General features: G+C 65.9%; 60 protein-coding genes (2 of these 60 cut by a window edge). 39 read left to right on the top strand and 21 right to left on the bottom strand.

Annotated elements, in window-relative coordinates:
- Positions 1-509, top strand: the 3' portion of a protein-coding gene (locus MU553_RS15075; protein ID WP_247378835.1) for a hypothetical protein. It extends 541 nt beyond the left edge of the window; 509 of the gene's 1,050 nt are visible here — the last part of the coding sequence; the start codon falls outside the window, past its left edge; its stop codon occupies positions 507-509.
- A gap of 273 nt (positions 510-782) precedes the next feature.
- On the opposite strand, the gene MU553_RS23630 is transcribed toward MU553_RS15075, so the two are convergent.
- Positions 783-1,016 (bottom strand): arsenate reductase/protein-tyrosine-phosphatase family protein, encoded by a 234-nt coding sequence (locus MU553_RS23630; RefSeq protein WP_282594328.1) that lies wholly within the window; start codon positions 1,014-1,016, stop codon positions 783-785.
- Between the two features lie 414 nt (positions 1,017-1,430).
- Here MU553_RS23630 and MU553_RS15065 point away from each other — a divergent pair, with 414 nt between their 5' ends.
- On the top strand, positions 1,431-2,513 hold the full coding sequence (locus MU553_RS15065) for a CobW family GTP-binding protein (protein WP_247378832.1): 1,083 nt from the start codon (positions 1,431-1,433) through the stop codon (positions 2,511-2,513).
- Positions 2,514-2,535: 22 nt separating this feature from the next.
- Here MU553_RS15065 and MU553_RS15060 read toward each other — a convergent pair whose 3' ends face one another.
- On the bottom strand, positions 2,536-2,691 hold the full coding sequence (locus tag MU553_RS15060) for a hypothetical protein (protein WP_247378830.1): 156 nt from the start codon (positions 2,689-2,691) through the stop codon (positions 2,536-2,538).
- A gap of 90 nt (positions 2,692-2,781) precedes the next feature.
- Between MU553_RS15060 and MU553_RS15055 the strand changes: the two genes are divergently transcribed.
- Entirely contained in the window at positions 2,782-2,952 is a 171-nt protein-coding gene (locus MU553_RS15055; protein ID WP_247378828.1) for a hypothetical protein, read from the top strand.
- A 37-nt stretch (positions 2,953-2,989) separates the two neighbouring features.
- Here the strand turns inward: MU553_RS15055 and MU553_RS15050 are convergent, their stop codons facing one another.
- Positions 2,990-4,150 (bottom strand): glutathione-independent formaldehyde dehydrogenase, encoded by a 1,161-nt coding sequence (locus MU553_RS15050; protein WP_247379044.1) that lies wholly within the window; start codon positions 4,148-4,150, stop codon positions 2,990-2,992.
- A 164-nt stretch (positions 4,151-4,314) separates the two neighbouring features.
- Between MU553_RS15050 and MU553_RS15045 the strand changes: the two genes are divergently transcribed.
- The gene (locus MU553_RS15045; RefSeq protein ID WP_247378827.1) at positions 4,315-6,093 is read left to right on the top strand and encodes an aldehyde ferredoxin oxidoreductase family protein; all 1,779 of its coding nucleotides are present in this window, start codon (positions 4,315-4,317) and stop codon (positions 6,091-6,093) included.
- A gap of 14 nt (positions 6,094-6,107) precedes the next feature.
- Here MU553_RS15045 and MU553_RS15040 read toward each other — a convergent pair whose 3' ends face one another.
- Positions 6,108-6,689 carry a hypothetical protein gene (locus tag MU553_RS15040; protein WP_247378826.1) on the bottom strand — a complete coding sequence of 194 codons (582 nt, stop codon included), beginning with the start codon at positions 6,687-6,689 and terminating at the stop codon, positions 6,108-6,110.
- 154 nt (positions 6,690-6,843) lie between these two features.
- Here MU553_RS15040 and fdhF point away from each other — a divergent pair, with 154 nt between their 5' ends.
- Together fdhF and fmdA (MU553_RS15030) are read left to right on the top strand one after the other, a co-directional pair.
- The gene (gene fdhF / locus MU553_RS15035; protein ID WP_247378825.1) at positions 6,844-8,961 is read left to right on the top strand and encodes a formate dehydrogenase subunit alpha; all 2,118 of its coding nucleotides are present in this window, start codon (positions 6,844-6,846) and stop codon (positions 8,959-8,961) included.
- Between the two features lie 186 nt (positions 8,962-9,147).
- A complete protein-coding gene (gene fmdA, locus MU553_RS15030) occupies positions 9,148-10,416 on the top strand; it encodes a formamidase (RefSeq protein WP_247378824.1) in 1,269 nt (422 codons plus the stop codon).
- Positions 10,417-10,456: 40 nt separating this feature from the next.
- Here the strand turns inward: fmdA (MU553_RS15030) and MU553_RS15025 are convergent, their stop codons facing one another.
- Entirely contained in the window at positions 10,457-10,780 is a 324-nt protein-coding gene (locus MU553_RS15025) for a hypothetical protein (protein ID WP_247378823.1), read from the bottom strand.
- Positions 10,781-10,875: 95 nt separating this feature from the next.
- On the opposite strand from MU553_RS15025, the gene yqeC reads away from it, so the two are divergent.
- Positions 10,876-11,601, top strand: a complete 726-nt coding sequence (gene yqeC, locus MU553_RS15020) for a selenium cofactor biosynthesis protein YqeC (protein ID WP_247378822.1) — start codon at positions 10,876-10,878, stop codon at positions 11,599-11,601.
- A 1-nt stretch (position 11,602) separates the two neighbouring features.
- Here the strand turns inward: yqeC and mobA are convergent, their stop codons facing one another.
- Entirely contained in the window at positions 11,603-12,220 is a 618-nt protein-coding gene (mobA, locus tag MU553_RS15015) for a molybdenum cofactor guanylyltransferase (protein ID WP_247378821.1), read from the bottom strand.
- A 129-nt stretch (positions 12,221-12,349) separates the two neighbouring features.
- Between mobA and MU553_RS15010 the strand changes: the two genes are divergently transcribed.
- The 5 genes from MU553_RS15010 (at position 12,350) to thsA (ending at position 15,982) form a co-directional block, all read left to right on the top strand.
- Entirely contained in the window at positions 12,350-12,676 is a 327-nt protein-coding gene (locus MU553_RS15010; protein WP_247378820.1) for a hypothetical protein, read from the top strand.
- A gap of 62 nt (positions 12,677-12,738) precedes the next feature.
- Positions 12,739-13,119: a fluoride efflux transporter FluC gene (locus tag MU553_RS15005; RefSeq protein WP_247378819.1), complete on the top strand. Its 381-nt coding sequence runs from the start codon at positions 12,739-12,741 to the stop codon at positions 13,117-13,119.
- Positions 13,120-13,123: 4 nt separating this feature from the next.
- Positions 13,124-13,483, top strand: a complete 360-nt coding sequence (gene crcB, locus MU553_RS15000; protein WP_247378818.1) for a fluoride efflux transporter CrcB — start codon at positions 13,124-13,126, stop codon at positions 13,481-13,483.
- A 145-nt stretch (positions 13,484-13,628) separates the two neighbouring features.
- On the top strand, positions 13,629-14,153 hold the full coding sequence (locus MU553_RS14995) for an AmiS/UreI family transporter (RefSeq protein ID WP_247378817.1): 525 nt from the start codon (positions 13,629-13,631) through the stop codon (positions 14,151-14,153).
- Between the two features lie 143 nt (positions 14,154-14,296).
- Positions 14,297-15,982, top strand: a complete 1,686-nt coding sequence (gene thsA / locus MU553_RS14990) for a thermosome subunit alpha (RefSeq protein ID WP_247378816.1) — start codon at positions 14,297-14,299, stop codon at positions 15,980-15,982.
- Between the two features lie 51 nt (positions 15,983-16,033).
- Here the strand turns inward: thsA and fmdA (MU553_RS14985) are convergent, their stop codons facing one another.
- A complete protein-coding gene (gene fmdA / locus MU553_RS14985) occupies positions 16,034-17,296 on the bottom strand; it encodes a formamidase (protein WP_247378815.1) in 1,263 nt (420 codons plus the stop codon).
- Positions 17,297-17,478: 182 nt separating this feature from the next.
- Here fmdA (MU553_RS14985) and MU553_RS14980 point away from each other — a divergent pair, with 182 nt between their 5' ends.
- Positions 17,479-18,141: a hypothetical protein gene (locus tag MU553_RS14980; RefSeq protein WP_247378814.1), complete on the top strand. Its 663-nt coding sequence runs from the start codon at positions 17,479-17,481 to the stop codon at positions 18,139-18,141.
- Between the two features lie 77 nt (positions 18,142-18,218).
- Positions 18,219-18,809, top strand: a complete 591-nt coding sequence (locus MU553_RS14975) for a carboxymuconolactone decarboxylase family protein (protein WP_247378813.1) — start codon at positions 18,219-18,221, stop codon at positions 18,807-18,809.
- Between the two features lie 131 nt (positions 18,810-18,940).
- Here MU553_RS14975 and MU553_RS14970 read toward each other — a convergent pair whose 3' ends face one another.
- A complete protein-coding gene (locus tag MU553_RS14970) occupies positions 18,941-19,360 on the bottom strand; it encodes a pterin cluster protein (RefSeq protein WP_247378812.1) in 420 nt (139 codons plus the stop codon).
- Between the two features lie 135 nt (positions 19,361-19,495).
- Between MU553_RS14970 and MU553_RS14965 the strand changes: the two genes are divergently transcribed.
- Together MU553_RS14965 and MU553_RS14960 are read left to right on the top strand one after the other, a co-directional pair.
- Positions 19,496-19,798 carry a CGCGG family putative rSAM-modified RiPP protein gene (locus MU553_RS14965; RefSeq protein WP_247379042.1) on the top strand — a complete coding sequence of 101 codons (303 nt, stop codon included), beginning with the start codon at positions 19,496-19,498 and terminating at the stop codon, positions 19,796-19,798.
- A gap of 1 nt (position 19,799) precedes the next feature.
- Positions 19,800-20,861 (top strand): radical SAM protein, encoded by a 1,062-nt coding sequence (locus MU553_RS14960; protein WP_247378811.1) that lies wholly within the window; start codon positions 19,800-19,802, stop codon positions 20,859-20,861.
- A gap of 131 nt (positions 20,862-20,992) precedes the next feature.
- Here the strand turns inward: MU553_RS14960 and MU553_RS14955 are convergent, their stop codons facing one another.
- Positions 20,993-21,649 (bottom strand): helix-turn-helix domain-containing protein, encoded by a 657-nt coding sequence (locus MU553_RS14955; RefSeq protein WP_247378810.1) that lies wholly within the window; start codon positions 21,647-21,649, stop codon positions 20,993-20,995.
- Positions 21,650-21,852: 203 nt separating this feature from the next.
- Between MU553_RS14955 and MU553_RS14950 the strand changes: the two genes are divergently transcribed.
- Positions 21,853-22,146: a hypothetical protein gene (locus MU553_RS14950; protein WP_247378809.1), complete on the top strand. Its 294-nt coding sequence runs from the start codon at positions 21,853-21,855 to the stop codon at positions 22,144-22,146.
- A gap of 5 nt (positions 22,147-22,151) precedes the next feature.
- Here MU553_RS14950 and MU553_RS14945 read toward each other — a convergent pair whose 3' ends face one another.
- The 3 genes from MU553_RS14945 to MU553_RS14935 form a co-directional block, all read right to left on the bottom strand.
- Entirely contained in the window at positions 22,152-22,457 is a 306-nt protein-coding gene (locus tag MU553_RS14945) for a cupin domain-containing protein (protein WP_247378808.1), read from the bottom strand.
- A complete protein-coding gene (locus MU553_RS14940) occupies positions 22,457-22,684 on the bottom strand; it encodes a DUF2249 domain-containing protein (RefSeq protein ID WP_247378807.1) in 228 nt (75 codons plus the stop codon). Before MU553_RS14940 ends, MU553_RS14945 begins: the two co-directional genes overlap by 1 nt.
- A gap of 73 nt (positions 22,685-22,757) precedes the next feature.
- Positions 22,758-23,126, bottom strand: coding sequence for a cupin domain-containing protein (locus tag MU553_RS14935; RefSeq protein WP_247378806.1), 369 nt, complete (start codon positions 23,124-23,126; stop codon positions 22,758-22,760).
- Between MU553_RS14935 and MU553_RS14930 the strand changes: the two genes are divergently transcribed.
- Both MU553_RS14930 and MU553_RS14925 read left to right on the top strand, forming a co-directional pair.
- Positions 23,125-24,405 carry a hypothetical protein gene (locus MU553_RS14930; RefSeq protein ID WP_247378805.1) on the top strand — a complete coding sequence of 427 codons (1,281 nt, stop codon included), beginning with the start codon at positions 23,125-23,127 and terminating at the stop codon, positions 24,403-24,405. The genes MU553_RS14935 and MU553_RS14930 overlap by 2 nt on opposite strands.
- Positions 24,406-24,567: 162 nt before the next feature.
- Positions 24,568-25,182: a molybdenum cofactor guanylyltransferase gene (locus MU553_RS14925; RefSeq protein ID WP_247378804.1), complete on the top strand. Its 615-nt coding sequence runs from the start codon at positions 24,568-24,570 to the stop codon at positions 25,180-25,182.
- An 84-nt stretch (positions 25,183-25,266) separates the two neighbouring features.
- Here the strand turns inward: MU553_RS14925 and MU553_RS14920 are convergent, their stop codons facing one another.
- Positions 25,267-25,866, bottom strand: coding sequence for a hypothetical protein (locus MU553_RS14920; protein WP_247378803.1), 600 nt, complete (start codon positions 25,864-25,866; stop codon positions 25,267-25,269).
- A 64-nt stretch (positions 25,867-25,930) separates the two neighbouring features.
- Positions 25,931-26,746, bottom strand: a complete 816-nt coding sequence (locus MU553_RS14915) for a DUF7839 domain-containing protein (RefSeq protein ID WP_247378802.1) — start codon at positions 26,744-26,746, stop codon at positions 25,931-25,933.
- A gap of 149 nt (positions 26,747-26,895) precedes the next feature.
- On the opposite strand from MU553_RS14915, the gene cbiT reads away from it, so the two are divergent.
- From cbiT to MU553_RS14860, 11 genes are all read left to right on the top strand, one after another.
- Complete coding sequence (gene cbiT, locus MU553_RS14910) at positions 26,896-27,474, top strand: precorrin-6Y C5,15-methyltransferase (decarboxylating) subunit CbiT (RefSeq protein ID WP_247378801.1); 579 nt, start codon at positions 26,896-26,898, stop codon at positions 27,472-27,474.
- Complete coding sequence (locus MU553_RS14905) at positions 27,471-28,217, top strand: cobalt-factor II C(20)-methyltransferase (RefSeq protein ID WP_247378800.1); 747 nt, start codon at positions 27,471-27,473, stop codon at positions 28,215-28,217. Before cbiT ends, MU553_RS14905 begins: the two co-directional genes overlap by 4 nt.
- Positions 28,210-29,070: a cobalt-precorrin-4/precorrin-4 C(11)-methyltransferase gene (locus MU553_RS14900; protein WP_247378799.1), complete on the top strand. Its 861-nt coding sequence runs from the start codon at positions 28,210-28,212 to the stop codon at positions 29,068-29,070. The genes MU553_RS14905 and MU553_RS14900 overlap by 8 nt, the downstream gene beginning before the upstream one ends.
- 1 nt (position 29,071) lies before the next feature.
- On the top strand, positions 29,072-30,064 hold the full coding sequence (gene cbiG / locus MU553_RS14895) for a cobalt-precorrin 5A hydrolase (protein WP_247378798.1): 993 nt from the start codon (positions 29,072-29,074) through the stop codon (positions 30,062-30,064).
- A 173-nt stretch (positions 30,065-30,237) separates the two neighbouring features.
- A complete protein-coding gene (locus tag MU553_RS14890) occupies positions 30,238-31,137 on the top strand; it encodes a precorrin-3B C(17)-methyltransferase (RefSeq protein WP_247378797.1) in 900 nt (299 codons plus the stop codon).
- Between the two features lie 3 nt (positions 31,138-31,140).
- Positions 31,141-32,112, top strand: coding sequence for a precorrin-3B C(17)-methyltransferase (gene cobJ, locus MU553_RS14885; protein WP_247378796.1), 972 nt, complete (start codon positions 31,141-31,143; stop codon positions 32,110-32,112).
- A gap of 3 nt (positions 32,113-32,115) precedes the next feature.
- Positions 32,116-32,361, top strand: a complete 246-nt coding sequence (locus MU553_RS14880) for a ferredoxin (RefSeq protein ID WP_247378795.1) — start codon at positions 32,116-32,118, stop codon at positions 32,359-32,361.
- Complete coding sequence (locus tag MU553_RS14875) at positions 32,361-33,041, top strand: cobalamin biosynthesis protein (protein ID WP_247378794.1); 681 nt, start codon at positions 32,361-32,363, stop codon at positions 33,039-33,041. The genes MU553_RS14880 and MU553_RS14875 overlap by 1 nt, the downstream gene beginning before the upstream one ends.
- Positions 33,038-34,270 carry a CbiX/SirB N-terminal domain-containing protein gene (locus MU553_RS14870; RefSeq protein ID WP_247378793.1) on the top strand — a complete coding sequence of 411 codons (1,233 nt, stop codon included), beginning with the start codon at positions 33,038-33,040 and terminating at the stop codon, positions 34,268-34,270. Before MU553_RS14875 ends, MU553_RS14870 begins: the two co-directional genes overlap by 4 nt.
- A gap of 22 nt (positions 34,271-34,292) precedes the next feature.
- Positions 34,293-34,664 carry a DUF3209 family protein gene (locus tag MU553_RS14865; RefSeq protein WP_247378792.1) on the top strand — a complete coding sequence of 124 codons (372 nt, stop codon included), beginning with the start codon at positions 34,293-34,295 and terminating at the stop codon, positions 34,662-34,664.
- On the top strand, positions 34,657-35,880 hold the full coding sequence (locus tag MU553_RS14860) for an outer membrane protein assembly factor BamB family protein (RefSeq protein ID WP_247378791.1): 1,224 nt from the start codon (positions 34,657-34,659) through the stop codon (positions 35,878-35,880). Before MU553_RS14865 ends, MU553_RS14860 begins: the two co-directional genes overlap by 8 nt.
- Positions 35,881-35,941: 61 nt before the next feature.
- Here MU553_RS14860 and MU553_RS14855 read toward each other — a convergent pair whose 3' ends face one another.
- Positions 35,942-38,089: an ATP-binding protein gene (locus tag MU553_RS14855; protein ID WP_247378790.1), complete on the bottom strand. Its 2,148-nt coding sequence runs from the start codon at positions 38,087-38,089 to the stop codon at positions 35,942-35,944.
- Between the two features lie 34 nt (positions 38,090-38,123).
- On the opposite strand from MU553_RS14855, the gene cobN reads away from it, so the two are divergent.
- From cobN to MU553_RS14840, 3 genes are read left to right on the top strand one after another with little or no spacing between them, the layout of a single operon-like run.
- The gene (gene cobN, locus MU553_RS14850; protein ID WP_247378789.1) at positions 38,124-42,059 is read left to right on the top strand and encodes a cobaltochelatase subunit CobN; all 3,936 of its coding nucleotides are present in this window, start codon (positions 38,124-38,126) and stop codon (positions 42,057-42,059) included.
- Positions 42,049-42,768, top strand: a complete 720-nt coding sequence (locus tag MU553_RS14845; protein ID WP_247378788.1) for a precorrin-8X methylmutase — start codon at positions 42,049-42,051, stop codon at positions 42,766-42,768. The genes cobN and MU553_RS14845 overlap by 11 nt, the downstream gene beginning before the upstream one ends.
- Positions 42,765-43,535 carry a cobalt-precorrin-7 (C(5))-methyltransferase gene (locus MU553_RS14840; RefSeq protein WP_247378787.1) on the top strand — a complete coding sequence of 257 codons (771 nt, stop codon included), beginning with the start codon at positions 42,765-42,767 and terminating at the stop codon, positions 43,533-43,535. Before MU553_RS14845 ends, MU553_RS14840 begins: the two co-directional genes overlap by 4 nt.
- 27 nt (positions 43,536-43,562) lie before the next feature.
- On the opposite strand, the gene MU553_RS14835 is transcribed toward MU553_RS14840, so the two are convergent.
- Entirely contained in the window at positions 43,563-44,351 is a 789-nt protein-coding gene (locus MU553_RS14835) for a CbiX/SirB N-terminal domain-containing protein (protein ID WP_247378786.1), read from the bottom strand.
- 256 nt (positions 44,352-44,607) lie between these two features.
- On the opposite strand from MU553_RS14835, the gene MU553_RS14830 reads away from it, so the two are divergent.
- On the top strand, positions 44,608-45,777 hold the full coding sequence (locus MU553_RS14830) for a multicopper oxidase domain-containing protein (protein WP_247378785.1): 1,170 nt from the start codon (positions 44,608-44,610) through the stop codon (positions 45,775-45,777).
- A 183-nt stretch (positions 45,778-45,960) separates the two neighbouring features.
- Here MU553_RS14830 and MU553_RS14825 read toward each other — a convergent pair whose 3' ends face one another.
- Positions 45,961-46,668: a hypothetical protein gene (locus tag MU553_RS14825; RefSeq protein ID WP_247378784.1), complete on the bottom strand. Its 708-nt coding sequence runs from the start codon at positions 46,666-46,668 to the stop codon at positions 45,961-45,963.
- A gap of 262 nt (positions 46,669-46,930) precedes the next feature.
- Between MU553_RS14825 and MU553_RS14820 the strand changes: the two genes are divergently transcribed.
- The 3 genes from MU553_RS14820 to MU553_RS14810 all read left to right on the top strand — a co-directional run bounded on the left by MU553_RS14820 (position 46,931) and on the right by MU553_RS14810 (position 49,703).
- The gene (locus MU553_RS14820; RefSeq protein WP_247378783.1) at positions 46,931-48,376 is read left to right on the top strand and encodes an Abi-alpha family protein; all 1,446 of its coding nucleotides are present in this window, start codon (positions 46,931-46,933) and stop codon (positions 48,374-48,376) included.
- 217 nt (positions 48,377-48,593) lie between these two features.
- Positions 48,594-48,773, top strand: coding sequence for a DUF7331 family protein (locus tag MU553_RS14815; protein WP_247378782.1), 180 nt, complete (start codon positions 48,594-48,596; stop codon positions 48,771-48,773).
- Between the two features lie 84 nt (positions 48,774-48,857).
- Positions 48,858-49,703 (top strand): ion transporter, encoded by an 846-nt coding sequence (locus MU553_RS14810; RefSeq protein WP_247378781.1) that lies wholly within the window; start codon positions 48,858-48,860, stop codon positions 49,701-49,703.
- Between the two features lie 30 nt (positions 49,704-49,733).
- On the opposite strand, the gene MU553_RS14805 is transcribed toward MU553_RS14810, so the two are convergent.
- Positions 49,734-50,036 (bottom strand): hypothetical protein, encoded by a 303-nt coding sequence (locus tag MU553_RS14805; protein ID WP_247378780.1) that lies wholly within the window; start codon positions 50,034-50,036, stop codon positions 49,734-49,736.
- Between the two features lie 169 nt (positions 50,037-50,205).
- On the opposite strand from MU553_RS14805, the gene MU553_RS14800 reads away from it, so the two are divergent.
- Complete coding sequence (locus MU553_RS14800) at positions 50,206-50,640, top strand: CBS domain-containing protein (RefSeq protein ID WP_247378779.1); 435 nt, start codon at positions 50,206-50,208, stop codon at positions 50,638-50,640.
- 469 nt (positions 50,641-51,109) lie between these two features.
- On the opposite strand, the gene MU553_RS14795 is transcribed toward MU553_RS14800, so the two are convergent.
- Together MU553_RS14795 and MU553_RS14790 are read right to left on the bottom strand one after the other, a co-directional pair.
- Entirely contained in the window at positions 51,110-51,298 is a 189-nt protein-coding gene (locus MU553_RS14795) for a DUF7576 family protein (protein WP_247378778.1), read from the bottom strand.
- An 83-nt stretch (positions 51,299-51,381) separates the two neighbouring features.
- Positions 51,382-52,233, bottom strand: coding sequence for an SDR family oxidoreductase (locus MU553_RS14790; protein WP_247378777.1), 852 nt, complete (start codon positions 52,231-52,233; stop codon positions 51,382-51,384).
- Between the two features lie 104 nt (positions 52,234-52,337).
- Here MU553_RS14790 and MU553_RS14785 point away from each other — a divergent pair, with 104 nt between their 5' ends.
- Positions 52,338-53,147 carry an alpha/beta fold hydrolase gene (locus MU553_RS14785; RefSeq protein ID WP_247378776.1) on the top strand — a complete coding sequence of 270 codons (810 nt, stop codon included), beginning with the start codon at positions 52,338-52,340 and terminating at the stop codon, positions 53,145-53,147.
- A 4-nt stretch (positions 53,148-53,151) separates the two neighbouring features.
- Here the strand turns inward: MU553_RS14785 and glmU are convergent, their stop codons facing one another.
- A protein-coding gene (gene glmU / locus MU553_RS14780) for a bifunctional sugar-1-phosphate nucleotidylyltransferase/acetyltransferase (RefSeq protein WP_247378775.1) crosses the window boundary here: on the bottom strand, positions 53,152-53,938 show its 3' portion. It continues 395 nt past the right edge of the window; 787 of the gene's 1,182 nt are visible here — the last part of the coding sequence; its start codon lies beyond the right edge, outside the window — the gene reads right to left on this strand; it ends in the stop codon at positions 53,152-53,154.

The raw sequence follows: 53,938 nt of genomic DNA, 5'->3' as shown, positions 1-53,938 counted from the left end.
GGCTGCTGCTGGCCCTGATGCTGCTGATACTGTTGCTGGGGCTGCTGTTGCTGTCGTTGTTGGTGCTGTTGCTGGACCTGTCCACGCTGCTGTCCCTGCTGACCGTACTGTTGCTGTCGGCCGTGCTGTTGTTGCTGGCCGCGCTGGCCCTGGCTCTGATCGACGAACTGGCCGGTCTGTGGATCACGGGCCTGCTGCTCGGCCTTTTCGTGCATCTGCTGGCGGAACTGCTGGGAGTGGCGTTCGTCCGCAGCGCCCTGGTCAGCGCCGCGACCCTGTTTACTCGGCCAACCGCTGTGCATCTGCCCCTGATGCTGTTGGCCCTGCTGTTGTCCGTACTGCTGGGACTGCTGGCCGTGCTGTGCGTGCTCTTGACCCCGGTTTTGATCGTGATGTGGCATGGGAATCGCGAAACTGTGTCGTCGGGATGGTTTGCGAACGACGCGTCCGACGGCGGTCGTTGTCACTTGAGTCGGAAGCCGGCATGGCCTGCTGTTGCAAGGCTGTGACCGCCTGTTCGCGTCGCTTGAGACAATTTGCAAGCCGTTCGTGGGTTGGATTTCGTCGGCCTCCCGGTTCAGACGGTGGCTTCGTGCTCGATCGTTCGGTCGCCGCGGTCCGCCAATCGCTCCTGCCCGAACAGCGCGTCGGACGAGCCGATCTGGCGTGGTCAGCGGAGCCAGGAGAGCGGCGGAACGCGGGACGGCTGCCGTGATTCTACGTCCGCGGGCTGATCGCTCGTGAACGGTCCTGCCAGCGAGTCGCGGGCGAGGGACGGGAGTTCACAGGCGAGCGCGCCGACTTTGCAGAGGAACGGTTCGGGATCGTCCAGATCGAGATAGTCGAACTGCGGCTCCGAGACGACCGATCCCTCGATCGCGGAGTCGGGTCCGAAACAGCCGCTCGGCCAGGGGACTCCGGCAGATGTTCCCGTGGCAGAGCACGAGAACCTGGGACGAGCCAGACAGCTGCGCCAGCGCGTGTTCCGGGTCCTGGACGGTCGGCGTGCGTCCCATTCCGAGCGCGACTCGATGCAGGGCGACGCTCATCCGTTTCCGTCCCAGTCCGGCGTATCGATGGACGTCCGGGAGACTCTCGGTCAGCCGCTCGACGTTGGTGTTCATGGCTCCACTGTCGAACTAGTGCCTGTCACCGCCCGATCGCTGGGCGCTTGGCGCGTGGTACAGCCGAGTGATAGCTGAAGGTCACTGAGGTTCACCGTGGCGGTGGCTCACGGAGGATCAGCATTGTTAGCCGGTAAATTTTCGGATGAAAGCCCGTCTTAGCCGAAATAAGCGAGTGATGTCCTCCGAAACTGCGTCCGTCTGAATCCCGCTTTGCTACCGGCTCCGTTCTGGCCGGGCGGGGACGTGACGAGGTGTCGAGAGGTGGCCCCGTGGGACTTGTCTCTCGAGGCCGTATCACACGGCATGGGACGCGAACCGACCCATCAGGACGGGGTACCGATCACGGTGATCTGCGGGCCGCTGGGTGCGGGGAAGACGACGCTCGTGAACCGGCTCCTCGACGCGCCTGCGGGGCGGACCCTCGCAGTCGTCGTCAACGACATGGGCCAGGTGAACGTGGACGCGGAACGCATCGCAAACGAGGGCGGGGACGTCGTGGACCTCTCGAACGGATGCGTCTGCTGCCGGCTCCAGGACGACCTCCGCGAGCAAGTCCAGTCGCTGGCTGAGACCAGGGAACTCGACGCCATCGTCGTGGAGGCCTCCGGCATCAGCGAGCCGGTCCCCATCGCACAGACGCTCACCGGGGCCACCACAGACGAGCCGCCGGCCGGGGTCGCCCTGGACACGACGGTGTCGGTGATCGACGCCTACGGGTTCTGGAAGGCCTTCGACGAGGACGAACACCTCCCGGCGAGCGCGCCAGATCCCGCGCGGCCGCTCACCGACGTCCTCGTGGACGCGATCGAGTTCTGTGACGTCCTCCTGTTGAACAAGTGCGACATGGTTCCCGACGAGGTTCGTGACGACCTCGAAAGCGTCATTCGGACGCTTCAGCCGCGGGCGACGATCCACCGGACGACGTACTGCGACGTCGAGACGGATGCCGTCGTCGACACAGGGCTGTTCGACTACGAGGTCGGCCGTCGACAACAGGGGTGGAAGCGAGCGCTCGCGGGCGAGCACGACCACGAGAGCGCGGCCGAAACCCACGGCGTCGAGTCCATCGTCTACGAGCGGGCGCGCCCGTTCCACCCCGAGCGGCTGGACGCGTGGCTGGACGACTGGGACGGCGCCATCGTTCGGGCCAAGGGATTCGCGTGGGTCACGAGTCGCCCCGACGAAGTCATCGGTGTGAGTCAGGCGGGCCCGTCTGTCCAGGCCGGCCCGATCGGCGAGTGGGGCGACGACGATCCCGCGACGCGACTCGTGTTCATCGGCACGGACCTCGACGAAGAGCGAATCCGGTCGGAACTCGACGCGTGTCTGGTCAGCGGTGCGGACGACGAGTGGACTCGCGACCCGTTCCCGAGAGAAGCGGACTGAGTCGCGTGGGCCGACCGCTCGCTCAGTCGATGCCGACCTGTTCGCGCAGATCCGCCCAGGACTCGTGGAAGCCGTAGGTGCCCGCAGACCCGGAACTAACTGATCGTTGATACACGTCGTCGTACTGGAGCAACTGCGTCCACCCGTCGTGGAACGTGTACGAACAGTACTGGCACATGCCCGTACGTACCGCGGGAGCGGCGATAACAGTTCGGCCACCTCGCCCGGGTCGACATCTTCATATGCCTGACCTATCGAGACGTGTGCAATGCACGGACGCCACTGTGCCCGGCGGGGTCGCCAGCGAAGCGAGGGGCCGCTCACTGGCCGCTGTGAACACTGCGAGTGGTACGCGATCGAGCGCTCGCACGCCGCGATGGTCAAGTCCTACCAGGACCATCTTCGCGAGGAACACCCGGACGCCTGGGTCCGCGCCTGAAAGAAAGCGACGCCGGGGCCCGCCGAGTAGGGCCGGCTTACGGTTCGAGGAGCACCTTCACGACGCCTTCTTCGCGGTTGTCGAACCGCTCGTACATCTCGGGGGCTTCCTCGATGTCGACGCGGTGAGTCACGACGAAACTCGGGTCGGCGCGTCCCTGGACGATGAGGTCCCGCAGGTAGCGGTTGTAGTCTTTGACGTTACACTGCCCGGTGCCGAGTTTTAGCCCCTTCTCGAACAGTTTCCCGAAGTCGATGCCGAGCCGACCCTGCGCAGCCATCTCGTCCGGTGCGCCCGGGTCCGACGGGACGTACAGCCCGGGGATGCCGAGTTCGCCGGTCGGGCGAACCGTCTTGATGAGGTCGTTGAGGACGATCGCGGGATTCTCGCGGGCCGGGTCGTACGCGTCGTCTGTCGGCTTCGTGTCGGGGTCGATCGCCTGATAGCCGACCGCGTCGACGCCCTTGTCGACGCCGCCGCCGTGCTGGTCTTTGATCTGTTCGACTGGATCGGCTTCCTCGAAGTTTATCGGCGTCGCGTTGCAGTGGTCTTCGGCCATCTCGAGTCGGCTCTCGACGCGATCGACGACGTATATCTCCGACGCGCCCTTGATGTCGGCGCTGTAGGCTGCCATCAGGCCGACCGGCCCGGCGCCGTAGATCGCGATCGACTCGCCGGGCTGGAGGTTCGCCAGCTCCGTCCCGTGCCAGCCCGTCGGGAAGATGTCGGCGAGCAGTGCAAAGGAGTCCTCGTGTTCATCGCCCGGCGGGAGTTTCAGCGCGTTGAAGTCCGCGTACGGGATACGGAGCTTCTCGGCCTGGCCGCCCTTGTACGGCCCCATCGCGACGTAGCCGTACGCACCGCCCGCAAAGCCCGGATTGACGTTCGTACAGAACCCGGTGTATCCCTCTTCACAGTTCTGGCAGAACCCACACGCGACGTTGAACGGGGCGACGACGCGGTCGCCCTCCTCCAAGGTGCTGACTCCCTCACCGACCTCGCTGACGGTTCCCATGTTCTCGTGACCGAAGACGATCCCGGGCTCGGCTGCCGTCCGCCCCTCGTACATGTGCAGGTCCGAGCCACAGATCGCCGTCGTCGTGATGTCGATGACGACGTCGTTCGGGTGTTGGATCTCCGGTTCGTCTACTTCTTCGACCGCAACGTCTTTCTCGCCCTGATAGACGACTGCTTCCATTGACATATGGTATCAACCCATCTAGTCCCCTCCACGCTCGGCGGCATGTTCTTAACTGATTAATTGTTACATATAACTCGGCGAGCAGGTCGGCCGGGGCGCCGAACTGCAAGGATTCCGACCTGAGACATCCTTTTGCCTGCCAATGCAGTGAGTGTGGGTAGATGGCCCACGCCACACCGTCCCGTCTCCTGCGCGTCGACCTCGGGGCACGGACCTGCGAGAGTGAACGCGTCCCTGCGGAGTGGCGACGGCGCTTCGTCGGCGGCAAGGGACTCGGCGCGCGCTACCTCTACGAGGCGGTGAACGCGGGCACCGATCCGCTAGGGCCGACCAACGCGTTGCTGTTCATGCGCGGACCGCTGACGGGGTATCTACCGGGCGAGCAGCGGTTCGCGGCGATCACGAAGTCCCCACTGACCGGCACCTTCCTCGACTCGTACGCTGGTGGCTCGTTTCCCGGGGCACTGGCGGGCGCACTCGGCGACCACGTCGGCGTCCTGGTGACCGGCGACGCGTCGGACCCGGTGACGCTCGTCGTCGAAGACGGCCGCGCTCGCATCGAGACGGCGGGTGCGCTGTGGGGGAGCGACACCAGTGAGACCTGTGTCGCGTTCCCCGACGCGGCGGTGGCGTGTATCGGACCAGCGGGCGAACACCGGGTTCGATACGCGACCATCGCCACTGACGGCGGCGACCACCACGCGGGTCGCGGCGGAGCCGGCGCCGTGATGGGGAGCAAGAAACTGAAGGCCGTCGTCGCGCGCGGTGAGCCGCCGACGGGCCATTCGGACCGTCGCCGCGCCGCAGCCGAGCGGTTCGCCGCCGACGCCGTCGGCCGCTGGCAGGCCGCGAGCGAGACCCTCGAATCGGCCGAGTTCGCCGACGCGATCGGCGCACTCGCGACGCGTGGCTGGCAGGACGATCACTTCGAGGGAACGGCGGACATCGGCATCGAAGCCGTTCGCGAGGCGGCGACTGGCCGGGAACGCGACGACGAGCAGGTTCCCGGCGGCTTCCGGATCGAAACGGACGAGGGCGAGAGCGTGCCCCGCGGCGCGACCCAGATGACCCTCGGCGCCACGCTCGGCGTGGACGAGTTCGACGCCGTCGTGACCCTCGGCGACACCTGTGACCGACTCGGCGTCGACGTCATCAGCGCGGGGAACGCCGTGGCGTGGGCGATCCTCGCCAGCGAGGACGGACTGCTCGACCGCGACCTCTCGTTCGGTGACGCGGCGGCCGCCCGCGACCTCCTCGACGAGATCGCGACGCGCCGGACCGCCCTCGGCGACGCGCTCGCCCGCGGCGTCGACGAAGCCGCCGCCGAACTCGGGGCCACCGACAGGATTCCCACAGTGAAGGGGATGGAGGTCCCGTCGTACGATCCGCGGCGAGCGGCCAGCATGGCGCTCGCGTACGCGACGAGCGACCGCGGCGCCTGTCACCGGCGCAGTCGACCGATCGAACGCGAACCGCTCGACTCCGAGGCGTGGTCTCCCGACCGGGCCGCACAGGCCGTGATCGCCGAACAGAACACGCGGTCGGTGCTCTGGAGTCTGGTCGCCGACGACTTCCTGGGTGCCGTCCTCGACGATCTGGGCGAGGCGTGGCTCCGGGCGGTCGGCGCGCCGGTCCCCGATGACCTGTCGCTCGTCGGCGAGCGCGTCTGGAACCTCACGCGGCTGTTCAACGTTCGCGAGGGGTTCGCCCGAGCGGACGACGAACTCCCGCCGCGCTTCACTGAACCGGCCGGTACCGAGTCGAGCGACGGCCCCGTGGTCGACCCTGACGCCTTCGAGCGAATGCTCGACGCGTACTACGACGCCCGTGGCTGGGACGCAGCTGGGTTGCCGACGGCCGACACGCTGGCCCGCCTCGATCTCCTCGACGTCGTCGACGACGAGACGCCCATCGGCACTACCGCGACCGAGTCGTCGTGACCCGGCGATCGAACTCAGGCCTTCCACAGCCGCCAGAGAGCCATGTACAGCGTCCACAGGTCGCAGTCGAAGCGGTCCGCCAGGTCGCGACAGCAGTCGAGATACGTGACGTACTCCGCCGCCGTCGGGGGATCGGGATACGGGTCCGAGAGGGCACCTGCGTCCCGGAGAACCGTCCACTCGCGCTCGCCGACGACGACGTACGCCTCGGGATCGATGAACATGAGAAACCCGGTGGCGATGGGTACGTCGACCCCGGACAGATCGGTCAACCGCTCGACCTTCGCCTCCGGATCGACCGTCGAGACGGCGTCTGCGATGGCCTGGTGGATGGTCTCGTAGTCGTTCTCACCGAACTCCGCCTCGACGGCCTGTCGCTTGGCGTGGGAGAACTCGCCCAGGAACCGGCGGTAGTACCACATGACGACCCACTCGGCGTCCCGGAAGCCGAAGTCGCCCGCGGCGAACATCGACGGGAAGATGTCGATGGCTTCCTGTTCGACCGAGAAGAGCGGCTCTTCCCGACGGTACTCTTCGGCGTTGGTCTCGACGACCGAGCGGGTCAGGTCCATCCCGCGTAGCCTGTCGTCCCCCATCGCCCTGTGTTTTGCGTCGACCGCGAGGCGTCGTTGTCCGCGAGACGGATGTCCGCGCCGGAACTTCTCCCTGTGTGGTAAAAACACTCATGCAGGTGCAGCGGCTTTTGTTGCATACGTATCGCGGAATCAGTCCGCCCTCTGGGATCAACACATGTCTGAACAAGAACAAGAGCCAGTCAAGACGATCTGTCCGTACTGTGGCGTCGGCTGTGGCATCCAGGTCAAGCCCGGTGACGAGCCCGGTGACATGCGATTCATGCCGTGGGGCGATGCCCCGGTCAACGAGGGTCGCATCTGTATCAAGGGCGGTGCGGCCACGGAAGTCGTCGATCACGAGGACAGACTCACGGAACCGCTCATCAAGGAAAACGGAGAGTTCCGCGAGGCGTCGTGGGAGGAAGCCCTCTCGCGAATCGTCGACGAACTCGAACGGATTCGCGAGGAACACGGCCCGGACGCGATGGGCTTTTACGGTTCCTCGAAGGTGATGAACGAGGAGAACTACCTCCTCCAGAAGCTCGCCCGTCGCTACGGCACGAACAACGTCGACAACTGCACCCGGATGTGTCACGCTTCGACCGTGTGGGCGCTCCGCCGGAGTCTCGGTGCCGGGGCGATGACCAACAGCATGGAGGACCTGGGTGCGAAAGCCGACGTGTTCTGGATACAGGGAGCCAATCCCGCCGAACAGCACCCGATCGCCAACAGCCAGTACTTCCGACAGGCGGTCATCGACGGTGCGACCGTCATCCAGGTCGACCCCCACGCCAACAAGACCACGAAGTCGTTCGACATCGAGGGGACCGACCGCCACATGCACCTCCAGCTAGAGCCCGGGACCGACATCCCGCTGCTCAACGTCGTCCTCAAGACGATCCTGGAGAACGACTGGGTCGACGAGGAGTTCGTCCGACAGCGCACGAAAGGGTTCGGAGACCTCGAAGAGACGCTCGACGATTTCGACAAGGAAGCAGCCGCGGAAACCTGTCGCGTCCCCCTAGAAGACATCGAGGAAGCCGCCGAGAAGTACGCCACGGCCGAGAACGCGGCCATCTTCACCGGAATGGGGATGAGCCAGCACAGTTGCGGCGTCGACAACGTCCAGAACGAGATCAACCTCGCACTCGTCACCGGGAACCTCGGCCGACCGGGGACGGGCGTCAACCCGCTCCGCGGTCAGAACAACGTCCAGGGGACCTGCGACGTGGGCGCGATGCCGAACGTCCTGCCGGGCTACCAGAACGTCGACGACGACGCGGCCCGCAGCGCCGTCGAGGAGGTGTGGGGATTCGACGTCCCGCCCGAACCCGGACTGACGAACGTCGAGATCTCGATGGAAGCCGGCGAGTCCGTCCACGGGCTGTACGTCATGGGCGAGAACCCCGTGATGAGCGAGCCCGACGCGAACGAGGTCGCCGAGCGCCTGGAGCGACTGGAGTTCATGGTCGTCCAGGACATCTTCATGACCGAGACGGCCACGTTCGCCGACGTGATCTTGCCGGCGACCACCTGGGCCGAACGGGGCGGCACCGTCACCAACACCGACCGCCGCGTCCAGCGGATGCGCCCCGTCGAGAAAGTTCACGAGAACACCCGCCACGACCTCGACATCCTCGCGGAGGTCGGGACTCGACTCTTCGGGGAGGACGGCGGCTTCGACTTCTCGGACCCCGAAGACGTCTTCGAGGAACTCCGGCAGGTCTGTCCCAGCTACCACGGGATGACCTACGACCTGCTGGGCGAGGAGGGCATCCACTGGCCCTGCTACGAGCCCGGCGACGAGGGCGATCCGTTCCTCTACGAGGACGAGTTCACCACGTCAGACGGCCTGGGGTACGTCGAGGGCGTGCGCCACCAGCCGCCCGCCGAAGTGCCCGACGAGGAGTACCCGCTCATCCTGACGACGGCGCGGCTCATCGAGCACTACAACACGGGGACGATGAGCCGGCGCTCGCCGACGCTCAACCGCCAGACGCCCGAGAACTTCGTCGACATCCACCCGAACGACGCAGAGCGCTACGGCATCGAGGACGAGGACGACGTGATCATCAAGTCCCGCCGCGGCGAGATCACTGTCGTCGCGAACGTCACCGAGGACATCAAGGAGGGCGTCATCTGGACCACGCCTCACTTCGCCGCCGCCTCGGCCAACCGTCTCACCAACGACGTCCTCGACGAACGCGCGAAGATCCCGGAGTACAAAGCCGCAGCCGCGGAGATCGAGGTCAGCGTCGAATCGGCTGACTCGGCCGCCGCCGACGACGACTGACTCACTTCCCGATCACCGCACACCTTCCGTCGCTTCCGGACGATTTCTCCGGTCGCACTGACCAGTCTCAGCTGTGGGAATACAGCCGACACGACCCGTAACTAACGGAACTATAATAATCTTTCATAGTATTTATTGGCGCGTTCATGGAATCGTCTGACTTGGGCAACTTCGCCCAGGATACCAATGCCAGAAGTACACTTCGAGGTGGACGTCGACAGTCCGCCGGACGAGCAACCGGGGGCCAAGCCGTTCAATCGCTGGCATCCCGAGATCGAACCGGTCGACACCGCGGAACCCGGCGACACGGTACGACTCGAATGCCTCGATTGGACTGGCGGCCAGATTCGAGACAACGACAACGCGAACGAAGTCCGCGACGTGGACCTGAACCAGGTCCACTACCTGAGCGGGCCGATCGAGGTGTCGGGGGCCAAGCCAGGCGACCTGCTGAAGGTGACGCTGCTCGACATCGGTGCGCTGAACGACCGCTGGGAGTACGGCTTCACGGGAATCTTCTCCCAGCAGAACGGCGGTGGGTTCCTGACCGACCACTTCCCCGACGCGGCCAAGGCGATCTGGGACATCGACGGGACGTACGTCTCTTCGCGACACATCCCGGACGTCTACTACGAGGGGAAGATCCACCCCGGCCTGATCGGGACCGCCCCGTCCCAGGAACTCTTAGAAGAGTGGAACGAGCGCGAACAGAAACTGATGGACAAACACGAGGAGGACCCCTCCTCGATTCCAGACCACCCGACCGGCGAGTCCCAGCCGCCCGTCGCGAACCCACCGACGGCGGACGGTGCGCTCCCCGGCGAAGCGACGGGCGACGCCGCAGACAACATCGCCGAAGAGGGCGCACGGACCGTCCCACCGCGGGAACACGGCGGCAACTGCGACATCAAGGACCTCTCGCTCGGGTCGACGATCTACTTCCCGGTGTTCGTCGAGGGCGCGAAGTTCGGCATCGGCGACCTCCACGCCTCGCAGGGCGACGGGGAGATCACGTTCTGCGGCGCCATCGAGATGGCCGGCTACGTCGATCTGAAGTTCGAACTCGTCAAGGACGGCATGGACGAGTACGGCGTCGACCACCCGATCTTCGAGCCCGGCCACCGCGGACCGAACTTCAGCGAGTACGTCGTGTTCGAGGGCTACTCCGTCGACGAGGAGGGCGAACAGCACTACATCGACTCGCACGTGGCCTACCGCCGCGCCTGTCTCCAGGCCATCGACTACCTGGAGAAGTTCGGCTACACCCGCGAGCAGGCGTACATGATTCTGGGGACTGTGCCGGTCGAAGGTCGTCAGAGCGGCGTCGTCGACATCCCGAACGCCTGCTCCACGCTCGCGCTTCCGAAAGAGGTCTTCAATTTCGACGTCAGCCCGGACGGCTTAGAGGAGTCCGCCGACCGAGGACAGATCCCGATCACGGACGACCCGCTCTGAGCAGCGTCGGTCCCGCCGACTCGTCGCACTCGCCTCGGACTCACTCGCTCGGTTGGTCTGTCGCCCTCGCCTCGTCGGCGTCGAGCACTTCGCCGACGACGGCCGCCAGTGGGGGCACCGCTCCCGCGTCGGGCTGGTCTCCCGACGCGAGCGCGTGATAGTCGGCTGTCCCCTGCAGCGCGAGCCGGATCACGTCGTCGGTGGTGAACACCTGCTCCTCACAGTGGTCGTTGACCGCGTCGCGGACGGCCCGCAGGGACTCGCGCGTGTCCATCGACATCGTCAGTGAGACCTGGAACCGGTGTGGGATGTCGTCGTGGAAGCGAGACGCCGCGGCCGCGACGTCGGAGTTGTCGCCCGGCATCGCCAGCACTGTCCACGAACGGTGAGGTAAAGCTTCGGGACGCCCCCTTGGCTGGCGAGTGTGACCGTTTTGGCACCGGCCGTCGTATGACCGGTATGGAACTGGTCGACGCGCTCGCGGCCGACGGTCTCGTCTGCGTGGTCGGCGCAGGCGGCAAGAAAACCACGCTCTGGCGACTCGCCGCCCGTCACGACCGGGCAGTCGTCACCGCGACGGTTCGTATCCCGATCTTCGATCGACACGTGGCGAGGGTCGAAGTAACGAAAGATCCCGTCGACGCGGTCGGCGAAGCCGACGCCTGGCCGCTCGGGCTCGTCCCCGAACGCGAGGACGACCGGTATCTCGGCTACGACACCGAGACGGTCGCGGCGCTCGCCGAGACCGACGTCCCGGACGCGGTGCTCGTCAAGGCCGACGGCGCGCGGATGCGCGAGTTCAAAGCGCCCGACGACGCCGAGCCCCAGGTGCCCGCCGGCACGGACACCGTCCTGCCCGTCGCCAGCGCGCACGTCGTGGGGAAGCCGCTGACTGCCGAGCACGTACACCGGGTAGAGCGCGTGGCCGCGATCACCGACCTCTCGCCGGGCGAGGAAATCCGTCCCGAACACGTGGCCGCCGTCGTGACCAGTCCCGAAGGCGGACTGAAGGACGTGCCCCCCGGGGCGACGGTCGTCCCGGTCATCAACAAGGTCGACGACGCGACCGACGAAGCCGCTGCCCGGCGCATCGCCGCGGCGATTCTCGACGCCGGCACGGTCGATCGAGTCGCACTCACGCGCATGATCGCGGACGACCCGCTCGTGGCCGTGCTCGAACGCTGAGCTACTCGTCGCCGAACGCCGATCGTGCGGTTTCCAGTTTCTCGCGCGTGTTGACGTTCCGGAACGTGTCCTCTGTCGCGTGCTCGCGAATCTCCGCCGCGTCCACGACGACGTAGTCGAGCCTGAACAGCGGGACGACGATCTTGTGTTCGTCGTCGGCGAGCGCTTTTGCACACGCCTGAGCCATCGGCTCCGTCCGATACACCGCCTGGGTGGTCTGGAACCACTCGTCTTCGACCTGTGGGACGGCGGCATCGTGGCCGGCCGCTCGCTCGAACAGGTAGTCGAGAAACGAGGCGTCGACGAAGGGCATGTCACAGGCCACGACCGCGGCGTACTCCCCGTCTGCTTCGCGGAGGCCAGTCATGATGCCTGCCATCGGCCCCTGGTCAGGCTCGGGGTCTTCCGCGTACTGAACCGGGATTTCGACGCCGGCGAGCGCGGCCTCGAGCCGGGCGCGCTGCTCGGCGCGACAGTTGACCACGAGGTCGTCGACGACGCCTTCGAGGCGGTCGGCGACGCGCCGAATCATCGGCTCGCCCGCCAGATCGGCGGTCGCTTTGTCCTCGTCGCCGAACCGCGTCGAGTACCCGCCGGCGAGGATCACGCCGCTTCGCATCACCGGGCACTTCGGACTGGATGACACTAAACGTTTCACCGCTGGAGCGATACGATTCGGACCGAGCGCCCTGGTGGAAATATTTATTCCCGCCCCATGGTGAGGGGTGTGTATGATACCTGATATTGAATGGAGGTCGTCGTGACCGTGAGTGGAGCGGCCACCGTCGCGACGAAGGTCGTCAGCGACGATCAGGTTCGGCTGACCTTGATCGACGATCGACACCCGGACAAGCCGACCTGGTCACACTGGTTCGTCCCGAAACACCTGACCGTCGAACAGGACCAACTGACGGTCGCCCGGAGCCGCGGTGGCCGTCTGTGGCCCGACGACCTCGACGATCAGTCCCCGAGCAACGTCGAGGGGATGGCCGCCGTCCTGACCTGGCGTGACACCACGTACAGCGGCCGGGTCTCTACTGCGAACGCGTCGGTCGCCGTCATCTACCGGGACTAGGGACCGGCAACCGTCCCGAAACTACTCGTAAGAGGCGCGGCGTCGTGAGTTGGTGGTACGGAATGGCGGAGAACCACCCGCTCCTGACGCTCGAAACAGTGCTCTTGATCGCCGTGGGGGGATTTCTGGGTGCGAACTCCCGCCACCTCATCGCCGTCTCGACGCCCGGCCTCTGGGGCACCTTCGTCGCGAACGCGCTGGGGAGCTTTCTGCTCGGCTTCGTCCTCTACGAGGCCATGTACACGGGACTGTTAGCCGACGAGACGCGGCTCGTCCTCGCGACCGGCTTCCTCTCGTCGTTTACTACTTACAGCACGTTCGCGCTCGAAACCGTCCAATCGACGCCGTTGCTCGGTCTCCTGAACGTGACTGGCAACTACGCCTTCGGCTTCACCGGCGTCGTTCTCGGGGGTCGCGTCGCCGCACGCCTCGAACAGGAGTGATCCCATGGTTCCCGACCTCTGGCTCGTCGGCCTCGGCGGCGTCGTCGGTGCGTTGCTGCGACATTTCACCGCGGAACTCGTCGCTCGCGAGACGTTCCCCGTCGGCACGCTGACGGTGAACGTGGTCGGCAGTTTCGTCCTCGGCCTCGTCACCGTCCTCGATCCCGGGAACGCCGTCCTCCTGTTCGTCGGCACCGGCGCCTGTGGGTCCTACACGACGTTCTCCTCGTTTTCGTTCGACACGGTTCGGCTGTGGGAGACCGACGAGCACGCCTCGGCCGTCGCGTTCGCCGCGCTGAACCTCGTCGGCTCGATCGCGGCGATCGGCGGTGCGTGGCTCCTCGGTTCGCTGCTCCCGGTGTGACGAGACAGAGACGCGACCCGTACCGCCGACGGGTAGTTGCATCGTACAGTCACTTACGGTTATATATTCCACGAATATAAACGAAAATTACCTACTTTTGCCCGGAAAACGATGTGTACTATGTTACCACAGAACACGACGAAGCATGAGTCTGTACACAGTCCTCGGAATGGGGTTAGTATTCGTCGGCATGGTGTTGGTGGTCAACGGCGTGTGGCTGCTGGGGATCGGCTCGGACCGTGACGTCGCGGTCCTGAACTACTTCGTGGGCGGTCTCACGCTGCTGATTGCCCTCTGGTGGGCGTTCGGCGGGTCGGCTTCGGAGGGAACGCCGTTCAACGCCGCTGGAACGCTGTTGTTCTCGTTCACGTATCTCTGGGTCGGAACGAACGCGTGGCGCGGTGAAGACGATCAACGGGCGTTCGGCTGGTACTGTATCATGGTGACGATCCTCGCCATCCCGACGGGCTGGTTCGTCTGGCAACTCGGCGACGTCGGTCTCGCCAGTTTGTGGTGGATCTGGGCGATCCTCTGGGCGACGTTCTGGCTCCTGCTCGGCCTCCAGAAATCCGAGTACACCAGACCCATCGGCTGGTACACGCTCGTCGTCGGCATCGCGACCGGCGGCGCTGGCTACGTGATGGCTGCTGGCCTCTGGCCGTGGGCGTGAGTGCGCTCCCTGCCGTGTCTGCTGGCCGTTCCCCTGCAAGAACTGACAGCAAACCGTCAGTCAGCGACCCTATACGTGGCTGGTGAAACTTCGCGATACGACTTTGTGGCCGTGCATGGACTCCACTGAAGAGGTGTGTTAGCATGACGCAGTCCACGGGGGAGTGGCCCTCCACAGTACTCGCTGCAGAAACCGAACGATTTCAGGAGCGTGACGTTCGCGAGATGAACGTCACCGCGGGAACGGCCCTCGCAGACGCGATCAGAACGACCCTCGGTCCCAGGGGAATGGACAAGATGCTGGTCGGCGACGACGGGAAAGTCGTGGTGACCAACGACGGTGCCAGCATCCTCGACCGCATGGACATCGAACACCCCGCCGCCCGGGAGATCGTCCAGGTCGCCCAGAGCCAGCACGATCGAATCGGCGACGGCACGACGACGGCCGTCATCGTCGCGGGCGAACTCCTCACGGAGGCGGCGCGGCTCACGGAGCAGGGTCTCCATCCGACGACGATCGATGCGGGATACACGCGTGCCGTCGACCTCGCGCTCTCGGCGCTCGACGAGTGCACGGTTCCGGTCGATCCGGCGGACACTGAACTGCTCGAAGCTATCGCCCGGACGGCAATCACCGGCAAGTGGAGCGACCGGGAAGCGACGGCGATCGTCGAACTCGTCGTCGAGGCAGCCCAGGCGGTCGAACGAAACGGGACCGTCGAGCGCCGACGGATCACCAGAACGACGATCCCCGGCGGGTCCCCGACCGACTCAGAACTCGTCGCGGGACTCGCCATCGACGTGGACGCCTCCTCGACGACGCTCGCCTCACTGGACGTCGATCTCCCGCGGCGCATCGAGGACGCGGGCGTCGCGCTGATCGACGACCAGCTCACCGTCGAGAAGGCGGACGCGATCACGCGCGTCTCCGTCGAGAATCCCACACAGCTCGGTCAGTTCGCCGACTACGAAGCCGACGTTTACGAAGGCCAGGCGAGCGGTATCGCCGACGTGGGTGCCGACATCGTCTTCTGCCAGAAGTCGATCGACGACGACGTGCGGGCGCGGCTGGCCAGACACGGCGTCATCGCGGTCGAACGGACGCGACAGGACGAGATGCACAAACTCGCCCGAGCGACGGGTGCCGGTCTCGTCAAACGCGTCGACGAACTGACGTCCGACCACGTCGGGCGCGCGGGCGTCGTCGAGCGCCGCACGCTCGCCGACACCGAACTGGTCGTCGTCGGCGAGTGTCCCGACACCGAACAGCGGTCGCTGATCCTGCGCGGCGGGACGGCCCACGTGATAGACGAGACGAAGCGACTGATCGAGAACTGCCTCGACGACGTGACGCTCGCGATCGAACGGGGCGCGGTGGTTCCCGGCGGCGGTGCCACGGAAGTCGCCGTGGCGGCGAGGCTCCGGGAGGCAGCCGACGGGATCGCCGGCCGCGAGCAACTCGCCGTGACCGCCTTCGCCGACGCGCTGGAGTCGATTCCGCGGACGCTCGCCGAGAGTGCGGGACTCGACCCGATCGACGCGCTGGTGGCCCTTCGAAACCGCCACGCCGACGACGAGTGGCGGACTGGGCTCGACGTCGACGGCGGCGAACTTGCCGACGTGGTCGAGCGCGGCGTCGTCGAACCGGCGACGATCAAGCGCCACGCGATCACTAGCGCCGCAGAAGCGACGACGGTCCTCGTCGGCATCGACGACATGCTCGTGGCGACCGGTGAAGGCGACGGCGAGCACGATCACGGTCACGATCACGACCACGGACGCGGCGGCGTCGAAGCCACTGGCGGCTACCCGTGGGCCGTCGGTCACTGACGGTCGCCCGCGACGGGCTGACGGTGCGAAAAACGGGACTCGAACCCGCGATCAGGACGGTTTCGCGAGGTCGCCGCGGTCGTCGGTCGGAGCGGTCTCCTCGGCCAGGCCGTCGGGGTCGATGTCGAACTCGAAGACCTCCTTCGGGACCGACACGGTGACGCAGGTGTTTGGCAGGTCGACGATGCCGGCGATGCGGCTCTCGACCGGCGCGCAACTCAGGATCTGGTAGGCCTGCTCGCGGGTGTAGCCGAAGTTCGACATGTAGTCGATGGCGTCGAGACAGGCCCGGCGCATCCCGACGTTGGCGTTCTTGTAGTGCTGGGTGCCTTCCTCGTCGACGGAGTAGCCCTCGAAGACGACGTACTCGGAGAACTGCGGCTCCATGTTGCCCGGCGTGAACAGCGCGTAGTCGGTCCCCATCTTCTCCATGCCGTTCTTGACGAGGTCGACCTGCATGTCGATCCAGCCGGCCATCTCGATGGCGCCGCAGAACGTGATCTCCCCGTCGCCCTGCGAGAAGTGCAGGTCGCCGGTGATCATGTTCGCGCCCTCGACGAACACCGGGAGGTACACGCGCGACCCGCGACTCAGGTTCTTGATGTCGCAGTTGCCGGCGTTCTCCCGCGGCGGGATGGTCCGGGCGGCCTCGTCGGCGACCTCCTCGACCTCGTCGTCGTCCATGTCGCCCAGCAGGATGTCCTCGGGTTCCGGCGGGAGCGCCAGCGGCGGCTCGTCGTCGTGGGTCTCGTGGTTGATGGCCGTCTCGTCCTCCGGCCCGCGTTCGATGAGCGCTCGCTCGCGTTCGTTCCACTTCTCCAGGAGGTCATGTGACGGTGCGGTCCCGACGATACCGGGATGTGAGAGCCCGGCGAATCGAACGTCGGGGATGTGGCGGGAACTCGCGTACACGCCGTCGAGGTCCCAGATCGACTTGCGGGCCTCCGGGAAGTGATCGGTGAGGAACCCGCCCCCGTTGTCGAGTTCGAAGATGCCGTTGAAGCCCCACTCGTTGTCCGGGAACGGTCCGAGGTCGAGGATGTCGACGACGAGCATGTCGCCGGGTTCGGCGCCTTCGACGCGGATGGGACCGCTGAGGTGGTGGTTCGGCGCGAGGTCCATGTCGCGGATGTCGTTCGCGCTGTCGTCGTTGACCACCTGGTTTCCGGTCCAGTCGAGACACTCCACGCGGAATTTCTCGCCCGGTTCGACGCTCGCCGCCGCCGGCACGTCCGGATGCCACCGGTTGACGATCGGGTCTGGCTGCTCTTCGATCGAACTGTCGACGTCTACTTCGAAGACTGTCTCTGGCATGCGCAGCGATACCATACCACACGTGAAGTGGTATAGCTGTTTGACGCACTCCCGTGGAATTCCTGCGTCTCGCGTGCCCGTTCCAGTCGGTACGACACGAGAGTGGTCACGATTGCATGCGGAGTCAGGGACCCGACAGTACGTTTAACAGGCTCATCGTGGAAGTGAGGTCGGTTATCAGCATGGCTGATCCACTCTTGCCGACCATCGACGATCGCATCGACCTCTACCTGGCGCTCTGGAACGCTTTGGGCGAGGAGGCGTTCACCGTTGACAGTCTCCGGCGCGGTGACGTGGATGACCGGGACGTGCCGTGGGCGAGCCTGGCTGAGAGGGATCTCCGTGATCGCCTCGAAACGCTCGTCGCCCTCGGCTTGCTCGACTGGCAGGGAGACGACCGGTACCGGGTTCGCCTGACGCCGGCCGACTCACTCGATACGTGGCTCGAACACACGGCGACACGGACCAGCGCGCTGTACGACGCCGTCGAGGCGGCTGCCGCAGATCGTGACGACGAGGAAGCCGTCGCGGACGAGCGTGACGTCGTCCAGTTCCAGGGCGAGACATTCCTCCGAACGACCGTTTCCCCCGAGCTCACGTTCGAGGACGTGGCCGGAGACCTCACCGAACTGCTCGGACAGGCGTCCGACCACGATGCCGCCGCCCTCTGCGCACCGGCAGACGAGGCCGATCACGTCCAGCGGATCGCCGACCGATTGTGTGACGACGAGGCGATGGCGGACCGGCAGGGCCCGGACTGCTTCGAGAAGGTCACGACGCAGGTTCTGGGCAACGACCCCGACGAGCTAGAGTATCGGATGTATCTCGCTCGGTGTGACACGTAGCCGACAGCACAGGTCACTGCGCGTCGGTTTCGATCAACGCTTATCGCCGACGACGGCGAACACGAAGACTTGGACCCATGCCCGACCGACTCTCGATCGTCGAACCGGGGGAATCGGCAGACCAGGACGTGAACGCCCTCCTCCGGGAGGCCACGGAGGACTGGTACGAGGACGCGGCTTTCTTCGGCGCGATGGCCCACCAGCCGGCGATCTTCAAGCGGCTGGTCGAAACGCTCGGCTCGTTTCCCCAGTCCGACGCCGTCAGTTCGTCACTGCTGGAACTCGTCCGTCTCAGGGTCGCGACGTGTCACGAGTGTGCCTACTGCGGGACCGTCCGGACGACTGACGTTCGCGACGAAGTCGCACCGAAGGAGGCGGCCGTCCTCGGCGACGAGATAGACCAGGCGGCACTCACTCGGCGCGAGGCGCTCGCCGTCGAACTCGCGGACGCGATGTCGAGGGACCCACACCGGATCACGGACGAGTTCTTCGCGGACCTTCACGATGAGTTCGCGACGGACGAACTGGTTGAACTCCTCCTGTTCTGTAGCCTCGAAGTCGGACTCGACCGGTTCACGATCGCACTCGAACTCGACACGACCGAGGACAGCCCGTACCCGACCGGACTGGAGTATCCGCTCACGGACCCGCAGTCACGAGAGCAGTAACGACCGCGCCCAGTTGGTGGCGGTCCTGTACCGCCCGGTGAGCCGATTCGGTCGGGGACGGCAGTGGAGTCCCGTTGCCTTGCCGAAAACGGAGACGGGTGTTCTTCGACCGCAAGGACGACTCGGACGAATTACACGCAGTACACGAACGGGTAGATGAGTGCGACGCGGTCGCCGTCGTCGAGGTGCGTGTCCAGTCCGTCGAGCAACTCGTTGAACTGGCCGTTGACGCAGACGCGAGCGTAGGCACGCGTCTGCTCGCCTTCGGGATTCTTGTACCAGCTTCCGGGGACCTCCTCCTCGACTTTCGCCCAGCCGCGAGTCGTCGCCTCGGCCTCCGTCTCGGCGATGAGCATGTCAGCGACGTCGTACTCCTCGAAAAACGCGGTCAGGAACGCGCGAAGGGTGTCTCCTTCGAAGGTAAAATCGAACCGTGGCTGCCCGACCGCCGTGCGGACGTGGCCGGTGCACTTCACGGTCACCGTCGTCCGCGTTTCCCCGACGTCGTCTTCGCGGTGTGCCGCGTCGCTGTCACCCGTTGTGGTCTGCATGCCTGAATCTAGGGTCTTCACACGCTGAAACGCTTGCCCCGAACATGTTCATCGGAAGTGTGCCTGCCGATCCGCAGGTTGCCGAACGTGTTCGGCCCAGTCCTTTCGACCGCCCGCGACCAACGAACGGCAGAGATGACCGTCTCCCACGACGCGGTCGAGCCGGTGACTGAATCGGTCCACGACAACTCCTGGTCGGCGAACCTGGAGAAACCGCCCCACGCCGCGGATCAGTCGTTGGTGCTGGCACAGGCCAGGGAGGCGATCGAACACACTGCCCCGGGCAATCACGTGAACCTCGTCACCCACGGCGACCACGGTCACCCGGAAAAGAACCTGTACCCGGACCTGGACGAGGCGTTCGGTGACGACGTCGAGTACGAGTACGTCGAACAGTGTGGCTGCGGCGGCCACGTCACGCGCGTTCACGTGAAGTGAGATGCGAGGGAGCTTCGACACGGACGACCGACCGCTCGTCCTCATCTGGGAGGTGACGCAGGCCTGTGACCTGGCCTGTGAGCACTGTCGAGCGGACGCCAGACCCGGCAGACACCCGGACGAACTGACCACGGCGGAGGGCAAATCGGTTCTCGACGCGGCCGCCCGGTTCGACGAGAACCAACTGGTCGTTCTCTCCGGCGGCGATCCCTGCAAGCGCCCGGACCTGACTGACCTCGTGGCGTACGGAGACGACCTCGGCTTGCGCACGTCGCTGACGCCGAGCGGAACCAGTTCACTGACCGGCGACGCAATCGCGGCCCTCTCCGACGCGGGGCTCCGACGGATGGCGCTGAGCATCGACGGTGGCGACGCGGAGAGCCACGACGCGTTCCGCGGCGAAGCCGGCAGTTTCGAGGAGACGATGCGCGCCGCGGAGAACGCCCGAGCCGCGAACCTCCCGCTCCAGGTCAACACGACGGTCTGTGCCCAGACGGTCGCCCAACTGCCCGCCATCCGGGAAGTCGTCCGGGAAATCGGTGCGGTCCTCTGGAGCGTGTTCTTCCTCGTCCCGGTCGGTCGCGGCCAGCTGCTCGATCCTATCGGTCCGGACCGGGCCGACAGGGTGATGGAGTGGTTGGCCGAGGTCGCCGACGAGGAACCGTTCGGCGTCAAGACGACGGAAGCGCCGCAGTTCCGGCGCGTGAAACTGCAGCGACGCGATGCGGGGCCAGACGCCGGTCTCGAGCGCCGAAGTGGCGTCGTCGCCGGCGATGGCTTCGCGTTCGTGAGTCACACGGGCGAGATCTACCCGTCGGGCTTCCTCCCGAAGTCAGCGGGGACGGTCCGTGAGGACGACCTGGTGTCGGTGTACCGGGAGTCGTCGCTGTTCACCGCGCTTCGCGATCGAGACCGCCTGTCGGGGAAGTGCGGACAGTGTGAGTTCCGGCGGGTCTGTGGCGGCAGTCGGTCACGCGCGTTCGCTCACACTGGCGATCCGCTGGCGAGTGACCCGCTCTGTCCCTACGAACCCGATGGGTACCGCCCTGTCTCGGGTGATTAGTCGGCCAGCACCGAGCGATGACTCTCTTCTGGGCGGCGGCGAGGTGGTGACTGACCGTCGACGGTGACGCACCGACTCCCCTGAATTTGATGCGAGCAATCGTTTTGGGGTCGATTACGATTCCCGACGTGTTACGCCTGCTCCGTGATGAGTTCCTCGTCGAGTTCGGCGACGAACTCCTTGATGATCGTCTCCTCTGCACGGTGGAGCGTTTCGCTGACGGTCGATTTCGCCATGTCGAGCTCGTCGGCGAGCGCCGTGAGCGAACACTCGCGAGGCGTGTCGTAGTACCCCTCCGTGACGGCCGCGAGGATCAGTTCGCGCTGCCGGTCGGTCAGCAACTGCTCGGTCGCGTCGACGGTCCGACGGACGAACTCCACTTCGAAACTCATCCCGAACTGTTCGAGCTGGTTGCCGAAGGTGGACAGCCGGTCCTGTGACGCCGTCACCTCGACGGTCGCACACCCGTCGACGATGTCGATCGGCGGTTCCAGCGGGACGCCCGACTCCTGGACCGAAAACAGCAGGAGCGGTTCGCTCGTCTCGAACTGGATCAACGCCCGGTCGGGCGATCGGCCCAGGATTTCGAGCGAGAGGATCGCTTCGCGGGCTTCGATCGCTCTGACGACGTGTGCGAGGTCCGGGCCGGTGAGTTCGACCAGGCCGACACCCGTCTCCTGCGTCGGGAGTGCTGCGAGGACGCGGAACTCGACCTCCGGGTAGGCAGTGGAGACGTCACCGATCCACGCCGCCGAGGGGATTCTGACGGAGAGTTTTGCGCGTGGCATCGTTCGTTACGCGTACATCGTCTGGCCTACTTCCAATATACAACCCCGAACATGTTCGCCTTTCGGTCCGAACCCGTTCGGGGAAAGGACGAGGGAGCAGCGACTCGTGGACTCGTGCATGACGGTAGCGACCGATTACGAGACTGTCGCGGTCGAGTCGGCAGTCGTCACAGTCATTTGGCCCCCTCGGTAAACGTCCGTATATGTCGGGTAGCGAAGACGCAGACGACGACCGCGAGACCCCAGCGACCCCACGGGCAGCGATCGATCACATCGAGACGCGAGCGACGGCACTCAGAGACGAAGAACTCACGCGAGCACTCACGCGAATCGAGGAACGCGGGGAACTGACGCCGAAGAAACGCGTCGTGCTCGCTGCGTTGGCCGACCGACTCACGTCGCGACTCATCGACCCGCCGAAAGCCGGACTGCGTGCCGCTGCGGACCACGACGAGGACACGACGGTCACCGTCGCGCTCGATCTCTTCAGCGAGTGACGATTCTATTCTGAGCTCCGTGGCGCGAGGACGAGCAGCGCTTCGCAGTCTTCGACTCCCCGCGGTGAGACCTCCCGGCGCCCGTCGAACCTGATGAGGTCGCCGGCGGCCAGTTCGTGTGTCTCCTCGTCGAGGTCGAGTTCCATCCTCCCCGACAGCAGGTAGCAAACGATCTGCCGGTCGGGGTGTCGGTGGGGATCGACGCGCTCGCCTGCGTCCAGCGCCAGGCGAACGACTTTCGGCTCCTCGCCGGGGAACGGATTGGCGTGTGGCGTCGCCGTCAACGCCGACAGCGTTGCAACGTCGGCCATCACTGCTTGGGGAACTCGGCGACGAACTTCTCGACGCCCTCGCGCCTGGACGTGTAGTTGTCGGCGTCGAACGCCTCGACTTCCGCCTGCATCTCGTAGAACAGCGGCTTCGGCTCGTGGTCGTTGATCAACCGCAGCGTCTCACCGCTGTCCATCGCCGCGAACGCGTCCATGATCTTCGGATGACGCTCCTTGGGCGGGAGGTCGCGCACGTCGATTTCTGGCATACGCGTGTCCGTTCGCCCCGCCGGTACCTCCCGATTACCCCGAACACGTTCGGCAGTTCCGCCCGTCGACCATTCAGGGCTCGAAATCGCCGTTTTCCAGTCCTTTTCGGACTGGTTCGTGTTCCGCGTCCGTCGGCGGTGGTGCGGTGACGAGGACGGCTTCCAGGCGCTTGCCGTCGGCGCGCACGCCCCGATCGCGTCCGGCGGGGACGCTCACCACGGCACCCGGCTCGACGGCGTGCTCCTCGTCGCCGTCCCGGACGATGCCCCGTCCCGCCTGGACGACGACGGTCACGTCGCTGTCGGGGGCGTGGACGGTGATGAACTGGTCCGGCTCGAAGTAGCCGCAGACGACCTTCGAGCGGTCGCTCGTGAAGACGCCGCGGGCGCTGAACCTGTCGTCTCGATACGCTCGCTCGGCCTCGACGCTCGTCTTGGGCATGCGCCCGACTTCGCGCGTCGGTCGCCTCCGAGTTTTCCCGAACACGTTCGCCCACGAGACTTTTCGGCTGGGGGTCGACCGCTCGTCCGTGACGTCGAGCGCGACCGTCTCGCGGTGGACGCGGGGATTCGTCGCGGCCAGTGCCGGCTGGCTCGTGGTGTGGCAGACCGCCGCACTGGCGAGACTGCCCCGCCGCGTCACGGTCACGCTCGCTCTCTACGGGTTCGTTCTGCACGTGGTGTTCGGAAAGGCGTACTCTCTGATTCCTTCCTATTTCGACCGGGAACTGGCGTTTTCACGCGCGCCGACAGTGCACCTCCCCCTCGCGATCACGGGCGCGTTGGCGCTGGCAGTCGCCTCCCTGACCGACGTTCCGCCGATCGTGGGCACCGTCGGGGCGCTTCTCTGGGTGGCAGGGATCGCCGTCCTTCTCGGGACGCTCCTGTGGACGGTCCGGGGCAACCTCACCGGTGGCGAGACCGGGACGGGGGACCACGACGCCGGTCGTCGACCCGTCGATCGCGCGGCGAACGCCGCCGTGCCGATCGCGCTCCTGTCTCTCGCGCTGGGTGCGTACGCCACACTCGCCGCTCGCGTTCCGCTTCCGATGCTCTTGGACGGCTACGCTCCCCGTGCGTCTCATCTGTTCGCCGCCGGGACCGCCGCGCTGCTCGTGTTCGCGGTCGGATTCCGGCTGTTCCCCCGCTTTCTCGTGGCGTCACCACCCAGACCGCTCGTGTCCCTCGTCCTGCTGACGGGTGCACTCGGCCCGGCGCTGCTGGCGACCGGGGTGCCGGCTGGGCCGGTGTTGCAGGCGGGGGCTGTGGTCCAGACCGTCGCACTCGTCGGCTTCGCGGCGACGTACTGCCTGCTGTTCGCCGCGAGCGATCGTGATCGACTCCCCTTTTACGGCGTCCTCGCGGGTGCACTGGCGGGGCTGGCGGTCGCCGCGCTCGGCCTCCTTTTGGCCTTCGAGGGCAGACAGTCTGCCTGGATCGTCGCGCACTATCGGCTCGCCCTTTTGGGCTTTCTCGGGCTGACGATCGTCGGCGTCGCCTTCCAGTTCTACCCGCCGAACGTTGCACAGTTTCCGGGCGGGGGCGACCGGTTGGCGATCGCAGCGCTGGCCGGACTCGCCGGGGGGTTGCTCGTCGAGGTCGGCGGGCTGCTCGCCGAGTTCGCTCAGGGAGTCGTGGTCGGCCGCGCCCTCGCGTTCGCGGGTGCTGTTGGGTACGCGTATCAGGTGCTCGGACTGTTCGTCCAGCGAACGCGGCGGTGACTGCCCAAATCAAAGACGACAGCAGGGTCGGTGATTGGTGCACTATCGCTCTTGGGACGTCAGTCGTCGACCGATCCGGCTCGCTCGACTCCGTCGGAGTCTCGCGTCAAAACGCAGATACGTGGCTACTCCGAACTGTTCACCCGTGATCGACTCCCAACGATGACGATGGAGACAGTGACGGGCGTCGTGCTGGCCGGCGGCGACAGCGATCGGTTCGGTGACGAGAACAAGGCACTCGCCACCTACGACGGCGAGACCCTGATCGAACGCGTGGTGGCGTCGGTCACCGCCGTGACAGACCAGCCACCGCTGGTCGCGGTTCGGGACCGCGATCAGCGGACGACCCTCCAGCGACCGCTGTCCACCGGCCACGTCGAGTTCGTCACCGATGCGGACGGGTTTCAGGGACCGATCGCTGGGTTCGCCGCGGCTGCGTCGGACGCGTCCAGGCCCTGGTTGTTCGCCTGTGGCTGTGACATGCCGCTGCTCTCGGCCACTGCGATCTCGTGGCTCGGCGCGTTTCGGGAACCGGACGTCGACGCTGTCGTCGTCCAGACGGACGGTGGTCGCGAACCGCTCCACGCCTTCTATCGCCGATCGACCGTGCGACGGGCGCTGTCCTCCCTGCCGACTCGGGCCGGCCTGCAGGCACTGCTCGGCGAACTGGAGGCCGTCCGAACGGTGCGTGCCTCGCAAGCGCCGGAAGCGGTTGCGATAACCGACTCGCTGACGAACGTGAACACGAGACGAGAGCTGTCGACCATCTCTGACTGATCTTCCCGAAAGAAAAATTGCCCACTGTGCGAGTGGCGGTCCGGTGGAGCGAACAGTCAGGCGAGCGAGTGCAGCGGAACGTGCTCACTGCTCGTTGCTGTTGGGCTCGGTGTCGCCAGTGAACTGGTCGCGAAGTTCCTGCATGCGCTCCTGGACCTGTTCGACCTGCTCGGCCGCCACGTCGGTGCCGGCCTGCTCCTGGAGTTTCTCGATCTGTGCCTCGCTCTGTTCGATGAATTCGAGCGTCTGTGCTTCGAGGTCCTCGTGTGCTTCCAGCATCGCGTCGAGTTGCTCGTCGACCGAGTCGAGGTAGGACTCGGAGGCCTGTTCGACGTTCTCCAGCGAGCCTTCCGTGAACTCGACGGCGCGCTCGCTGGCCTCTTCGCTCGCGTCCCTGGCCGCGTCGAACTGCTGATCGATGGCCTCGCGGACCTGATCGAGGTTGCCGCTGGCGTCAGGAACCATCTCCTCGATGGCGTCGAGGGTGTTGTGGAGTGCGTCACGGGTCATCTCCGTCCCGCGGTCGCGGGCCTCGCTTCCGCTCTCGACGCCGCGGACGAGCGCCTCGTTGAGTCGCTGCTGGAATTCGAGCCCCTGCTTCATCGCTTCCTGGCTCTGCTCGATCGTCTTCCGCTGCAGTTCGAAGGCTCGGCTAACCGGATTCGAGTCTGAGTCGTCTGTCATCGTTTTATTCATCACGACGAGAACACATCAAACCACCTCTCAGCACAAATACGGCCCGGGCTCCTCAGTGGTCGGCTGCGTCGACCATCTCGTAACTCACGTTCTGGTCTCGCAGTTTCTCGGTGTGGGCGGCGAGCTGGTTCGTGACCGCGATGAGAAGGACGTCCAGCCCCCGCGTCGCGGCCTCCTGGACGGCCGTCGGCGTCCCGAATCGAACGTCGGGGTCCAGGTCGGCGGCCTGGGCCGCAGCGTATGCCTCGACGCCCGCGGTCGCGACCAGGTCGTGATCCGCCGCGTAGTCGGCGACGGTCGACGGGTCGACTGCGCTGCTTCCGCCGTCGTCGACCCGCGGCAGCGAGATGATGGTCACGTCGCCGAGGTCGTACTCTAACACGCCCTCGAAGTCCGTGACGCCGACGTCCTCGCCTGCCGCGGCGGACGTCACGGCGACGGCAGTCGCACCGCCGGTGCTGCCCGGCGTCGCCTGGAGCGTCCCGTCGACCATCGACAGCGACACTGCCTGGCCGCTCTCGACGTCGCCCGTCGCCAGCGCCGTCTCGATGTCGACCTGACCGATCACCTCCGTCGAAACGTGCTGGACGTACTCCTGGAGCCGATCCGTCTGTGAGATGAGCCAGTCGACGCCCTCCTTGGTGACTTCGTAGCGTCCTCGTCCGTGCTTCTGAACGAAACCTTGCTTGACCAGGTCCTGCAGGTAGTCGCTGACGGCCTGGGAGGTGATGCCGATCGCGTCGGCGACCTCCTGCTGACTGACCGCCGGCTGGCGCTCTGCGATCTGGACGAGTATCTGGTACCGCGTCGCGTCTCGCTTGTTCCGGAGCACGTTGGAATCGGCTGCCCCGCCCTCGTCCTCTGCCATTGTTCCCGATCAGACTCGACAACTCAAGTATTTTTGCCCTAGTCCGTCGTGACTTTCCCCGACACCCCGACAACTCCGACTTTTCACAAACTCGATTGCCCTAATACAAGCAAAATTGTTTTATGCCCGAGCGAAGTTGTGTTGTCGTAATGGCTCCTGTAGCGCTTCCACACGATGCGAAGGCGGGACCGACGAAGCCGGAGGTGCGAGCCGTCCTGCTCTCGAAACTCGGTCTCGACGCGACGGATCACTTCGCGGAGGTCGGATCCTGTACCGGTGCGGTCACGATCGAGGCGGCCAGGCGGGCCGGCCGCGTGACGGCGCTGGAACGGAAGTCCGAGCGACTCGACGCGACGCGGAAGAACCTCGCGGCGAACGACGTGACCGCCGACGTGACCCTCCGCGAAGCGGAGGCTCCCGAGGGGTTGCCCGACGACGCGGACGCGCTCTTCCTCGGCGGCAGTCGCAACTACGAGGCCGTGCTCGATCACGCCGTCGAGGCCGACGTGGACCGCGTGGTCATGAACGTCTCACGCCTGGAGGTCGCCGGCGCGGCGACAGAGGCGTTCCGTGAGCGCGACCTGCTCGACGAGGTCGTCCAGTTCCAGGTGAGCCACGGCTACGAACTCGCCGGCGCGACGAGCTTCGACTCGGACAACCCGGTGTACATGCTCGTCGGCGGCACGGACAGCAACGCCGACGTGGCGGCCGATGGAGGTTCGCGATGACGCTCTACGGTGTCGGTCTCGGGCCGGGTGACGCGGGGCTGGTAACGGTGCGCGGGAAGCGGGTTCTCGAACAGGTGGACGTGGTGTACTCCCCTGGTCGGCTCTCGCGGTCGGTCGCGACCGAACACGTCTCCGAGGAACGGATCGGCGACCTCGACTTCCCGATGACGCGGGACGAGGAAAAACTGCGCCGCGCGTGGAAGGACGCCGCGGCCGAGATCGCGCCCCAGGCACGCGACGGGGACGCAGCCTTCGTCACGCTGGGTGACCCGAACGTCTACTCGACGTTCGGCCATCTCCGGCGGACGCTCGACGCCTTCCATCCCGACGTGGCCCTCGAAATCGTTCCGGGCGTCAGTGCCGTGACTGCGTTCGCGACGGCGCTCGGCGTCGAGATTCCGGCCGGTTCGGGACTCGCACTCCGCGAGGCCGACGACGGCACAGCTCCCACGGGGCCCGATCGGATGGTCCTGTTCAAAGTGACTGACGCACCGGCGACTCACGAGGGTCTGGTCGAAGCCGGTTACGACGTGGTGTACGGCCGTCGGCTGTTCATGGAACAGGGCAAGACGCTCGTGACCGAAGATCCCAGCGAGATCGACGAACGAGACTACTACACGCTGGCCTACGCCGAGCAGGCCGACCTGGAGACGGACCTCGCGACCGCGAAATTCGACGCGACGGCGCAAGCCGACGGCACCGGCGCTGGCGACGAATCTCCGGAGGTGCGATCCGATGACTGAGCCACAAGACGCGATCGACGCGGAAGGTGACGAACGGACCACCGAGCGCGATCCTCGCGTCCACGAGCACAACGCTGGAGACCAGCAGGAGGGGATTCCCTTCGTCGGTGCCGGACCGGGCGATCCGAAACTGCTCACCGTCGCCGGCAAGGAACTCGTCGAAGACGCGGACCTCGTCGTCCACGCGGGGTCGCTGGTCAACAGCGAACTGCTCGACGAGTACTGCGCCGACGCTGAGACGGTGTCCAGCATCGGCAAGGACTTAGAGGAGCTGATTCCGCTCATGCGCGACGCCTACGAGGACGGCGACGACGTCGTGCGCCTCCACAGCGGCGATCCGGCGATCTACGGGGCCGCCCTCGAACAGATGGACGCGCTGGAACACGAAGGGGTTCCGACCTACTTCGTCCCCGGCGTCACCGCCGCGTTCGCGGCCAGCGCGACGCTCCGAACGCAACTCACGCTCAACGAGGTCTCGAACCACGTCGCGTTCACGCGCCCGCAGGGGAAGACGCTCGACGAGGACGAAGACCACATCAGTGAGTTCGTCGAGATGGGCGACGTGACGACCTGCGTGTACCTCGGCACCCACGCCGTCGGAGAGACGATGGACCGACTGCTCGACGCCGGGCACGACCCCGACACGCCAGTGGCGGTCGTCTACCACGCGTCGTGGCCGGACGAGGACGTCATCGAGGGGACAATCGGCACGATCGGCGAGAAAGTCGCGGACGCGGGCTACCGTGCCTCGGCGCTGGTGCTCATCGGCGAGGCAGTCACCGGTACGGGCTACGAGCGGTCGTATCTCTACGATGGCTGGGCGAATCGCGGCTCCGGGGAGGCTGACGACTGACATGAGTACGGACACCGACGCGGAGACGGACGCGGACGGGAACGAATCGAGCGGCGGCCACTGTTCCACGCCCGACAGCGACGGGGAGGTCGCCGAAGAGATCGCCATCATTTCCTTCGAGCGAAAGATGGACACGGCGGAGGAAATCGTCGCTGACATCGGCGACCGTTACGAGTCCATCGACGTCATCGAGTACCACGGCGACGTGTTCGCCGAGCACTGGGGCGAGTACGACTGTTTCGTCGGGCTAATGGCGTCGGGAATCGCGATGCGCAAGACGGCGCCGCTGCTGGACGACAAGTGGGACGACCCGGCGATCGTCGTCGTCGACGAGGAACTCACCTGGGCGATCCCCATCACCGGTGGCCACCACGGTGCGAACCAGGTCGCACAGGACCTCGCGTCGATGGGCGCTGTTCCGGCCATGACGACGGCGTCGGAAGCGGCGGGCAAGCAGGGCGTCGAGGAACGAGCGAAGGCGCTGGACGCCCACGTTGTCAACGGCGACTCGACGGTCGCGACGAACCTCGCCGTGCTGGACGACGAACTCGGCCCCGTCGAGCGACTGGACGGCCCGCGGGCCGTACTCGTCGGCGACGACGTGACCGTGTTGAAGCGCAACAGCGACGACGGCGTCGTCCTCGGAACCGGAAGCGTCTCCGGCGCGAAGAAAGACCAGTTCGTCTCGGCCTGGGAATCTGCCCTCGAAGGTACCGAGTACGAGATGGACGACGTCGAGTTCGTCGCGACCGGCACGCGCAAGGAAGACGAGGAGGGATTGCTCGCTGCCGCCAGCGAACTCGGTCTCGGTGTGATCGCCTTCCAGAAGGAGACTCTAGAAGAGTTCGAAGGGCCGTCGCCGTCTCGATCCCGGGAACTCATCGGCTGGCCGGGCATCGCGGAGGCGAGTGCGATCGCTGCCGGCCGATCCCACGAACTCCTGATCGAGAAGACACAGTACGACGACGCTGTGACGGTCGCCGTCGGGCGCTGATGCACGGAACACCGTCGCCGGTCTCTGGACGGTAATGCAACCGAGATTGTTTTAATACAAACCAAATTGTTTTATTGGTTCGTGCGTACCACTGCGTATGGACCGTCTCATCGGTCAGTCGGATCGAGAACTCGAACGACGCCGGTATCGTCAGCGAAGTAGTGGAGGGAGCGATGTGCGCTGCCGAGGGTGACGGCGAGGCCGGAACGCTCTACGTCGTGGGAATCGGGCCGGGGTTGCCACACGCGATGACCCAGCGAGCGAAAGACGTCGTCGCGACGGCGGACTGCGTGATCGCCTCGAACCTCTACCAGGAGTTCCTCCGGCGCGACGGCACGCTCCCGCCCGAGGACGCGGCCGTCGAAACCGCGGCGACGGACGGCGGAGCGGCCACGGCCGGCGACGACGGGACCGTCCTCGAACGGCCCGACGGAACCCGACAGGCGCTCGTCCGCTCGACGATGGGGCGGCAGGTCGAACTCGCACGGGAGGCGTTCGAGCGCGTGCGAGCAGGCGAGGACGTGGCGCACGTCTCCGGCGGTGACCCGAACGTCTACGGGAAGTCGGACCTGCTGTTCACGATGGCCAAGGCGGACGGCGCGACGGACGTGCCGATCGAGATCGTGCCCGGTGTGACCGCAGCGCTGGGTGGCGCGGCCAACCTCGGCGCACCGCTCTCGAACGACTTCTGTACGGTTTCGCTCTCTGACAAGTGGCGCGGCTGGGACGAAATCGAAGAGAAGCTTCGCGCCGCTGCGATCTCGGGATTCGTGATCGTCCTCTACAACTGCTGGCGCGACTACGAGCGCGCGATCGAGGTCGTCCGCGAGGAGCGCGCCGACGACGTCCCGGTCGCCATTGTCAACGACGCCGGTCGCGGTGACGCCGGCCGCAACGTCGATGGCGAGACGCACACCATCACGACGCTCGCCGAGGTGACCGACCACGACGAGAAGGTCGGCGGGATGGGGTCGTCCATCCTGATCGGCAACCACGAGACGGAGGTATGGGCGAACGACCACCGCGAGTTTCTCGTCACCCCGCGCGGCGGGCGTGACGTCGACGATTTCTGAACCATGAGTACTGACGAGACCACCAACGAAGCGAGTACAGACACCGAAAGCAAATGTGGCGGGAGCGAGGCGACCCCTGACACCGATTCCGAATCGAAGTGCGGCGGATCGACCAGCGAGTCCAGCGGCTCGAAATGTGGCGGGTCGACCGACGACAGCGACGAGGAGGAAGTCGGCGCGACGGTCGACGACTTCGACGCAGACCCCGGCCAACTCGTGGCCGTCGGTCTCGGCCCTGGCCAGCCCGAAGGCATGACCGACCGCGCGAAGACGGCGCTGGCGAACGCCGAACACATCGTCGGCTACACGACGTACGTCGAGTTGCTCCCCGACGAGATCACCGACTCGGCCGAGGACATCTACGACACGCCGATGTGCGGCGAGGTGTCCCGAACCGAGGAAGCGATCGACCGCGCGCTCGCCGGCAACGACGTCGCCATCATTGGTAGCGGCGACCCGAACGTCTACGCGCTGGCGGGCCTCGCCCTGGAGATCATCGAGTCGAAGGGCGCGACCGCGACGATGCTCGACTTCGAGGTGGTGCCGGGCGTCCCCGCAGCCCAGTCCTGTGCCGCCAGAGTCGGCGCGCCCCTGGTGAACGACACCGTCTCGATCTCGCTGTCGGACCACCTGACGGACATGCCGACTATCGAGTCGCGGCTTCACGCGGCCGCCAAGGAAGGGTTCACGATCGCGATCTACAACCCCTGGAGCCGGAAGCGCCGGGACAACTACGAGAAGTGCTGTGAAATCCTGCTGGAACACCGCGACCCGGACACGCCGGTCGGCGTCGTCCACGCGGCGGGCCGCGAGGACGAGGAAGTCGAGATCGTCGAGCTCCGGGACCTTCCGGAACTCGGCGAGACGGACCTCGTCGACATGACGACGACGCTGTTGATCGGGAACGAGGAGACCTACGTCTGGGACGACAGGATGGTCACGCCGCGTGGCTACGAGACCAAGTACGACTACTGAGCCATGTACGAGGTCACCATCGACAGGGACGCCTGCGACGGCGTCTTCGCGTGTCTCGTCCGTGACGGACGGTTCGTCGAGGCCGACGACGGCACTGCCACTATCGACGAGGACGCCGACGCTGTGACCGAACGGCGGACGGAGGCCGACGAAGTCACTGTTTCCTTCGAAGGTGACGATATGGTCGACGACGCCCGTCAGGCAGCGGCGGCCTGTCCGCTCGACGCGATCACCGTGGAGGAGTCGTGATGTCGGTCGAAACTGGCATCCCGAGAGACCTGCTGTCGAGCCATTCGGAGACGGCGTACTTCTGGGGTCGCGTCGTCGGCGACGGTGACCTGGGCGAGGACTGCGTCACCGTTCGCACGACCGACGAGACTGCCGCGAGACGCCTGGCGGCCATCGCGGGTGCCGAACAGGTCGACAAGCGCATTCGCGAACGCGAGTACGCTCACGACACCGCGCTCACGCGTACTGAGGAACAGTACACCGTTCAGGTGTTCGGCGACCTGTCTGCGCGGGCCGCGGCGGCGTTCGGCCTTCCGCGGGACGGACAGCCGGGCGGCTACCGACTCGACGCGTTCACCGACCACCGCCGCCAGTTGCTTCGCGGCCTGCTGGAAGGCTGCGGCACGATCTGTTTCAAGCAATCGTCGGGGACTGTCGGACTCTCGTTCGTCGCCGACGACCGCGCGCTCCTCGACGTCGTTCAGCGACTCCTGGAGGCGACGCCGATCGACGCACCGACCGAAGAGATCGCCGAGACCTCGTCCGGCGGGTACTGGTTCGGCGTGGCCGACGAGGCGGTGCCGACGGTGGGCGACTGGCTCTACGACGGGAGCGAAGAGACCGGCCTGTTCGCGCCCTCGCGCCGCCGAAAACTGCGACAGAGCCTCCAGCAGGCCGAATCGTACGACGTCGATCCATGAGTCGTAGCACCCCAGGACCCGAGAGCACGGTCCCGTTCGACGACGAAGCCGTCCTGCTGGTCGGGCACGGCTCACGCCGGGAGAAATCGAACGACCAGGTCCGCGACCTCGCGGCCGCTCTCGAAGAGCGACTCGGCGTTCCCGTCGACGCCGGCTTCCTCGAACTTGCAGCGCCGACGATCCCGGACGCCATCGCTGGACTCGCCGGGACCGTCTCGGAGGTGACGGTCGTGCCGCTCTCGCTGTTCGCGGCGAGCCACGTCAAAAACGACGTGCCCCTGGCAGTCAAGCGCGCCCGATCCGAACACGAGGACCTGACGGTCAACAACGGAGCCCACCTGGGCATCCATCCGGCGCTGATCGATCTGCTTGACGACCGCGCGGCGAGCGTCGAAGCCGACCTCGGCGTCGACCGCGACGCCGACGACGTCGTCGTGGTCCTCTGTGCCCGCGGCTCGAGCGACCCCGATGCCAACGGCGACGTCCACAAACTCGCCCGGCTACTCGACGAAGGACGAGCGTTCGAACGCGTCGAACCGTCCTTTATCGGCGTGACGGAACCCCTCCTGGACGAGACGCTACACACCGTCGCCAAGCGCCGGCCCGACGCCGTCGTCGTCCTGCCGTACATGCTCGGCGACGGCGTCCTGACGCAGCGAATCCGCGACGGCGCGGCGACGTTCGACGACGAGTACCCCTACGTCGACGCTGGTGCCGGTGATCCCCTCGGGACCGACCCCCGACTGCTCGACGTGCTGGGCGACCGCTGGCAGGAAGCCCGGACCGGCAGCGTCGAGATGTCGTGTGACACCTGCAAGTACAAGGTCGAACTCGACGGCTACGAGGAAGACGTCGGCGGGGCGCGTGCGATGCTCCGGGCGCTGACCCACCAGGAGACACACGCAGACCGGGAGAACGTCGACGACGACCCGCACGTCCACGACGCCCCCGAGAAACACGTCGCCGTCTGTACGAACCAGACCTGCGCGGCTGAGGGCGCGCCAGCCGTCATGGAGTCTCTCAGACAGGCAGTCCGGGACTCCGACGAGTGCGACGCTCGCGTCACGCGCTCGTCGTGTCTCGGCCGCTGCGGCGAGGGGCCGATGGTCGCCGTCTATCCCGACGGCGTCTGGTACGGCGGCGTCGACGCCGAGGACACCGACCGCATCGTCTCGTCCCACCTCGACCGGGACCGCATCGTCAGCGACCTCGTCGATCAGACGCTGTAATACGGATAAATACATCGCATACATGAGCTGTGACGAAATCGAAGCCCTTCGACTGGGCATGATGAACGCACTCGGAATCGGAGACGAACAGACGCGCGAACACGCGGAAAAAGAGCTCGAAGGAAGCCTGGAGGGACCGATCGAAGCGCTGGCCCACGCCCAGACGCTCCCGGAGATCGAGCGCCATCTCGACGCGGCGCTCATCGACCTGGAGGCGGAAGTCGCCTCGATGGACCCGGACGACCCGGCGTACGATTACACCCGCGGACGACTCGTGGCCGTCCGCGACGCCGAGCGGGCCGTCCATCGCCTGACCTCGCAATCCGAGAGCGTCCTGACGGGACTCGGCGAAGCGCACCACCACCTCCACGAAGCCTTCCCGGTCGATGAGTAGTCTCGGCCACCAGTGCGTCGATCTCGGTGAGATCGAACCGGCGGGATCGCGGCATCTCGGCCGACGGTCAGCAGTGCTCCTGACCGACGAGCAGATCGTCGTCGGCACCGCTACCGGTGACGTCGTGTCGTTCGATCGGACTCTCGACGAACAGTGGCGGGCTGACTCCGACGAACCGAGCGGCAGCCTCGTTACAATTAGTGCTCTCGAAGGCAATATCGTCGCCGGCGAGCGCGGACCTGCCGGCGCGGTTCGATGTTACGATGCAGCGACGGGCGAACGCCGCTGGCGGTACGAGACGGCCACCGACCTCGGTGCGGCCCAGACCGAGACGCGGTTTCTGTTGCCGTTCGTCGCAGACGTCGTCACCGACGGTGACTCCTGGTACGTCGCTGCCCGCCGGTACGAGCGAACCGACGGCGACCGTCAGTTCCGCAGCGTCGTCTACCGGTTCGATGCGGACGGGAGCGTCGCGTGGCGGTACGAGACGGACGCTTCGCCGATCAGTCTCGACGTGAGCGGTGATCGGTTGGCGATCGCCTACAATCGGTGTCCGGGGACCCACCAGTGCGGACTGGTCGTCCTCGACGCGACGACGGGGGCGGAACGTCTCACCTGGGACCCCGGGACAGACGGGCAGCGCCGCGTCGGTGACGTGTCGCTCGTCGGCGACGACGTCGTCGTGGCGAGCCACGGTGACTACCACGGCTATCGACTCGACGCTCGCGGCGGCGAGCGCTCGCGAATCCCGCTCGCGACCCCCGAGTCCGTCGACGGCGAGACGGTCTACGCGTATCCGAACCACGTCCACGCGACCGACGCCGGTGCCGTCTTCGTCACCGGCAACACCTATCCCGCCGAGGGACGCGAAACCGAGGTGCGCCACCCGAACGAACACACTGCCGTCGGCGTCGCGCCGGACGGCTCCCAGAACTGGCGCGAGTCCGTCGGTGGGTTCGCGACCGGGATCGGAACGAACGGGGACCGGCTGGTGGTTCCCGGCGCCCAGCACTTCCGCGATCGCGACGCTGACGCGCACGGCTTCTGCGTGCTCGATCTCGCTGACGGACTCGTCCGAGCAGTCGACACTGACGGCGTCGTTTCGGCGGCGACGCTGCGCGACGGGCTCGCCGCTGCGATCGAAGAGCCGGTGGCCTATCACGACGAGGAGCGACGGCGCGGCCGCTATCGACTGCACGTCGAGTCCCTCGGCTAATCGCTCGTTTTTGGCGACCGGACTGGTGCGTTAAGTCGCGACTGCCGTCGAGCGGTTCGACTCAGCGTCTGTCGCCGACTGCCACGTCGAGTCGCTCCGCCGAGAGGGCGCTCAGCGGAATGCGGTCGCCGTCGGTCGCGTCGGTGATGATGTCGGTGACTCCGGCGCGGTCTCCGTCGCTCGCGTCGACGACGACCACGTGCGCGCCCTGTTCGGCGAGGGCACTCGCAGCGGCTCGCGTCTTCGCCGTGGGGCTCCCCTCGGCGACGTTCGCCTTGCCGTCCGTGACGAGGACGACGACGCAGCTGTGGGGATTCGCGCGGTCGATGACCTCGCTGGCGGTTCGCAACCCGTCGGGAAGCGGCGTCCGGTCACCGGTCGGGAGGTCCTTGAGGTGACGCGCGGCGAGCGTCACGCTGTCCGTCGGCGGGAGCACCACGTCGGCACTGTCGCCGGCGACCGCGACGAACCCGACCTCGTCGCGCTGCTGGTAGGCGTCCTTGAGGAGTTCGAGAACTGTTCCCTTGGCGGTCCGCATCGCCGGCCGCATGGACGCGCTGGCGTCGACCACGAACAACACGAGCGCACCGGCGTCGCTGGCACGGACCGATTGGCGGAGATCACGCGTCTCGACCCTGTCGCTGCCGCGTCGAGCGGCGGTTCTCACCGACGCAGCGGCGTCGATGGACGACGTGCCGTCAGCAACTGTCGTTCGTACTCGGGGACCGTCGTTGTCCGGGTTCGGTCTCGACTGCGCTCGCGCTCCGTCAGTGCCGTCCTCTGCTGCCCCGGTCACGTCGATGTCCGGTGCCGCGCTCTCTCCGATACCGACGCGCTCCTGGCCCGGGACCAGCGGCGTCGCGGGGTCGGCGTCGTCGGCTGAATCGCCGGTCTCTCGACCGTCGTCGCGCTGTTCGCTGTCGGCCTCCGCGCCGTCACTCTCGTCGCCGGTCGCCCCGGTAGAGGCGGACTGCTCTCGGTGCTCGTCCGTCCGCTCGCCAGATTCATCGGTCGGTCGGTCGGCGTCGCCGTGGCCCTCGTCTGGCTCGCCGGCTGCGTGCCCCTCCCCTCCGCGGTCGCCTTCCGGTTCGTCTTGGCCGTCAGGTTCGCTGCTCTCCGTCTCGTCGTCTCCGTTATCGTCCCCGTCAGGGCGGTTCCCCGACTCATCCTCGGTGTTCCCGTCCTCGTCGTCGTCGAAGTGATCCGCGATGGTCTCGGACGGATCGGGGGCGTCCTCGAACGGACGCGACTGGAAGCGGTGGGGCAACGCCAACTCCGCGGCTCGGCGGACGTCGGATTCGATGACTTTCGTTCGTTCGTCGAGAGCGGCCAGCGTCCGGGCGGTTCTCGCCGTGGCGATGTCACCGCGGTGGCCGTCGATCCCCGCGTCACGGCACAGGTGCGCGATATCTTCCGTGAACTCATCGGGGAGTGCGACGGCGTCGAGTCGGTCTCGCGCCGTCCGGAGCCGTTGCGCGGCGTCGCCGTCGACCGAACGCTTCTCCCCGGGCCCGTCGAGCGCCTGTTCGATGATCGCCACCCGGTCGTCGACGTCGTCGCACCCCGTGACGGTCGTCTGAAGCGCGAAGCGGTCTTTGAGCTGTGGACGCAGGTCGCCCTCCTCCGGGTTCATCGTTCCCACGAGCGTGAACTCGGCCGGGTGGCTGACGCTCATCCCGTCCCGTTCGACGCGGTTGATCCCGCTTGCCGCCGCGTCCAGAAGCACGTCGACGAGATGGTCGTCCAGCAGGTTCACCTCGTCGACGTACAGGATGCCGCGGTTCGCGCGAGCCAGCAATCCCGGCTGAAATTCACTCTTTCCGTCGAGGGCATCGCCGACCGAGAGGGTGCCGACCACCCGGTCTCTCGTCGCCCCGAGCGGGAGCGTGACCAGGGGAACCGGCCGTTCGGTCACTGGCGGGTCCTCGCGGCCGCGGCACTCTTCGCACTGGCTGTCGGCGTCCTTGGGATGACAGCCGTACGGACAGTCAGCGACGGCACGCTGGTCGGGGAGGAGGTCCCTCAGTGCTCGGACGGCCGTCGACTTCGCCGTTCCCTTCTCGCCGCTGACGAGCAACCCGTCGATGTCGTCGTTGGCCGCCACCACGAGCAACGCCTGCTTGAACTCCGCCTGGCCGACGATCTCGCCGAACGAGAGCGCCTGCGTCCGGCCCTGCGAAGGTTTTTTGCCGTCGCCGAATACAACCATAGTTGCGTTAAGACAATAGAGGTTTAACAACGTTATGCCGAAGCTTGGGTTATATACGGCGACGGAGAACGAACTGGGAGCCGTCCAGCGAGCGGCGACTGAGGTCGACGTGGACCTCGTCGTCCGCTCGGAGGGGGACATCGACGACGGAACCGACGTGGACGCGTTCGTCGACGAACTCGAAGACGCCGACGCGGTCGTCCTCTGGCTGCACGGCGGGGAGGACAGCATGCCCGGCTACGACCACGCGGTCACACGACTCGCGGACGCGGGCGTCCCCCTGGTCGTCAAAGCCACCGGCGACGCCTTCGCGTTCGAGGACACGACGGTCGCAGACGCCGATCGCGAGCGCGTCTCCGAGTATCTGGATCGCGGCGGGACGAGCAACATCGCCAACTGTCTGCGGTATCTCGCCGACGAGTACAGCGACGCCTCGCGCTCGTACGACGATCCCGTGACGCTGCCGACCGAGGGCGTCTACCATCCGGACTATCCGGCCGCGAGCTACGAGGAACTGGTCGAGACCTTCGAACCCGACCAGCCGACGGTGGCAATCTGGTTCTACGAGTCCCACTGGACGCACGAGAACACGCGATACGTCGACGCGCAGGTCGAGGCCGTCGAGTCGCAGGGGGCCAACGCTCTCCCGATCTTCTGTAATCCGGCGACCGACGAGGACGGGCAGTGGGACGCCGAGACCGTCACCGAGGAGTGGCTGCTCGACGACGACGGCAGCGCGCGCGTCGACGCCGTACTCTCCTCGTTCATGTTCTCGCTCTCGATGGACGAACGCGGTCGCAGCGCCAGTGACGAGGGCACCTCTGCCGAAGACGTGTTCCTGGATCGACTCGGCGTGCCCGTTATCCAGACCGTGACGACGATGCGCTCGCGGTCGCGCTACGAGTCCAGCGACACCGGCGTGATGGGCTTCGAACTCGCACTGTCCGTCGCCCTGCCGGAGTTCGACGGCAACGTCGTCACGCACCCGATCAGCGGCAAAGAGCGGACGGCCGACGAGGCCGACATCGGGAGCGCTCCGAAACAGCACTTCCCGATCGACGACAGGGTCGACCACGCCGCCCGGCTGGCGGTCAACTGGGCACAGTTGCGTCACACCCCGAACGAAGACAAACAGGTCGCCGTCGTCCTCCACAACTATCCGCCGAGCGACGACGGTATCGGAACCGCGTTCGGGCTCGACAGCCCCGAAAGCACGGTCAACCTCCTGGGCGAACTCGGCGAGCGCGGGTACGACTTGGACGACGAGTTCCCGGCGGACGGCCAGTCGCTCGTCGAGCAACTCACCGCCCAGCTCACCCTCGACGACCGCTGGGTCGCGCCCGAAGACGTCCGCGAGCGCTCGGTCGATACCGTCGCGCCCGATCAGTACGCCGAGTGGTTCGATCGCAAGGACGAACGGTTCCGGGAGCACGTCGTCGACGAGTGGGGCGACCCGCCGGACCGCCCGTTCGCCATCCCCGGCGTCGAGTTCGGCAACGTCCTCGTGACCGTCCAGCCCCCGCGCGGGTTCGGCATGGACCCCTCGAAGGTGTACCACGACTCGGACCTCCAGCCGCCCCACGACTACGTGGCCTTCTACGGCTGGCTCCGGAACGTCTTCGAGGCCGACGCCGTGGTCCACCTCGGGACCCACGGCTCGCTGGAGTGGCTCCCCGGAAAGACCGTCGGGCTGAACGGCGAAAGCGCGCCCGACCAACTCATCGAGGATCTCCCGAACGTCTATCCGTACATCATCAACAACCCCGGCGAGGGAACCCAGGCGAAACGGCGCTCCTACGCGGCGATCGTGGACTACCTGACGCCCGTAATGTCGAACGCCGGCACCTACGACGACCTCGCCGAACTGGAAGAACTGGCCGACCGCTACCGCGAGGCCGGGATGGAGGACGCCCGGAGCGACGATGGCCAACAGCTCGAAGACTTGATCCGGGAGAAAGTCGCCGACCTCGACCTGGCCGTCGAATTGGGGATCGCCGGCGAGATAGCCGAGAAAGCCGACGTTCGCGGACCCGACGAAGCCGGCACGACACTCGCTGAAGGAACTGTCGAGGGCGACGACCTCGCTATCGACGACCTCGTCGAACGCATCCACGAGTACCTCACGGACGTCAAGACAACGCAGATTCGCCTGGGGCTTCACACGATGGGCGAACCGCCGGCCGACGAGCGCTTGGTGGAGTACCTCGTCGCACTCACGCGCCTGGAGAACCCCGGCGCCCCGAGTCTCCGTGAAGCCGTCGCGGGCGTCCTCGGCGTCGACTACCAGCGCATGCTCGACGAACCCGGGACCTACGACGAGGACCTCGGAATGACCTACGCCCAGGCGGCCGACGAGGTGTACGAGACGAGTCTCGACCTCGTGACGACCCTGGCCGACCACGGCTTCGACGTGCCCGAGAGTGAACTCGACGGCGGGGACTCGGAGGTGAACATGAACCTCCTCGTCGTCGACATCGACCCGCTCGGTGACGCTCGTGCGAACTCCGGTGCCCACGACGACCTCCGCGAAGTCCTCGCGTTCATCTGCGAGGAGGCCCAGCCACGCGTCGCGGGAGCCAGCGAGGAGATTCCGCGGACGGCAGACGCGCTCGCGGGCGAGTACGTCCCGCCCGGCGGCTCGGGTGCGCCCACGCGCGGCGGCGTCGATCTCCTGCCGACGGCCCGGAACTTCTACACGCTCGACCCCCGGAAGGTCCCGGCCAAGAGCGCCTGGGAGGTCGGCAGTGAGGTCGCCCACGGCGTCGCTGAGCGTCATCACGACGAGGAGGGCGAGTATCCCGAAGAGATCGGCGTCGTCGCCTGGGGGACGCCGACCGTGCGCACGCGGGGAGAGACCATCGCCCAGGTGCTCGCGCTGATGGGCGTCGAACCGGTCTGGACCGACGCCGGTCGCATCGACGACGTGGACCCGATTCCGCCCGACGACCTCGGACGCCCGCGAATCGACGTGACGACGCGCGTCTCCGGGCTCTTCCGCGACGCGTTCCCCCAGGCCGCGAGCGTCGTCCACGACGCCGTCGACGCGGTCGTCGACCTCGACGAGGCCCACGAAATGAACTACGTGAAAAAACACGTCGAGGAAGACGCCGAGGACCTCGAAGCCGAGGGCATGGACGCGTCCGAGGCCGAATCCGCGGCGAAACACCGCGTGTTCACGACCCGGCCGGGCGGCTACGGCGCGGGGACGAACAAGGCCGTCGACGAGGGCAACTGGGAGGACCGTTCGGACCTCGCGGACGTCTACGTCCAGTGGGGCGGCTACGCGCTCGGGTCGCGCGGGACGGTGTCAGAAGCCCACGACGCCTTCGAGCGCCGGCTCGGGAACGTCGACGCGACGGTCAAGATCGAGGACACGGCCGAACAGGACGAGTTCGACAGCTCCGACTGGTACGCGTTCCACGGCGGGTTCGTCTCAGCCGTCGCCGAGACGGCCGGCGAGGAGCCGGCGTCCTACGTCGGCGACTCCTCGGACCCCGACAACGTGGACGTGTACACCAACGAGGAGAAGGTCCGGAAGGCGATGCGCGCCCGCGTTCTCAACCCCGAGTGGCTCGATTCGATGGAAGAACACGGGTACAAGGGCGCCGGCGATCTCTCGACGACGGTCGACGTCGTGCTCGGCTGGGACGCGACGACGGGCGTCGTCTCCGACACGCTCTGGGAGGACGTTGCGGACCGATACGCGTTCGACGCCGACCGGCAGGACTGGTTCGAGGACGTGAACCCGTGGGCGCTGGACTCGATCACCGACACGCTCCTGGAGGCGATCGACCGCGGACTGTGGGACGCCGACCAGGCGACGGCCGACAGGCTGCGGGACGTCAACCTCCAGGTCGACGGCGAACTGGAAGGACGTGCGACGCGCGGTGTGAGCGGAGCGAACGGCACGGACGAGCGAGCGGCCGAAGGCCGCGAGCAGGACGAAGAGGTGACTTCAGATGACGACTAACCGAGACGACGCGACCGACGAGACCGACTTCGAAGCGTACGCCGACCTCGGCGCGACGACCGAGAACGCGATGGACATTGCGGAGACTTCGATGGATCGGGTCCGCGAACTCGTGCCCGACGAGACGCTGGCGGACCGCGTCCGTCAGAAGTCCGTCCACGCGACCGGCGACCCCGAGTTCCAGCACCTCGTGCGATTCTCCGGTGGGACCGACGAGGACCAACCCGTGGTCGCCGGCGCGCATGCGGTGCTGGACGAGCGGCCGATCGTCACCGACATCACGATGGTCAAAGCCGGCGTCACCGGTCGCGGACACGACTGCACAGTGCGAAAGGCCATCGGCAACGGTGCCGAACTGGCCGCCGAGACGGGCATGACCCGAACCGCGGCCTCCGTCCTGGAACTCGACAAGGAAGGGGTCTACGACGACGCCATTGCCGTCGTGGGCAACGCCCCGACGGCGGCGCTCGCGCTGGCGGACTGCATCGAGGACGGAACGCGGCCCGCGGTCGTGGTTGCGACGCCGGTCGGGTTCGTGAAGGCAGCGGAGAGCCGCGAGCGCCTCCGGACGGTCGCCGACGAGCACGGCGTGCCAGCCATCACGAACGTCGGCCGCCGAGGCGGTAGCGGACTGGCCGCCGGGCTGACGAACGAACTCGTTCACGTGGCGAGTGACGCCCGAGACGGGGAGGTCGAACTACCGGAATGACCGACACCGAGAGCGACTACGACCTGGATTCGGGACCGGACCCGGCGACGCTGGCGGCGAGCGCTCCGGAGCCCGAGGAAGACGGCGGTCCACGCGTCCGCGCCGTCGGCATCGGTCCCGGCAACCTCGACTTCTTGACGCCGCGCGGTCGTCGGGCGATCGAAACGGCGGACGTCGTCGTCGGCTTCGAGACCGTCGTCGAGTTCGTCGCGGACATCACCGACGCAGAGCTGTTGACCTGTGGGTACCGGGACGAGGCCGACACCCTCGCAACGTTCGCCGAGCGCGTGGCCGATGGCCAGCGCGGAACGGCCGTGTTGATGGGCGACCCCAATCACTCCGGCTATCAGTTCGTCGGGAAAGTCGAAGCGGTCGTCGACGACCCAGTCCGCGTGATTCCTGGCATCTCCTCGCTCCAGATCGCCGCCTCGCGTGCGCGGACGCCCATGGAGGACAGCGAGTTCGTCACGCTCCACAAGAGCGGCGACCTCTCGCCGGACCTGGCGCGACTCCGGGACGCCGTCGGTGATCGGCACCTGCTCGTGCTTCCGCGACCGTTCGACCTGATGCCCGGTGATCTCGGTGCCGAGTTGCTGGATGCGGGCGGGTCGGCCGACCTGGAAACGCTGGTTCTGGAGCGGCTCACGCACGACGGCGAGTCGATCACCCGAACGAGTTTGGGTGAACTCGCCGAACACGCGGGTGGCTCCGATCCCGACGACTCGCCGTTCTCGGATCTCTCCGTGCTGGTCGTGCGAGCGACGTGAGGGTCCGAGCGGCGTCTTCGCCGCGACTTATCGAACGACGCCTTCGCCGTCGGTCGCGAGCGAGCGGTGATTCTGGACGAGCGTCTCCTCGAACGAGGCGGGGCCAGACGACTCCTCGGCTGCGAACGCGCGCTGTCGGTCTAGTTCACCCTGGATCGCGTCGGTGACGAGTGGGTGATCACCGAGGGGATCGGCGTAGGCGATGCCGCCCCGGCCGAGTTCGAGTTTCGCCGGAATCCGTGACTCCGTCGTCTCGTTGGCGGTCAAAAAGAGCGGGACGGCGACGGCGGTGCTGGTCGAGACGTTGTATCGGACACATTCGACGGCAGGATTCTGCAGGAGATAACAGGTCACGACGTCGGCGTAGGCGGATTCGTCCGCGATGCGGGCCGCGTGATACTCCGTCGTCTGCCGGTTGTACGGCTGGGAACTGCTCCCCTGACTCACGAGGACGAGCGTGGCGTCGTCGTCCGGTGCGACGAGTTCGCCCGCGCGTTCGACGATGAGTCGCGTGAGGACGGGACTCCGACCGATCGGTTCACAGTACCGAACTGTCCCGGGCAGGGCTGGGATGGCTCCGGGGAGAACGTCCGTCGTCTCGCGACTGTGAGCCACCGTCGCCGGCACGACGAAGCATCGGTCCGCCTGCAGTGCCTCGAATTCCGCCCGAAGTTCCCTCGCCGGTTCTTCGGCGTAGGTCACCGCGTGCGCTGCGTCTACGGCCCCACGACGTTCGAGCCTACTGGCGTGCGTTCTGAGCGTCTCCGGTGCGTGCGTCCCCTCTCGACCGATGAGTACGAGTGCGTCCTTTGTCATAACAGCCTCTGTAATACAACCCAACTTTTCTTACCACAATCGAGCTTGTATATTGGGTCGACAGTGAGTCCCAAATAAGTTGTGGTCACCCGACCGCCGAGGGGACGGGAGCCCATCGTCGACTCTCGTGCTCGTGGTCCAACTGAGTTTGCGGTTGCTGGATACACCAGTTGGCCCGAACGTGTTCGGGGCCGTTCTCGGGGGGCAGGAACGCTCCTTTTGCTGTTTATACTACACTCGGCAATATTCAGCTGTCATGAGCGATCAGATGAGTGCGCCCGGAACGGGGTTCTCGCGTCGTGATTTCGTGAAAGCAACCGGTGCCGCTGGCGTCGCCTCTGTCGCGGGGTGTCAGGGCCCAACTGCAGACTCACAAGAGACCATGAACCAGAACACGTCTTCGTCGTCGACCGCCACGGCCGCCGAGCAGCTCCCGGCTGCGGCTCCGCCGCAGGTCGTCGATCTCGCCGCCCAGAACAACGAAGTGACCCTCTCCTCGGAACGCCGGAGCCTTCAGGCCCACCCGGGCGAGGACATGGGTGGACCGATCAACCTCCCCGAAGTGTGGGCGTTCAAAGCCGACGACCGCGAAGCGAGCGTGCCCGGCCCTATCCTGCGTGCCCAGGAGGGTGACACCGTCGAGGTCACCCTCGACAACACCGACGGAATGCATCCCCACACCGTCCACTTCCACGCAGTCCAGAAGACGTGGGAGGACGACGGCGTCCCGACGACGACGGGGATCACTGTCAACCCGGGCGAGACACACACCTACGAGGTCCCCGCGAACGTCCCGGGCACCCACCTCTATCACTGTCACTACCAGACTCACCGGCACATGGAGATGGGGATGTTCGGCATCCTCCGGGTCGATCCGGCGGGCTACGAACCCGCCGACCGCGAGTATTTCCTCACCATGAAAGACTGGGACTCCCGGCTCTCCCGGACGTACGGTGGCGAGGACGTCAGCTACAGCCCCCGCAACCGCAAGCCTGACGCCTTCACCGTCAATGGCCGGTGTGCACCCCGCACGCTCCACCCCGAAGACGGCTCGCCGCTCGTCGTCAGCCAGGGCGACACCGTCCGCGTCCACCTGGTCAACGGCGGGTACATGTCTCACCCGATGCACACCCACAACCACCGGTTCACACTGGTCGAGAAAGACGGCTCACAGATCCCCGAGGCGGCTCGATACGAACAGGACGTGACCAACGTCGCGCCAGCCGAGCGTCACACCGTCGAGTTCGAGGCCGACGCCGATCCGGGTATCTACCTCATGCACTGCCACAAGGTCAACCACGTCACGAACGGACTGGACGCCGCCGCGTCGTATCCCGGCGGGATGCTCACTGGCATCGTCTACGAGGAGGCGATGGACTCGGAAATTTTCAGCAACTTGATGGACTACGCCGGCTACGACGGCTGATCGCTCGCGCGGCTCGATCGCCGTCGAAAACCGGCTCGTCCAGCAGCCGTCCGCTGCTCAGACACGACGTGCACCGCGGTCTGTCGGACGCTGTGCGGTGTCCGGATCAGATGACGAAAAACCCGTCCCGATCTGTGTATCGGTGAGGCAGGAGAAGCCGGGTCGCGGGGACAGAGCAGGCGACTATGCGCTCTGTTCTTCGGCTTCCGGCTCGGTGACCGGGACCTCGACGCTGTCCTGAAGTTCTTCGACGTTTTCCTCGACGTTCTCCTGCAGATCCTCGAAGCGGTCCTGGAGGTTGTCGAGCTGCTCCTGATAGCGTTCGAGCTGGTCCTCGAACTGGTCACCGAACGACTCGGCCTGGTCGCCGATCTGATCGCCGAGCTCCTCCGTCTGCTCTTCGAGCTGCTCCTGGAACTCCTCGTACTGGTCCAGGGCGTTCTCGAAGGCGTCGACGGTCTGCTCTTCGAGTTCCTCGTTGGCGTCGACGAGGATCTCCAGCTGGTCGTTCAGCACGTCGAGCGCGTCCTCGACGCCCTCGTCGTAGGTGTCGATCCCCTCGGCGTAGTTGTCGTCGATGGCGTCGAGCGCGTCCGCGTGCTGGTCGAGCAGCGTCTCGAACCCGTCGTTGACGGATTCGCGGATCTGATCGACGGTCTCGTCGTCGCCCGGGGTCGCCGACTCGACGGTGTCGAGCACCTGGTTGATGGCGTCCTGCGCGAACTCGACGGTTCGCTGCTGTGCCTCCTTCTGGGAGTCGACCGTCCCCCGGATCGTCTCGTTGACGTCCGCGGGAACTTCCAGCGTCTTCTCGACGACTTTCTGTCCGTTCTTGATCGTGTCGCGCTGGACCTTGAAGATCGCACCGATCGGTGATGTGTTGTCGCTCATTGGTCTGACCTCGTGTGATTCTACGCGTTCTTCCCCCCTCTACTTGTTGCCAGTAATATACGGGTCTATTAAGTCAACTGTGTAGAATCGTGAAATTATCTCGCCGCCGCCGTTCCGTCCGGAACTGGCCACGCCCCTTTTGTTCGCTTTGCGAAGTGTCGTAGTTTTTTAAAGGATACTCACTGACAGTACAAGTGAGACTATCAGCGTGCTGGCACCCGAGAGGGCGGCCGCTGTGGCACGCGTGAGTCGAATCCGAGATATGAGTGACGAAGTACCCACAGACGCCGACGTCGGCCGTGACGGGTCGAGCTCGGCCGACGCTGGCGGCGTCGGCCCGCGATCGAGCGGACTGAACGCCACGGAAGTCGATCGACTGTTCTCGGTCCTGGAAACGGCAGTCGACGAGGGCAACCAGCTCGACACGGAAGCGACCGACCGGCTGCTGTCCGTCCTCGAAGCCGCCGTCGTCACGCCGACGCAACTCGATACCGAGGAGATCGATCAGTTGTTCTCGGTCCTCGAATCGACGGTGATGCAAGCACCGGACACGGAGAGCGCGAACCAGGTCCTTTCGGTGCTCGAAGCGGCGATCACCGATCCGGTCCAGATCGATGGGACGGAGAGCGAGGGACTGCTCTCGGTGTTAGAGGCAGCTCTCGTCGACCCGACCGATCCGGCCCCGGCGACAGAGGACGTCTTCTCGCTGCTCGATTCCGCTCTCGGTAACGCGACCGACGGTGAGGAGTCCAACGGCGTCGCCTCGCTGTTCAGCGCGGCCGGACTCGATCCGGACGACGTCGATCGGACTGCTGACAACGTGTTCGCCCTGTTCAATCCGGCGAGCAGACGCGATGCGGACTCGGACCAACCGGCGGCCGACGGCTGGGACCCCAATCAGGACGCGAACGGCGACTGGTCGAACGAGAACGTCGATCCGTATCGGATCGCACGCATCGCCGCCGCGGCTACCCAGCGTAGTACGGAGTACTCGTTGCGGTCCGGCATCCGAACCGGGACGAGCATGGTCCGAGCGGCCTCTACCGCCGAGTCGCCGGCCGACCTCATGGACGAGGTCTCGAAGATCGCGTACAAGGAGATGTCCCGCCTGGGGCTGGACGTGGGCGACTCCGTCGAAGCGGACGAAGAGTGGGGCGGTGCGTCTCGCGTCCAGACGAAAGACGTGCTCCAGGAGCGGGGCTCTCGCCTCCTGGAGATGTCCGCCGACGTCACGTACGACGAGGAGGTACACCCCTCTTATCCGCGGATTCTCGACAGCATGGCGGCCGACGAGGCGCGCATCCTGCGGCTGCTCGCGACCGAAGGTCCCCAGCCCTCGATCGACGTGCGTGACGTCGGCTGGGTGCCCATCTCCTCGGAGTTGATCGGCGCGGGGCTGACGATGATCGGGAGCGAAGCCGGCCTCAGCCAGGAGGATCGCACCCACGCGTACATGAACAACCTCTATCGACTGGGCCTGCTCTGGTTCTCCGACGAACCGGTCGACGACATCAAACGCTATCAGGTACTCGAAGCCCAGCCCGCCGTCGAAGCCGCCATCGAGCAGGCCAAACGCGCTCGGACGATCTATCGGAGCGTCCACCTGACGCCCTTCGGCGTCGACTTCTGTCGGGTGTGCATGCCGTTCGAGGTCACCGCCGAGGACGCGTCGAGCGTCTACGAGACGCCGGAGCGCGTCGAGGAGTGACCACGCCGTCCACCCTGTGACCAGCGGTGACGTGGTGTGTGCGTGTTTGAACCTGCCTGAAGACCAGTGTGTCGCGTCGGCGGACCGCTGCCGGATGGCGAATCCGACGTTTCCTCTGGGTAACCCGGTTACCGATCGGTTCGGGAATCGTTTTAGGTTACCGACTGTAACGTAGTAACGTAGAAATATTCCACCGTCACACGACACGTGAATCCCGATGACGACGAACACCAACGAAACCGACGACCGCCTGCCGACGAGTGGACCCGACACGGAGACGTACGACCGGTACAAAGCAGTGGCCACTGACGACGGTGACCTCATGATCTACGACGAAGAGATCGGCGCCGCGTGGCTCCAATCGTCTACCCCGGTGACACTCGACGACTGGCGGTGACGCCGCACCTGGTCGCGGCTCACCCCTGCAACGACCTCCTGTCCAGACCTGTCACCCTTTACTGTCGCGTTCTGTAAACCCGGTATGGCCGGCCGCGATTCTCACCCGGACGACCGATCCCTGCGGGAGCTCATCCGGTTTTACCTGATCGACCACCGCACACCGATCGGGAAACTCGTCGACGTCGGGGTCCTGGTTCTGGACCTCGTTTTCATCGCCATCGTCGTCGTCGAAACGTATCCGCTGACCGAGACGGCCGAGGCGTATCTCTGGCTCACCGAAGTCACGATCGCGAGCATCTTCCTCGTCGAGTACTTGCTCCGACTGTACAGCGCCCGGAACCGCTGGGGGGAGTTCACCGATCCGTACACGATGGTCGATCTCGTGTCGATTCTCCCGACGTTCGTGGTCCTGGCAGCCCCCGGACTCGTGGCCTCGGCCACGGCGATCGGGCTCTTGCGACTCGCCCGCGTGGTGCGCGTGCTCCGGTTCTTCCGCTTTACCAAAGACGAGCAGTTCTTCTTCGGGACCGTCGAACTCGGGACGCTCCGTGCGATGAAACTGCTCCTCACGGTGCTGTCGATCTTCTTTCTCTACGCCGGCTTTTTCTACAACGTCGAACACGCGGCGAATCCGGCCATCGACACGTTCGGCGACGCGTTCTACTTTGCGGTCGTCTCGCTGACGACAGTCGGGTTCGGAGACATCACGCCCGTCACGCGGACGGGCCGCTGGGTGACTGTCTCGGCCATCTTGATGGGAATCATTCTGCTTCCCTGGGAAGCCAGTCGGATCATCAGAGCGTGGACGGACGACGGCACCGTCGACGTGACCTGTCCGGAGTGCGGACTGACGGGCCACGATCCGGACGCCTCCCACTGCAAGGCCTGCGGGAACGTCATCTATCAGCAGATCAAATCGAAGCGGTGACGCGACGGCGCGGTCGACGACTGACCGGGGTTACGACTGCTCGCGCGCTGCTGCGATGTGTTGGCGCGCTTCTTCGGGCGTCATCCCTCGGACGCCACAGGCGCACGACCGCAGCTCAGGGTCGGTCAGGTCGTTTACCTGTTCTTCGCGCGTGCGTTCGAGCGCGTCGCGTTCCGGATCGTAGTCGTAGTACACGCGGTAGTTGATCTGGACGACGCCCTCGATCTGGTGGTCCGCTTCGGGATCGGGATTCGCGATCGCCTCGGCGTGTTCTGCCTGCATCTCTGCTTTCCACTGATCCAGCGTGGCCTCCGGGTCCCGCTCGTCGGTCATACGTCAACCGAGAAGTCCCGTCGGAAAAAAGTCCGTGTGTTCCCGCCCACTTCTCCACGCCAGCGTTGACCCCTGCAAGAACTGCCGCTATGGGCCGAAAACTATGAATTCGTGTTCCTTGAGCGGGGGCTACGCTTAAGAGTGCGGCGTACAACCGCCCACGTAAGTCATGGCAGACGATACGCCCGTCAGTGAGATCATGAGTTCCCCGGTCGAGACGATCGAGCGGGAGACCACCATCGACGAAGTGGCCCGCGTCTTCGCCGAAGAGGGGGTCGGCTCCCTCATCATCGGCGACGATCCGATCGAGGGCATCATCACCGAACACGACGTCGTCAAAAGCATCGGCAACGGGCAAGACCCCGCGGAGACGTCCGTCGAAGAGCTGATGTCCGATCCCGTGGTGACCATCCGTCCCCACGACACCGTCGAGAACGCGGGCGACCGCATGGGGAACAACGGCGTGAAGAAACTCCCCGTCACCGAGGAGGGCATCCCGGTCGGCATCGTCACGACGACCGACCTCGCGCACTTCCTCCCGCACCACCGACTGGAGATGGCGAGCCAGCCGGAAGAGGACGTGCCGGACGGCGAGTTCGAGTAACGACCCCCGCGGCATCACCTCGTCGACTACCCTGGACGCGGCCCGGGCCTCGCCTTCGCTGCACCAACGCTCCCCCCGACCGACTGGTAGCTTCAGCGATGAACTTCGCAGATGGCCGGAGTTCGAGCGTACGACTGTCTCTGCCAGTTGTTCGAACCGATCGCTGACGACGCTGTACACGTTCGTTTCACGGCTTCACCGAACCGAGATCGAATCCTCCTCTTAAAGCTCCGGGTATGGCTGGCGCAACCCCCATTGAAACGACACACGAATTGTCAGTTGCTGGTGGCTGGACTCCCCAACAGAGTTTCCGTTCCACTGGCATCGCTCCCATCGCTTCCAAGTGGGGTTCTCCCCTCCCATCTCTCCCGAGTGTGACTCCGTGAGTTAACACGTCTGACTGGGTCGCAGTCGCGGGCCTCGGCTGCCGGCTCCTGTTACCCCGGACGAAACCCACCGTGAGAAGAGATTACTGCGTGCCGTTCCAGCGTTGTCGGCAGTCTTCGTCACAGAAGTGTGCAGACTGGACCTGGTCGTCTTCGATCCACGTGATGACGCGGTGGTTCGGTGAGCTGACGATCGGTTCCTCACAGGTCCTGCAGGTGGGGGCGTCGTCTTCCGATACGTCGTCGCCGAGATCAGATGTTGGGTCAACCATTGTTGAATCCTGTGCGACCGACCTACTTAATCCCACATATCGGCGGTGAGTGGTCGGCTGAAACCGGATTATCTTTCGTGGAGTTACTCGGATCGCGCGTAGCCAGGGTCGAAGATCTGGGCGGACATCGGTGCCGGGTCGCCCTCGGTGAGGTTGTACTCGGAGAAGTCTTCGACGCCGGCCTCGCGGAGGAGTTCCTCGTCGTAGACGTAGTTGCCGGTGAACTCGGCCGGGTCGCGGTTCAGGATCTCCATGACCGTGTCCGAGACGATCTCCGGGGTGCGCCAGTCGTCTTCGGTCCCCATGCCGAAGTAGCGCGTCGCGCGCGTGTCGATCGCCGTCACCGGCCAGAAGGAGTTACAGCCGATGTCGTGTCCGCCGAGTTCCTGTGCCAGCGACAGCGTGATGAAAGACATCCCCATCTTCGACCAGGAGTAGGCCGCCTTTCCGGGCGCGCGGTCGATCTTGACCGGCGGCGCGTTCGTGAGGATCCAGGCGTCCTCCTCGACGTCCTTGAGGTGGTCGATGAAACCGCGAGAGACGAGGTACGTGCCGCGCACGTTGACCTCGTTCATGAGGTCGTAGCGGTTGGCCGGCATGTCCTCGACGTTCTGCATCTGGATGGCCGAAGCGTTGTTGATGACGATGTTGATCTCGCCCATCTCGTCGATGGCCTCCTCGATGGCGGCGTTGACGTTGTCCTCGTCCCGGACGTTCAGCTGAATGGCGTGCGTGTCGACGCCCTTCTCGGCACACTCCTCTGCGGTCTTGTGGATCGTCCCTTCAAGGTCGGAGTCGGAGTCGTCGACCGTCTTCCCCGTCGAGACGATGTTACAGCCCTGCTCTGCGAGCGCGAGTGCGAGCTGCTTCCCGATGCCTCGCGTCGTCCCAGTGATAAATGCTGTCTGGCCGCTGAGATCTGGCTTGTCTATCATCTGTGTTTGCTACACACTCCCAACGTACTAATAGTTCCTTGAACGGCGCACTCTACCACTGCGAGTGGAAAAGCGGTATTACCCCGCCGCCAGTAGCCCCGGTCATGCGAACCGTCGTCGTGGCGAACGCCAAACGACTCGTCGTCTGGTCTCTCGCCCTACTCGTCATCGGTGCGACCCTCGGCGTCGCCTGGGCGGCCACGCCACACCAGCCCCGACCCGGCTCTGTCGCTGCAGCGACCGACGGGACGAACGTGACCGTCACGGAGCGATCCGGCAGTTACGTCATTCGAGAACCCGGCGGTGACCCCGCAACCGTCGCCCTCGTGTTCTATCCCGGCGGGCACGTCGCCCCCGAGGCCTACGTGCCGGTGCTCGCGCCCTACGTCGAACAAACGGGGGTGCGAGTGTACGTCCCGAAGATGCCGTTTACGCTCTCAGTGCTCGATCCAGACAGAGCGGCCGCGTTCCGCGAGCAGGCGCCGGAGATCCGGACCTGGTACGTCGGCGGCCACTCGCTCGGCGGGGCGATGGCCTGCCGGTACGCCGGCAACGAACCGGACCAGGTTGACGGCGTCGTCCTGCTCGGCTCGTACTGTGACCGATCGCTCAACGGGACGGGACTTTCGACGCTTCAGGTGCTCGGCTCGCGCGACGGCGTCGTGACGGGCGCGAAGGCCACCGCGAGCGACAAGTTCCTGCCGTCGAACGCCACCGTCATCACCATCGAAGGGGCGAACCACACCCAGTTCGGGAGCTACACCGGCCAGAAGGGAGATCTCAGCGCGAACATCAGCTACGAGGTCGCCCACCAGCGAATCCGCGACGTGCTCTGGGCCTGGAGCGGGTCCGAGAGCGACGCCATCCCGGCACCGGAAAACGGCACGCTGGTTCCCGAACCCAACGAGAACTGACTTCTCAGCGGTCCTTCGTCACCGACTCGCCGGGTTTGGTCACTGCGCCCGCCGAGAGTTTGGTCCCCGCGTTCAGCGACGTGTTGATCGCCGTCTTGGCGCCGTCGCCGGCGACGACGCCGAACTTCCGCCGGCCCGTCGAGACCTGCTCGCCTTTGACCATGAGCGTCACGTCCGCTTCGTCGTGTCGGAGGTTCGCCACCTGGGTACCTGCACCGAGGTTCACGTCGCGACCGAGCACGCTGTCGCCGACGTAGCTGACGTGGGGCACGTTCGATCCGGACATGACGACGGTGTTTTTCACTTCGACGCCGTGCCCCACCTCGGTGTCCTCCGCAAGCAACGTCGCCCCGCGAACGTACGCGTTCGGGCCCACGTGCGCGCCGCTCCGGACGAGTACCGGTCCCTCGATGACGACGCCCGGTTCGATGACCGCTCCGTCCTCCACGACGACGGTCCCCCGGAGTTCGGCGTCACCGCGCACCTCCCCGCGAACCGCAGACTCCATCTCGCCGAGTTTCCACTCGTTTGCCTCCAGGAGTTCCCATGGCCGCCCGACGCCCATCCACCGGTCGATGTCGACCGTTCGGACGTCGAACTGGTCGATGACTCGCTCTAGCACGTCGGTGATCTCGTGTTCCCCGCGCTCGCTCATCGGGACGTCGAGCCACTCCCGGGCCTCGGACGGGAAGACGTACGCGCCGACGTTGATGCGATTCGACGGCGGGTCCGCCGGTTTCTCGACGATCCCGGTCACAGAGTCGCCGTCGATGGCGAAGACGCCGTACGGC

It is taken from the genome of Halorientalis brevis, assembly GCF_023077655.1.
The sequence above is the reverse complement of the archived record's forward strand: the minus strand, read 5'-3'. Positions and strand labels throughout refer to the sequence as shown.

Bases quoted from the DNA above. Each gene is read 5' to 3' on its own strand.
- MU553_RS23630 (WP_282594328.1), bottom strand. From the start codon at position 1,016: ATGGGACGCACGCCGACCGTCCAGGACCCGGAACACGCGCTGGCGCAG.
- MU553_RS15065 (WP_247378832.1), top strand. From the start codon at position 1,431: ATGGGACGCGAACCGACCCATCAGGACGGGGTACCGATCACGGTGATC.
- MU553_RS15060 (WP_247378830.1), bottom strand. From the start codon at position 2,691: ATGTGCCAGTACTGTTCGTACACGTTCCACGACGGGTGGACGCAGTTG.
- MU553_RS15055 (WP_247378828.1), top strand. From the start codon at position 2,782: ATGCACGGACGCCACTGTGCCCGGCGGGGTCGCCAGCGAAGCGAGGGG.
- MU553_RS15050 (WP_247379044.1), bottom strand. From the start codon at position 4,150: ATGGAAGCAGTCGTCTATCAGGGCGAGAAAGACGTTGCGGTCGAAGAA.
- MU553_RS15045 (WP_247378827.1), top strand. From the start codon at position 4,315: ATGGCCCACGCCACACCGTCCCGTCTCCTGCGCGTCGACCTCGGGGCA.
- MU553_RS15040 (WP_247378826.1), bottom strand. From the start codon at position 6,689: ATGGGGGACGACAGGCTACGCGGGATGGACCTGACCCGCTCGGTCGTC.
- fdhF (WP_247378825.1), top strand. From the start codon at position 6,844: ATGTCTGAACAAGAACAAGAGCCAGTCAAGACGATCTGTCCGTACTGT.
- fmdA (WP_247378824.1), top strand. From the start codon at position 9,148: ATGCCAGAAGTACACTTCGAGGTGGACGTCGACAGTCCGCCGGACGAG.
- MU553_RS15025 (WP_247378823.1), bottom strand. From the start codon at position 10,780: ATGCCGGGCGACAACTCCGACGTCGCGGCCGCGGCGTCTCGCTTCCAC.
- yqeC (WP_247378822.1), top strand. From the start codon at position 10,876: ATGGAACTGGTCGACGCGCTCGCGGCCGACGGTCTCGTCTGCGTGGTC.
- mobA (WP_247378821.1), bottom strand. From the start codon at position 12,220: ATGCGAAGCGGCGTGATCCTCGCCGGCGGGTACTCGACGCGGTTCGGC.
- MU553_RS15010 (WP_247378820.1), top strand. From the start codon at position 12,350: ATGGAGGTCGTCGTGACCGTGAGTGGAGCGGCCACCGTCGCGACGAAG.
- MU553_RS15005 (WP_247378819.1), top strand. From the start codon at position 12,739: ATGGCGGAGAACCACCCGCTCCTGACGCTCGAAACAGTGCTCTTGATC.
- crcB (WP_247378818.1), top strand. From the start codon at position 13,124: ATGGTTCCCGACCTCTGGCTCGTCGGCCTCGGCGGCGTCGTCGGTGCG.
- MU553_RS14995 (WP_247378817.1), top strand. From the start codon at position 13,629: ATGAGTCTGTACACAGTCCTCGGAATGGGGTTAGTATTCGTCGGCATG.
- thsA (WP_247378816.1), top strand. From the start codon at position 14,297: ATGACGCAGTCCACGGGGGAGTGGCCCTCCACAGTACTCGCTGCAGAA.
- fmdA (WP_247378815.1), bottom strand. From the start codon at position 17,296: ATGCCAGAGACAGTCTTCGAAGTAGACGTCGACAGTTCGATCGAAGAG.
- MU553_RS14980 (WP_247378814.1), top strand. From the start codon at position 17,479: ATGGCTGATCCACTCTTGCCGACCATCGACGATCGCATCGACCTCTAC.
- MU553_RS14975 (WP_247378813.1), top strand. From the start codon at position 18,219: ATGCCCGACCGACTCTCGATCGTCGAACCGGGGGAATCGGCAGACCAG.
- MU553_RS14970 (WP_247378812.1), bottom strand. From the start codon at position 19,360: ATGCAGACCACAACGGGTGACAGCGACGCGGCACACCGCGAAGACGAC.
- MU553_RS14965 (WP_247379042.1), top strand. From the start codon at position 19,496: ATGACCGTCTCCCACGACGCGGTCGAGCCGGTGACTGAATCGGTCCAC.
- MU553_RS14960 (WP_247378811.1), top strand. From the start codon at position 19,800: ATGCGAGGGAGCTTCGACACGGACGACCGACCGCTCGTCCTCATCTGG.
- MU553_RS14955 (WP_247378810.1), bottom strand. From the start codon at position 21,649: ATGCCACGCGCAAAACTCTCCGTCAGAATCCCCTCGGCGGCGTGGATC.
- MU553_RS14950 (WP_247378809.1), top strand. From the start codon at position 21,853: ATGTCGGGTAGCGAAGACGCAGACGACGACCGCGAGACCCCAGCGACC.
- MU553_RS14945 (WP_247378808.1), bottom strand. From the start codon at position 22,457: ATGGCCGACGTTGCAACGCTGTCGGCGTTGACGGCGACGCCACACGCC.
- MU553_RS14940 (WP_247378807.1), bottom strand. From the start codon at position 22,684: ATGCCAGAAATCGACGTGCGCGACCTCCCGCCCAAGGAGCGTCATCCG.
- MU553_RS14930 (WP_247378805.1), top strand. From the start codon at position 23,125: ATGCGCCCGACTTCGCGCGTCGGTCGCCTCCGAGTTTTCCCGAACACG.
- MU553_RS14935 (WP_247378806.1), bottom strand. From the start codon at position 23,126: ATGCCCAAGACGAGCGTCGAGGCCGAGCGAGCGTATCGAGACGACAGG.
- MU553_RS14925 (WP_247378804.1), top strand. From the start codon at position 24,568: ATGACGATGGAGACAGTGACGGGCGTCGTGCTGGCCGGCGGCGACAGC.
- MU553_RS14920 (WP_247378803.1), bottom strand. From the start codon at position 25,866: ATGACAGACGACTCAGACTCGAATCCGGTTAGCCGAGCCTTCGAACTG.
- MU553_RS14915 (WP_247378802.1), bottom strand. From the start codon at position 26,746: ATGGCAGAGGACGAGGGCGGGGCAGCCGATTCCAACGTGCTCCGGAAC.
- cbiT (WP_247378801.1), top strand. From the start codon at position 26,896: ATGGCTCCTGTAGCGCTTCCACACGATGCGAAGGCGGGACCGACGAAG.
- MU553_RS14905 (WP_247378800.1), top strand. From the start codon at position 27,471: ATGACGCTCTACGGTGTCGGTCTCGGGCCGGGTGACGCGGGGCTGGTA.
- MU553_RS14900 (WP_247378799.1), top strand. From the start codon at position 28,210: ATGACTGAGCCACAAGACGCGATCGACGCGGAAGGTGACGAACGGACC.
- cbiG (WP_247378798.1), top strand. From the start codon at position 29,072: ATGAGTACGGACACCGACGCGGAGACGGACGCGGACGGGAACGAATCG.
- MU553_RS14890 (WP_247378797.1), top strand. From the start codon at position 30,238: ATGTGCGCTGCCGAGGGTGACGGCGAGGCCGGAACGCTCTACGTCGTG.
- cobJ (WP_247378796.1), top strand. From the start codon at position 31,141: ATGAGTACTGACGAGACCACCAACGAAGCGAGTACAGACACCGAAAGC.
- MU553_RS14880 (WP_247378795.1), top strand. From the start codon at position 32,116: ATGTACGAGGTCACCATCGACAGGGACGCCTGCGACGGCGTCTTCGCG.
- MU553_RS14875 (WP_247378794.1), top strand. From the start codon at position 32,361: ATGTCGGTCGAAACTGGCATCCCGAGAGACCTGCTGTCGAGCCATTCG.
- MU553_RS14870 (WP_247378793.1), top strand. From the start codon at position 33,038: ATGAGTCGTAGCACCCCAGGACCCGAGAGCACGGTCCCGTTCGACGAC.
- MU553_RS14865 (WP_247378792.1), top strand. From the start codon at position 34,293: ATGAGCTGTGACGAAATCGAAGCCCTTCGACTGGGCATGATGAACGCA.
- MU553_RS14860 (WP_247378791.1), top strand. From the start codon at position 34,657: ATGAGTAGTCTCGGCCACCAGTGCGTCGATCTCGGTGAGATCGAACCG.
- MU553_RS14855 (WP_247378790.1), bottom strand. From the start codon at position 38,089: ATGGTTGTATTCGGCGACGGCAAAAAACCTTCGCAGGGCCGGACGCAG.
- cobN (WP_247378789.1), top strand. From the start codon at position 38,124: ATGCCGAAGCTTGGGTTATATACGGCGACGGAGAACGAACTGGGAGCC.
- MU553_RS14845 (WP_247378788.1), top strand. From the start codon at position 42,049: ATGACGACTAACCGAGACGACGCGACCGACGAGACCGACTTCGAAGCG.
- MU553_RS14840 (WP_247378787.1), top strand. From the start codon at position 42,765: ATGACCGACACCGAGAGCGACTACGACCTGGATTCGGGACCGGACCCG.
- MU553_RS14835 (WP_247378786.1), bottom strand. From the start codon at position 44,351: ATGACAAAGGACGCACTCGTACTCATCGGTCGAGAGGGGACGCACGCA.
- MU553_RS14830 (WP_247378785.1), top strand. From the start codon at position 44,608: ATGAGCGATCAGATGAGTGCGCCCGGAACGGGGTTCTCGCGTCGTGAT.
- MU553_RS14825 (WP_247378784.1), bottom strand. From the start codon at position 46,668: ATGAGCGACAACACATCACCGATCGGTGCGATCTTCAAGGTCCAGCGC.
- MU553_RS14820 (WP_247378783.1), top strand. From the start codon at position 46,931: ATGAGTGACGAAGTACCCACAGACGCCGACGTCGGCCGTGACGGGTCG.
- MU553_RS14815 (WP_247378782.1), top strand. From the start codon at position 48,594: ATGACGACGAACACCAACGAAACCGACGACCGCCTGCCGACGAGTGGA.
- MU553_RS14810 (WP_247378781.1), top strand. From the start codon at position 48,858: ATGGCCGGCCGCGATTCTCACCCGGACGACCGATCCCTGCGGGAGCTC.
- MU553_RS14805 (WP_247378780.1), bottom strand. From the start codon at position 50,036: ATGACCGACGAGCGGGACCCGGAGGCCACGCTGGATCAGTGGAAAGCA.
- MU553_RS14800 (WP_247378779.1), top strand. From the start codon at position 50,206: ATGGCAGACGATACGCCCGTCAGTGAGATCATGAGTTCCCCGGTCGAG.
- MU553_RS14795 (WP_247378778.1), bottom strand. From the start codon at position 51,298: ATGGTTGACCCAACATCTGATCTCGGCGACGACGTATCGGAAGACGAC.
- MU553_RS14790 (WP_247378777.1), bottom strand. From the start codon at position 52,233: ATGATAGACAAGCCAGATCTCAGCGGCCAGACAGCATTTATCACTGGG.
- MU553_RS14785 (WP_247378776.1), top strand. From the start codon at position 52,338: ATGCGAACCGTCGTCGTGGCGAACGCCAAACGACTCGTCGTCTGGTCT.